Origin of the sequence: Xanthomonas chitinilytica (assembly GCF_026107455.2) — a bacterium.
Lineage (GTDB): Bacteria > Pseudomonadota > Gammaproteobacteria > Xanthomonadales > Xanthomonadaceae > Stenotrophomonas > Stenotrophomonas chitinilytica.
Genome location: NZ_JAPCHY010000020.1, coordinates 1 through 43,983, shown reverse-complemented (window position 1 = coordinate 43,983; position 43,983 = coordinate 1). Strand labels below are relative to the sequence as shown.

Below are 43,983 nucleotides of genomic sequence, written 5' to 3'. Positions count from 1 at the left end.
CACTCCCGCGCTGGCTGCACCAGTACAACTGGCACAGACCTCATGCCAGCCTCGGCTACCAGCCACCCATCAGCCGCCTCCAGCTCCCGCTGAACAACGTCCTGGGTTTACACACCTAGTCCTTCTTGACCCGGCGCGCACGCGGGTGCGTCGCGTCGTAGACCTTGGCCAGGTGCTGGAAATCCAGATGGGTGTAGATCTGGGTGGTGGCGATGTCGGCATGGCCCAGCAGTTCCTGCACCCCGCGCAGGTCGCCGGACGATTCCAGGATGTGGCTGGCGAAGCTGTGCCGCAGCATGTGCGGGTGCACGTGCTTGAACAGGCCCTGCCGCTGCGCCAGCTGCTTGATGCGGATCTGCACGGCGCGCTGGCCGATCGGACGCCCGCCGCGGCCGGGGAACACTGGCGATGGCCCCCCCGCGCCGCTGTCGGCCTGCCACTCCTGCAGCGCCTTGCGCGCATGCGAGCCGACCGGCACCTGGCGCTGCTTGCCGCCCTTGCCGAGCACGGTGACGACGCCGGCTGCGAAATCCAGGTCGCACCAGCGCAGCGCGCACAGCTCGCTCAGGCGCAAGCCGGAGGAATAGAACAGTTCCAGCAGCGCGCGGTCGCGCAGCCCCAACGGTGCGTCGGTGGGCAGTTCCACCAGCTGCACCGCCTCGTCCGCATCCAGCACCTGCGGCAGCTTGCGCGGCGCCCGCGGCGCGCGCAGGCCGGCGGCAGGGTTGCTGGCGATGCGGCCGTTCTTCAACAACCACTGGTAGAAGCTGCGGCAGGCCGACAGCCGCCGCTGCAGGCTCTTGGCCGACAGCCCGCGGCGATGTTCGGCCGCGATGAACTGCCGCAGCCGGTCCGCGTCCAGCGTCGCGACGGCGACGTCCTCGCCGACCCAGGCGGCCAGCGCCGCCAGGTCGCGGCGGTAGGCATCGAGCGTATGCGCCGACATCCGCCGCTCGACCTGCAGGTAGGAAAGGAAGTCCTCGATCATCGCGCGTCGAATGCCTCGGTATCCGCGTTTCGCTTGTGCCTGCGTTCTTCGTAGGAGCGACGCCGGGTGGCCTCGGGCCATCGCTCGCGAACAGGCTATTGCGCAGGCTCCCGACGACTCCCCGCGTGCAGGGGTTCAACGGGAAAACCACGTCACGACATACGTCGCTCCTACAGGGAATGCCGGTTAGCCGTAGCGCTTGAGCGCCACCACCAGCGACTCGCCCATCATGCGCAGGAACAGCGTGCCCATGCCGGGGTAGAATCGATTGGGGTCGTGGCTGCCGACCGCGATCAGGCCCACGCCCGGCAGCGGCAGCAACGCGGTGGACTGCACTTCGCCTTCGCGGTCGCGATACAGCACGGCGTTCTTTTCCGGCTGCAGGCGGCCGCAGATCGGCTCGCCGTCCTTCAGGCAATCCTGGAACGGCGCCAGCTGCGCGTCGCCCTCGGCGATGGCCTGCAGCCATGGCGCCTGTTCCAGGCCCGGTTGCGGCTGCAGCAGCACGATGCGGACCAGGTCGCCGGCGAAATCCTCTTCCAGCGAAGCCACCATCGCGCGCAGCGTGTCGCCGGCGCTGGTCTGCCGCATCAGCGCCAGGGTGAGCTGGTGGGTGCGCACCGCCAGGCGTTCGTTGACCTGGGCATTGCCGGCCAGCTCGCTCAGCCGCCGCGACAGCTCGCGGTTCTTGTCGCGCAGCACTTCCAGCTGGTAGCTGGCCAGCGATGCGGTCGGGCCATCGTCGCGCGGCACCACCAGGGTCAGTGCCAGATCCGGGAACTGCTTGAGGAAGGTCGGGTGCCGCCGCAGCCAGGCTGCAACCTCGTGGGCGCCGATCTGTTCCTGGGTATCGCTCATCCGTTCCACTCCCCATCGAATACGAATGCTGCCGGCCCGGACATGACGACCTGGGCATCGTCGGCCGGCCAGCGGATGCGCAGGTCGCCACCGGGCAGCGACATCATCGCGTCGCGGCCCAGCCGGCCACGCTGCATCAGTACCACGGCCGCGGCGCAGGCACCGCTGCCGCAGGCCAGGGTTTCGCCCACGCCGCGTTCGTAGACGCGCAGGCGCGCGTGGCCGCGGTCGACGACCTGGACGAAGCCGACATTCACCGACTCCGGGAACGAAGCGTGCTGCTGCAGCAGCGGGCCGACCCGCTCCAGCGGCGCGGCGTCGATCAGGCCGACTTCCAGCACCGCGTGCGGGTTGCCCATCGACACGGCGCCGAAGCGCACGCTCTCGCCCTGCAGCGGCAGCACGTATTCCTCGCGCGCGCGCGGGAAACCGGCCAGCGGGATCTGCAGCGGATCGAACTGCGGCAGGCCCATCGCCACCGCGTAATGGTCCGGCCCCAGGCGTTCGACGCGGTGGCTGTCGCCAGGGCTGTCGATATGGAACTCGTCGCCCTGCGCCGTGCCGTCGCGGACCAGCCATGCCGCCACGCAGCGCGCGCCGTTGCCGCATTGCTGCGAGCCGGAACCGTCCGCATTCCAGATCCGGTAGGAAGCCACCGACTGCGGCGCACGCGCCGGCTCGATGGTCAGTATCTGGTCGCAGCCCACGCCCATGTGCCGGTCGGCCAGCCGTGCGGCCAGCCGTGGATCCGGCGGCGGGGTGCCATCACGCAGGTCCAGCACCACGAAATCGTTGCCGGCACCATGCATCTTGCTGAAACGCAGGCGGCCGTGGCCGGGACTATTCATCCCCGTCGTCTTCGGCGGGGACCGCCGCGTCGTCAGCATCCTGCACATCGTCCGTGGCGGCATCGGTCGCCGGCTCCGCCGGCTGCTCCTCGATCGGCACCGGCTTCTGCGGCATCACCAGCGGCCCCTTGTTGCCGCAGGCGCTCAGGACCAGCAGCGCAGCGGCCGCCGGCAACAGGAAAAACACGGAACGGGACTTCATCTTCATGCGCCCGAGTATAGCCATTGCCGCATGAATTCCGCTGCCATGCGCGGTGCCGGATTCAGTCGGCGGACGGCGGCAGCGGACGCGCCCACAGCCACAGCGCGACCACGGCCATGCAGCCGATCGACAGCCATTTCACCCAGGCCAGCGGCACGCACCAGAGCATGATCAGCGCACACACGGTCATCATCGCCGTCGCCATCCATTTGGCGCGGCGGCTCACCGCGCCATGGGCGCGCCAGTCGCGGATCACCGGACCGAACTGCGGATGCCGCAGCAGCCAGTTGTGCAAGCGTTCGGACCCGTGCGAAGCCGCCCAGGCCGATATCAGCACGAACACCGTGGTCGGCAAGCCCGGCACGAAGATGCCGACGATGCCGATGCCCAGGCTCACGTAGGCCAGCAGCCACCACGCCCAGCGCAGGCGCGCGCGCGGCGGGCCGGAGGGGGCGTGATCGCGTTGCGGGGCATCGGGCGGCATCGGTCAAGGATACCCGGCACCGCCATCGGCGCGAAGAACCACCAGAGGCGGCCGGTCACCCGCGGTGACCGGCCGCCTTGCCATCAGAACCGGAACTGCCAGTCCACGTGGCCGCCGATGTCGCTGAGCCCATCACCGGAACGGACGTGCGCACCGAACCGCAGGCGGCTGCGCTCGGACGCGTTCACGACCACCCCGACTTCGGCCAGGCCGACGTTGCGCGCCAGCGGTACACCCTGCACCACGAAGTCGTTGCTGCCGGCCAGCAGGCGATGGCGGCTGTACAGCGTCTCGTCTCCGCCGGCGTGCTGCCAGCCCAACCCCAGCGAAAGCTCGGCGTCATCGGCGATCTCCCAGGTGGCTCGGGCGCCGAGCGTCGCCGACCACCACTCGTCCTTCTGTGCATCCACCGCCAGCGCCGCCGATCCGCCCATTTCCGAGAACGCATCGCTTTCCAGGCGGGTGTGCGCCAGGTTGAGGTACGGACTCAGGCGCCAGCCATCGAATTCCACGTCCAGGCCCGCTTCGGCGAAGAACGTCACCGCGGTCGCCGATGTATCGCCGGCCACATGCTGCAGCGGTGCATTGGCGGTGTAGACGGCACGGCGCGTATCCAGGTCGTAGTCGGCGTATACGCCGCCGCCGCGGACATATGCGTTGCCGAATGCGCCGTCGAAGTACACACCGGCGTAGCGGCCATCCATGTCGGTCTCGGCCGAGCGGGCGCGGGTGGAGAGCGTCGCGTCCTGGTAGCCGATGGCGGCGCCCAGTCGCCATGCTTCTCCCAGCTGCCAGTCCACGCCGGCGGCTGCACCGAACCCGCTGGAACGGGCCTCGGCGGCGTTGCCGTCGGAATCCAGCGTCGCGTGGCCACCACCAGTGGAAACCCAGGCGGTCACGCCGCCGGCGGCATCATCGCCCTCGCCGCTGCGCAGGGTGCGATCGATCGCGTCCGGCAGGAAACGGTCCTGCAGCAGCAGCGCCCGGGTGTTGGGGTGGCTGTCGCCCGACAGGGCATCGAATGCCAGCCGCGCCTCGTCGGCGCTGTGCATCAGCAGGTTGTTGTACAGCGCCAGCGCTTCTCCGCTCTGCACCAGGGTATCCAGCGCCGCGGCCGTGGCCACCTGGTTGCCGGTGAGTGCGGCCGCGCCGAACACCGGCGGCGGGTTGGCCGTGCCCGGATCCGGATCGGTACCCGGGTTGGGGTTGGGATTGGGATTGGTGCCCGGGTCCGGGTCCGGATCGGGGTTTGGACCCGGATTGGTCGATGCGACCGCGATGCCCAGCACCACCGTATTCGCCGTGTAGCTCAATGTCGGCGTCAGGAAGGCGGACTTCGTGGTGACGTCGGTGAAGGTGCCATTGACGCCACCGGCGGCGTCGATGATCACGTAGGTCTTGCCATCCTGGTAACTGGTCTGCGGATCCAGCGCGGTGACGCGCACGCCGGTCTCATCCTTCCAGACCGAAGAACCGATGTTGACCGGGCCGCTGACCTTCAGCAGGTCGGAGCGGCCATCGCCGGCGATGTCGACGTCGTAGAACGACTTGCCGTAACCCGTGCCCACGTCCCGCGGATAGCCCGACATGTTGGACGTTCCATTGATGCTCAGGTAACCGTCGATGGAATAGGTGCCGATCTGGCTTCCACCCGGCGAGATGATGCCGCCGTCGAGCACTTCCACCGATCCGCTGCGTCCGGTCCCGCTCAGGACACCGCCGGTCGCGACCGCCACCAGGGAGGAACGTTCGGTATAGCTGGACTGCTTGCCGGTGTCGGCGTACAGCACCCCCGCCTTGCCATTGATCTCCAGCTCGCCTCCGGTCACCCACACCTTCTGCCACTCCCAGCTGGTGTTCGGGCCGTCACGATCGGTATTGCCGTAGGTGAACGTGTCCGAGTCCAGGATCAGCTTGCCGCCGGAGACCCGGATGTCGCCGCCGAATCCGCCGAGGTCGCCACCGAGCACCGTGGTTCCGGCGATGTTGCGGATGCCGCCATTGGCCTCGTTGAGACGTTCGCCGTTGGAGGCAAGCGTGCGGTCGAAGCGGTATCCGTCTTCGGTATGGTTGAAGACCACTTCCGCTCCGTCATCCAGATGGATCGTACCGGTGCCGGTCAGCGTGCCCGCGGACTTCGCCTGGGCGAACTCCCCAGTCCCCCAGCCGGCCCCGATCACCAACAGCGACGACGGGCCGGCATCGATGTCCGCGGCACCGGTATCGACTTCGCCGCCCGCGGAGACAACCAGTTGCCCTCCCCTCGTGGCGGTCGAACTGCTCGAGAACTGGAGGCCGTTGAGCACGACGAGCCTGGAGCCGGCGCCGCTGACCTCCAGCGCCTCGATCCTGCCACTGGCTTCGGGAAGCCGGAAGTAGTTGCTGCTGTCCCAGATCCTGGCCGTGTCCGTGGTCACCACTGCCCCGCCGGTGATGTTCATCCCGGAACGGACACTCAACAGGCCACTGTTGGTCCAGCGCGTCGCCGGCCCGTCGATGGTCAGCGCATGGATGGCCTTCTCCCCGCTGTCGCGGACTTCGGCGCTGCCGCTGTCGATCGTGGCACCATTGATGAACGAGGTCTTTCCGGTGACGCTCAGCAGTCCCGTCACATCCAGCCGGGATGCGTCCACCACCAGCTTGCCGGTCTTCTCGCGCGCAATGTTGCCGCCGAAGGCATCCATCACCAGCGACCCCGCCGTCACCTTCGAGCCCTCGATGATCGAAAGTTCGCCTTCCTGGCTGCTGGACAGCGTCAGCTCCCCGGCAATGTCGCCGGTGCTGGCGCCGCGGAAAACGACCGTGCCGCCGTCGGACAGACCCTGGCCGATGGTCATGCTGCCGGCGGCGACGCTGCTGCCTCCGGAAACGTCCAGGGTTCCCCTGCCGCCACTGTCCACCCCTACCGCCAGGTAGCGGGCGACGGTCAGCGACGCACCGTTGCTCAGCGTCGCATCGCCCTGCGCGTTGTTGCCGATCGACATCCCGCGCGAATTCACGTTCAGCGCCGAACCGGCACCGTCGATCGTCAGCGTGCCTTTGCCGCGATGGCCGATATAGACATCCGGGAGATTGGCCGACGACGCGGACTCCACGTCCACCACGCCACCGTCGATGATCGTCAGTTCACCGGTACCGTTGGTACCGACATCCAACCAGCGCGAGGAGAGGTGACTGCCCACGCCGCTCACCAGCACCTTGCCGCTGCTGCCGGCGAGCTGGCCGACACGGATCGCATCGTCCACGCGCGCCTGGGCACCATCGGTGACGGAGAGCTCGCCATTGCCGCCGCGGCCCACGGCGAACAACCCGGTGATCAACAAGCGGGCGTCGGCCCCTTCCACCGACAGCCTGCCGGTCACGCCCGCGTTGTAACCCAGCGAGGTCCTGTTGTCGACGCTGGAGGCGGTCACGTTGCCGTTTCCACGGATCACCAGGCTGCCGTCGTTGTTCTGGCCGATGATCAGGTCGTCGTTGTAGACCACCGTGTCCTCCTCGACGTGGTTGCCCTCCAGCACCGTATCGACGGCGAACGCTTCCGGAGCCACGCCGATGCCCAGCAATATCGCGATGGCGCTGCCCAGTACCGTGGGACGGAATGTCGCGGGCCGCCCGGTGGCGCCGCTGGCATGACCGCATGCCAGTTCCGACGCCACCTGCATCACATTGAGCTTCCGGTTGAACACCAGACGGTAGATCCGATTCATGTATTCCTCGTTTGATTGCGCACAGGGGAACGCACCGACGCCGCTCCGGGGGAAGCGACGACGCGGCACGTGGGTTTGATGCGAAGGTGGCCCGTGACAGGCCGATGCAGGTGCGCTGGGCACTGTTGATTGCGGGGGACGACGGTCAAATGCTCACTCCTTGAGCGACAGGATCGATGCAGCGATCACCGTCCTTCCATGAAGGCGGCGCCAGCGCAAGATGCACTGTTCCAGTGCCAGCGCATTATCCTGAACACGGCATGCCGCCCGCACCCGGGAAAAGCCCCGCGGTGCGATAGGAATTTCCCTACAAGCAAGAAGGGCCGCCTTCCTTGCGGAGGCGGCCCCTGGTCGTTGCCTTGCGGACGATGCGTTGCCGTCAGTCGGCCACGCCCAGCTGCGACAGCACGAACGCGTAGGATTCGGCCAGTTCGTGATAGCGGCGGAAACGGCCCGACTTGCCGCCGTGCCCGGCTTCCATGTTGGTGCGGAACACGATGGGATGGCGGCCGGTGTTGTCGTCGCGCAGCCTGGCCACCCACTTGGCCGGCTCCCAGTACTGCACCTGCGAGTCCCACAGGCCGGTACCGACGAACAGCGCCGGATAGGCCTGCTGCTTCACGTTGTCGTAGGGCGAGTACGACAGCATGTAGTCGTAGAACTCCTTCTTCTCCGGATTGCCCCACTCGTCGTACTCGTTGGTGGTCAGCGGGATGCTGGCGTCGAGCATGGTGGTGACCACGTCGACGAACGGCACCTGCGCCACCATCACCCGGTAGTCCTGCGGCGCCTGGTTGGCCACCGCGCCCATCAGCAGGCCGCCGGCGCTGCCGCCGGCCGCACCGACCCGGTCGGCGGCGGCGTAGCCCTGCGCGACCAGCGCGCGGGTGACGTCGACGAAGTCGTTGAAGGTGTTCTGCTTGTTCAACAGTTTGCCGTCCTCGTACCACGCACGGCCCATCTCCTCGCCGCCGCGGATGTGGGCGATGGCGTAGACCACGCCGCGGTCGAGCAGGCTCACCACCGGCAGGTTGAAGCCCGGGTCCATCGACATGCCGTAGCTGCCGTAGGCGTACTGGTACAGCGCGGCGCGGCCGTCCTTGACGAAGTCCTTGCGGTACACCAGCGACACCGGCACCCTGGCGCCGTCGCGCGCGTCCACCCACACCCGCTCGGTCACGTACTGCGACGGGTCGTAGCCGATCACCGGCTGCTGCTTGAGCTGGCGGCGCTCGCCGGTCTTCACGTTGAGCTCGTAGGTGGTGGCCGGCGTGGTCAGCGAGGTGTAGCCGTAGCGCAGCCAGTCGGTGTCCGGCTCGGCGTTGACCGACAGCCCCATCGAATAGGCCGGCTCGTCGGCCTGCACGTGCTGCTCGCGGCCATCGGCGAACACCAGGCGGATGCGCTCCAGCGCGTCGGAACGCTCGGCCACCGCGGTGAAGCCGGCGAACAGTTCGAAGCCTTCGACCAGCACCTTGTCGTCGTGGACGATCCAGTCCTTCCACTGCCTGCGCGAGGTGGCGTCGGTCGGCGCGGTGACCAGCTTGAAGTTCTTGGCGCCGTCGGCGTTGGTGCGGATCACCCAGCGACCGTCGTAGTGGTCGGCGTCGTACTCGACGTCGCGCGCGCGCGGCGCCAGCACGGCGAACGCGCCCGGGTCGGCGGCGGAGGTGTAGCGCAGTTCCGAGGACACCGTGCTTTCCACGCCGATGGTGATGAAGCGGTCGTCGCGGGTACGGCCGATGCCCATGTAGAAGCTGTCGTCCTTCTCCTCGTACACCAGCACGTCGTCGGCGACCGGCGTGCCCAGCACGTGCTTCTTCACCCGCACGGTGAGCAGGGTCTCCGGGTCGTTCTCGACGTAGAACAGGGTGCGGTTGTCGTCGGCCCAGACCACGTTGGCCGAGACGCCCGGGATCGCGTCCGGATGGATCTCGCCGGTCTCCAGGTCCTTGAAGCGGATGGTGTACTGGCGGCGGCCGACGTCGTCCTCGGCCCAGGCCAGCAGCCGGTTGTCCTGGCTCACCTCGGCATCGCCGACGTTGAAGTAGCCCTTGCCCTCGGCCATGGCGTTGACGTCCAGCAGGATCTCCTCCGGCGCCTCCATGCTGCCCTTGCGCCGGGCCTGGATGGGATAGTCCTTGCCGGTCTCGAAGCGGGTGTAGTACCAGTAGCCGCGCTCGCGGTACGGGACACTGGCGTCGTCCTGCTTGATGCGGCCGACGATCTCGTCGTACAGCCGGTCCTGCAGCGGCTTGAGCGGCGCCATCACCGCGTCGGCATAGGCGTTCTCGGCCTCCAGGTAGGCCAGCATGGCCTTGTCCTCGCGCTTGTCGTCGCGCAGCCAGTAATAGTCGTCGTTGCGGGTCGCGCCGAACGGCGCGGTGACCGCATGCGGACGCTTTTCCGCATCCGGCGGCACGGGCAGAGGGGTGGCGGTGGCGGAAATCGTCATCAGGCTGGCAACCAGTAAACAGAGGGTGGGTTTCACGAGCGGGCTCCTGGCGGTGAATGCAATGGCGTCCTGCATGCGCCAGTTTGCCATGGCCCACCCTGCCGCGGCGCCGGCCTATCATGGCAACGATGAGCATTCCGCACGACATCCCGACCGGCTACAGCCGGCGCAGCCGCGAGATCGCCCCGTTCCACGTCATGTCGCTGCTGGCGCGCGCCAACGCGCTGGAGCAGGCTGGCCACGACGTGATCCACCTGGAGATCGGCGAGCCCGACTTCACCACCGCCGCGCCCATCGTCCGTGCCGGACAGGCGGCGCTGGCCGCCGGCCATACCCGCTACACCGCCGCGCGCGGCCTGCCCGCGCTGCGCGAGGCCATCGCCGGCTTCTATCGCGACCGCTACCGGCTGGACATCGACCCCGAGCGCATCCTGGTCACCCCCGGCGGCTCCGGCGCGTTGCTGCTGGCCAGCAGCCTGCTGGTGGACCCGGGCCGGCACTGGTTGCTGGCCGATCCCGGCTATCCGTGCAACCGCCATTTCCTGCGGTTGGTGGAAGGCGCCGCGCAGCTGGTGCCGGTCGGCCCCGACAGCGGCTACCAGCTCACCCCGGACACGGTGGCGGCGCACTGGAACGCGGACAGCGTCGGCGCGCTGGTGGCCTCGCCGGCCAACCCCACCGGCACCACGCTGGCGGCCGACGCGCTGGCGGCCTTGTCGGCCGCGCTTAAGACGCGCGGCGGCCACCTGGTGGTGGACGAGATCTACCACGGCCTCACCTACGGCTTCGACGCGCCGAGCGTGCTGGAAGTGGACGACGACGCCTTCGTGCTCAACAGCTTCTCCAAGTACTTCGGCATGACCGGCTGGCGCCTGGGCTGGCTGGTGGCGCCGCCGCAGGCGGTGCCGGAACTGGAGAAGCTGGCGCAGAACCTGTATATCAGCGCTTCGAGCATCGCCCAGCACGCCGCGCTGGCCTGCTTCGCGCCGGAAACGCTGGCGATCCTGGAGGCGCGCCGCGAGCAGTTCCACCGGCGCCGCGACTACCTGCTGCCGGCCCTGCGCGAGCTGGGCCTGCGCATCGAGGTGGAACCGCAGGGCGCGTTCTACCTGTACTGCGACGTGAGCGATTTCACCGACGATGCGCAGGCCTTCTGCGCGTACTTCCTGGAGACCGAGCACGTGGCGTTCACCCCGGGGCTGGACTTCGGCCACCATCGCGCCGGCCAGCATGTGCGCATCGCGTATACGCAGGACGTGGCAAGGCTGCAGGAGGCGGTGGCGCGGATCGGGCGCGGGCTGGAGCGCTGGCAAAGCCTGCGGGAATAGCCCTGCAGGAGCGACGTGAGTCGCGATCGGGGCCTGCCCCGGTAAAGCCCCGGTCGCGACTTACGTCGCTCCTACACGTGCACATGAAGAAGAAAAAACGCCACCCGGAGGTGGCGTTTTCACTGCACCGGAACGGCACGATCGTCACTTCCCGCCCAGTTGCTCCCACAGGAAGCTGTAGGCCAGTGCCGACATGTGCGCGGCCTGCGCGTTGTTGGCCGCGCCGCCGTGGCCGCCCTCGATGTTCTCGTAGTAGGTCACGTCCTTGCCGGCGTCGATCATCTTCGCCGCCATCTTGCGGGCATGGCCCGGATGCACGCGATCGTCGCGGGTAGAGGTGGTGAACAGCACCGGCGGGTAGTTCTTGTCCGCATCGAACAGATGGTACGGCGAGAAGGTCCGGATGAACTCCCAGTCGGCCGTGTCCGGGTTGCCGTATTCGGCCATCCACGAGGCGCCGGCCAGCAGGTGGCTGTAGCGCTTCATGTCCAGCAGCGGCACCTGCACGACCACCGCGCCGAACAGTTCCGGGTACTGGGTCAGCATGTTGCCGGTCAACAGGCCGCCGTTGCTGCCGCCCTGCACGCCCAGGTGCCGGGGCGAGGTGATCTTGCGCTCGACCAGGTCCTGCGCCACGGCGGCGAAGTCCTCGTAGGCCTTGTGGCGGTTCTGCTTCAGCGCCGCCTGGTGCCAGCGCGGGCCGTACTCGCCGCCGCCGCGGATGTTGGCGACCACGTACACGCCGCCCTTCTCCAGCCAGGCGCGGCCCATGCCGCCGGAATAGCCCGGGGTCAGCGAGATCTCGAAGCCGCCATAGCCGTACAGCAGGGTCGGGTTGCTGCCGTCCAGCTTCATGTCCTTGCCGTGCACCACGAAGTACGGCACGCGGGTACCGTCCTTGCTGGTGGCGAAGTGCTGCTCGATCACCTTGCCCTCGGCGTCGAAGAACGCCGGCATGGTCTTGAGCGTCTCCGGCGGCTGGCCGATCTGCGCCAGGGCCAGCGTGGTCGGGGTCAGGTAGTCGGTGGTGGTCAGCCACACCGCGTCGCTGTCGTCGGCATCGACCGCGCCGACGCCGAGGGTGCCGAACGCCGGCGCGCCGACGAACTCGCTCTTCCACCAGCCGTTGGCGCCCGGGGTCAGCACCGACAGGCGGTTCTTGACGTCGTCGAGCACGTTCAGCACCACGTGCGACTTGGTCCATACCGCGCCGGCCAGCGAGGTGGTCTCGGTCGGCGCGAACAGCACCTCGAACTCGCGCTTGCCGGTCATGAAGTCGTCCAGCTTCGTCGCCAGCAGCGAACCGGCGGCGTAGGTCCTGCCGCCCACCGTCCACGGCTCGCGCAGTTCCAGGCTCAGCCACTGCTTGTGCAGGCCCTTCTCGGCCGAGTTCGGCGCATCGATCCGGGTCAGCTGGCCGTCGTCGCCGCGCAGGTACAGCTCGTTGTTGTAGAAGGCCAGCGTGCGGCTGACCAGGTTGCGCTCGTAGCCCGGGGTGTCGTCGTGGAAGGCGGCGATGTACATGTCCTCCGGCTGGCCTTCGTAGACCAGCGTGGCGCTTTCCATCGGCGTGCCGCGCTTCCACAGCTTGGCGATGCGCGGATAGCCGGAGGTGGTCATCGAGCCGTCGCCGAAATCGGTGTAGACGAAGACGTGGTCCTGGTCGATCCAGTTCAGCCCGCCCTTGGACTCGGGGCGGAAGAAGCCGTCCTCGATCCAGGTCTTGTTGGCCAGGTCGAACTCGCGGGTGACGTCGGCGTCGGCGCCGCCGCGCGACAGCGCGATCAGGCAGCGCACGTAGTCCGGGCGCAGGCAGTCGGCGCCGTGCCACACCCAGTTCTCGCCCTCGGCCTCGTTCAGCGCATCCAGGTCGAGCACGGTTTCCCACTTCGGCTCGGCCTTGCGGTACTCGTCCAGCGTGGTGCGACGCCACAGGCCGCGCTCGTGCTGCTTGTCCTTCCAGAAGTTGTAGTAGTAGTCGCCGATCTTCTGCACGCCCGGGATCTTGGCGTCCGAGTCCAGCACCTCGCGGATGCTGGTTTCCAGCTGCTTGAACGCCGGGGTCTGCGCCAGCCGCGCATCGGACTTGGCGTTCTGGGCCTTGACCCACTCCAGCGGCTTGTCGCCGCCGACGTCCTCCAGCCAGGCGTAGGCGTCGTTGCCGGTTTCAGCCGCCATGGCGGTTCCGGCCAGGGCGCCGGTGGAAATCAGGCCTGCGATCAGGCAGGCGGATGCGAGTCGTGACATGGCAGCTCCAGGCAGTCATAGACCGCGAACGCTAGCACACGCCCCGGCGTCGCCTCCCCTGTCGAAGGTCAGGCCGCCGACGGCAGCCGGCGGCGCGGGGAAAGCCGGCGCCGGCGCGCCTGCGGTCCCTGCCGGCGCTTGCGGCCGCGGCGGACCGCCAGCAACGCCCGCGGCAGGCGGAACCGGTACAGGCTCCACCACGCCACCATCGGCATGCCCAGCAGCCACAGCGGCAACCAGCCCAGCCACGCGCTGTGGCCGCGCGCGGCCGGCCATACCAGCACCAGCGCCAGGCCGGCCAGCGCCACCTGCCTGACGCAACGCAGCACGCGCGGGTCCGGCGACGCGGTTTCCAGGGGACGACGAGCGGAAGCGTACGGGGTCTTCATGACATCTCCGGCAGGTGGGTGTGGCGGCGATGATCGACAGTCGCCATCTCACCGGCTGCGACCTACCATTGACGTCTCCGTCGCCGGCACCGCGCCATGCTGCGGACACTCCATCCCAACCGATGCCCGTAATGCGCCTGATCCTTTCGCTTGCCGCCGTCCTGATGCTGAGCCTCGCCCTGCCGCCGGCACCGGTCCGTGCGCAGACGCCCGTCGAAGACGCCCCGGTGGACCTGCAGCGTTTCATGGGCCGCTGGTACGTGATCGGCCGGGTGCCCAACTTCATCGAGCGCGGCCACGTGGCCAGCGTCAACGAGTACACCCTGCGCGACGAGGACAAGGTGGCCATCCGCTACCTGTACCGGGAAGGCTTCGGCGAACCGCGGGAGGTGATCGAGGCCCGTGCCACGGTCGACGCGGAAAGCGGCAACCGCCGCTGGCGCACCTGGTTCTACCGGATCGTGCCGACCCGTACCCGGATCCTGGAAGTGGCGCCGGATTATTCGTGGGCGCTGGTGGGCTATCCGGGCCGCGAGATGGCCTGGATCTTCGCGCGCGAGCCGGACATGGACGCGGTGCTGTACCGGCAGCTGGCCACCCGCCTGCGCGAGGAGTACGGGGTCAACATCGACAAGCTCAAGCGCGTGCCGCAGCACCCGGAGCAGGTCAACCGGCTGGGATTCGAGGTCCCGAACAAGCGCTGATTCCCCAGCCTCGGCTCGCTGTAGGAGCGACGTCAGTCGCGACCGGGCCTTCCCGGGAAAGCCTCGTCGCGACTGACGTCGCTCCTACAAGAAAGCAGGAACAGTAGCCGTCAGTCGTAGTTGCTCAGCGCCAGCGCCAGCAGCGACTTGGCCTGCTCGCGCAGCGACGGCGGCTCGACGATCTCCGCGTCCGAGCCGTAGTGCAGCACGTCCATCAGCAGCTCGCGCGAGACGCTGTAGGGCACCTTCAGCTCGTAGCGGCCGTCGGCCAGGAACCGCCCCTGCTGCTTGGAATGCCAGTGCTCGTCGGCCACCCAGCGCGCGGCCTTGGCGCTGAACACGATGGTCGCCCAGCCCTTGGGCGCGCCGGAGAAGATGCCGTAGCTGGCGGCCAGCTGATCGTCCAGTTCGGCGTCGGCCACGTCGCGCGCCGGCGCATCGAGCAGGCGCGCGTGGTTGATGCGGTCCACGGCGAAGCTGCGCACCGCCTCGCGGCCATGGTCCCAGGCGTCCAGGTACCAGTTGTCGCGGTAGTGGGTGATGCGCTGCGGCGACACCGTGCGCCGGGTCGGCTCGTCGGTGGAGCGGGCACGGTATTCGAACGAGAGCTGCTTGCGCTCCAGCACCGCCGAGGCCACCGCGCGGAAACTGGCCTCGTCCAGCTTGCGGCCGCGGTGCGGGATGACCCGTACCCGTTCCACCGGCCACGACGACACCCCGGCCTGCGCGGCGAGCAGCCCCTCGATGCGCTGCTGCAGCGGCGCCAGCACCGAGGACAGCACCCCGCCGCCGGTGCGCGAGAGCAGGTGCTGGGAGGCCAGCAGCGCGTGCAGTTCCTCGGAACTGAGCCACAACCCAGGCAGTTCGAAGCGCTCGCTCTCGCCGGTCTGGTAGCGGAAGCCGGCTTCGCCGTCGCCCTCCACCGGCGCCATCAGCGCATCGCGCAGGAACGCCAGGTCGCGGTAGACGGTGGCGCGGGAACAGCCCAGCTCGTCCTGCAACCGCGCCACCGTGACCGGGTAGCGCGCGGACTTGAGAAGGCGGTGCAAGGCATTGATGCGTTCGTAGCGGTCCATTGCCCGATTATGTCCGAGTCGCGGCCGCAATGGCTGTCCCGGCCAGCGCCTGGACCAGCCCCGGCGGCGTTCCGCCTCCGCCCGGCATCCTGCCCGGGGTCTCCTTCGGCCGCGTTGCCGGCAGGCCGGGCCGGGCGGACGCCACCGGCGGCCCGGCCGTTCCGCGATCCAGCGGCGGCGCGGAGCGAAGGCCCAGGCGACACGCACCGGTGGGCGGAGCACGCCCAGGTATCGGGCCCACACCGTCCCGCCATGGCGACGCCCGCCCGTTCAGGATCCGGCACCGGCGACGGCCGGATCGACGTGCCCCACGCCTCCAGGCACCCGCACCGACAGGGAAAAAACCCGCGCCACCACCGCCTTCGGCGTCCGAACCGCAAATGAAGCCGGGGCCGCCGCCGGGCCGGGCCGGCCGATGGCTTCCGGTATCATCGGCCGCGCTCCCATCCCCCTGCGTCGCCCATGGAGGCCTGTCGATGTCCCTGCGTGTTTCATTGTTCCTGCCGCTGCTGCTGTGTGCCCCGATGGCCTGGGCCGACGATGCGTCCGACCCGGCGGCGATGTCCTCGCCCTGGAGCGGCAGCGGTGGCGAACTCGGTTTCGCCTCGGCCCACGGCAACAGCAACACCGAAAGCTTCAACGGCCGGCTCAAGCTGCGCTACAGCGACGACGACTGGATCCACAGCATGGACCTGTTCGGCCTGCGCTCCAGCGCCGAATACACCCAGACCCAGGACGACGGCAGCAGCAGCCGCCGGCGCCAGACCACCGCCAACCGCTATACCGCCAGCGCCGGCAGCGCGCTGCAGCTGGGCGAATACCGGCAGCTGACCGCCACGGTGCGCCACGAAAGCGACGATTTCGCCACCTACGACCGCCAGTCCAGCTTCGGTCTGGGTTACGGCACCCGGCTGATCGACAGCGAACGGCTGCACCTCGATGCGCAGCTCGGCCCCGGTGTCCGCCGCACCCACGACTCGGTCACCGACGAGACCCGCACCGGCCTGATCGGCCGCGGCCTGTTCGACCTCAAGTTCGGCATGACCGACAACACCGAGCTGGTCAACACGCTGCTGGTCGAATCCGGCTCCTACAACACCTTCGCGCAGAACGATTTCGGCGTGGCGGTGAACATGAACGCGCACTTCGCGCTGAAGGCCGGCTGGCAGGCCCGCTACAACAGCGACGTGGCCGAAGAAAAGCGCAGGACCGATACCCTGACCACGATGAACGTGGTCTACACCTTCAAGTAATCGCCGCTCGCCGGAACGGCCGCCGTCGCGGCCGCTTCCCGGTCATGCCTGCGCCAGCAGCTCGCCGGCGCCGGCTTCCAGCAGCCGCGCGGCCACCTGCCGCCCCAGCGCTTCCGGATCGGCGCCCGGCCCGCGCGCTTCGGCCCGTACCAGCCGGCCATCGGCCACGCCGCCCACCAGCCCCTGCAACCACAGCTCCCGGCCCTGCCACTGCGCGAAGCCGGCCACCGGCACGTGGCAGCTGCCGTGCAGGGCGCGGTTCATCGCCCGCTCGGCCTCGACGCAGCCGCGCGTGGGCGCGTCGTCCAGCGCCGCGAACAGCGCCATCGTGCGGCCGTCGTCGCCGCGGCATTCCACCGCCACCGCCGCCTGCGCCGGCGCCGGCAACCACTCCGGCGGCGTCAGCCGGGCGCTGATGCGGGCATCCAGCTGCAATCGCTGCAGGCCGGCGCAGGCCAGCACGATGGCGTCGTAGCCGCCGTTGTCGAGCTTGGCCAGGCGCGTGTTGACGTTGCCGCGCAGATCCAGCAGCTCCAGGTCGGGACGGCGCGCGCGCAACTGCGCCTGGCGCCGCAGCGACGAGGTACCCACCCGCGCGCCGAGCGGCAGCGCATCGAGCGAGGCGTAGAGGTTGGACACCAGCGCGTCGGCCGGATCGGCGCGCGCCAGGATCGCCGGCAAGGCGAACGGTTCGTCCAGCTCCATCGGCACGTCCTTGAGCGAATGCACCGCGCAGTCGGCCTCGCCGCGCAGCATCGCCAGCTCCAGTTCCTTCAGGAACAGGCCCTTGCCGCCGATGGCCGCCAGCGAGCGGTCCAGCACCTCGTCGCCGCGGGTGCTCATCGGCACCAGCGCCACCTCCAGCCCCGGGTGGGCCTGGCGCAGGCGCGCGGCGACGTGTTCGCTCTGCCACAGGGCGAGCGGGCTCTTGCGGGTGGCGATGCGCAGAAGATTCATGCCCGCATTATCGCGGACGGCGCCATGCGATCACAGCTGGCGCAGCTCCTGCTTCAGGTTGGCCACGCAGCGCCGGCTCACTTCCAGCGGCTGCTTGCCGTCGCGCAACACCGCCTGCACCTGGCCGCCGCCGTTGCGGCGCAGTTCCACCAGTTGCTGGCGCGCGACCAGGCAATTGCGGTGGATGCGGATGAAGCGGCTGGGGAATTCCTCTTCCAGCGACTTCAGCGACTCCTCGATCAGGTCCTCGCCGCGGGCGTGGTGCACCACCACGTACTTCTCCTCGGCCTGCAGGTAGTGGATGTCCTCCACCGGGATCAGCCGCAGGCTGCCGCGCAGGCGCGCGCACAGCAGGGTGCGCGCACGCGCCGGCATCGCCGCCTGCGCGTTGCCGCGGCCGGCGACGAAGGTGCGGGCACGCTCCAGCGCCGCCGCCAGCCGCTCCGGCCGCACCGGCTTCATCAGGTAGTCGATCGCCGCCGCCTCGAACGCCGACAGCGCGTGCGCGTCGTAGGCGGTGCAGAACACCACCGCCGGCCGCGGCTCGAAACCGGCCAGGTGGCGCGCCGCCTCCAGCCCGTCGACGCCGGGCATGGCGATGTCCAGCAGCACCACGTCCGGCTGCAGTTCGGCACAGGCGTGCAGCGCCTCGGCGCCGTTGGCGGCTTCGGCCACCACCTCGATCCCGGCGTGCTCGGCCAGCAGCGAACGCAGCCGCTCGCGCGCCAGCGGTTCGTCGTCGGCGATCACCACCTTCAAGTCGATACCCCTTTCAACGGCAACGAAATTGCGCAGTCATAGTAGCCGTCGGCCCAGCCGCCCGTCATCTTCGCCGCCGGCCCGAAACGGTAGGCGAGCCGGTGGGCGATGCTGCGTTGCGCGTGTCCGGTGCCCGCGTTCAACGGCAGTTCGCCGGTGCCCGGCTCGGGCGCCGGATTGCGCACGGATATCCGCAGCTGCCCGTCTTCGCACCGCAGCGCCAGCTCGATCGTGCCGCCGTGCGGCAGCCGCGAGATCCCGTGCAGCACCGCATTCTCGACCAGCGGCTGCAATACCAGCTGCGGCAGCGGCATGGACCACGGCAGCGGCTCTTCGCGCAGCCAGCGCACCTGCAGCCGCCCGCCCAGCCGCAGCGACTCGATGGCCAGGTAGCGCTCGGCCAGTTCGCATTCGGCACGCAGGCTGGAATCGCCCTCGCCGGCCACCAGCGCGGCACGGAACAGGTCGGACAGGTCGAGGACGGCGCGCTCGGCCACGTCCGGGTCGCGCCGGACCAGGCTTGCGATCAGGTTCATGCTGTTGAACAGGAAATGCGGCCGTATGCGCGCCTGCAGCGCATCGGCCTGTGCCTGGGCATTGGCCGTCACCTGCGCGCTCCAGCGGTCGCTGACGTAGAAATGGCGCAGCGCCAGCGCCGTGATCAGCGCCGCCATCGCCGCGCTGCCCAGGGTGAAGCGCCAGAAGCCGGTGAGCTGCGCGCCTCCCGGCATCGCCCCGGTCACCGAGTACAGGCCATGCACGATGCCGGAGCAGACCACCGCGATGGACGCGGCGAGCATCACCGCCGACACCGCGCCCAGCGCCTGCGGCAGGCGCGACAGCAGCGTCCGCGACAGGCACAGCGAGACCGCCACCGCCAGCGCCAGCCACAGCGCGAAACCGCTCGCCGCGAGGAATTCCTCCAGCGCCCAGCCGCGGCTTCCGTCCGGCGCCAGGGCGATGACCACCACCGCCAGTTCGGCCAGCCCCAGCATTGCCGCCACCCGCGGCAGCCGGCACAGGTCCGGCAGCCATGGTTCGAGCAGGCGTGGGTCGCTCATCGCTTCACCCTGCGGCGAAACGGCGTTCCAGCCAGTCGCCCAGGTCGCGGATCTCCTCGGCACAGACCTGGTGGGCCATGGGATAACGGTGCCATTCCAGGGCGAAGCCCAGGCCCTGCAACAACTGCGCGCTGTGCTCGCCGATCTGCACCGGGATCACCGGATCGCCGCTGCCGTGGGCCATGAACACCGGCTGCGCGGTGGCCGCCGATGCCAGCGTCGCGGCCGCATTGGCGGCATCGGGCAGGTAGGTGGACAGCGCGATCAGCCCAGCCAGCGGCTGTTCGCGGCCGATGCCGGTGGCCAGGGTGATGGCACCGCCCTGGGAGAAGCCGGCCAGCAGGATCCGCTGCGCCGGCACGCCGCGCGCCTGTTCGCGCTCGATCAACGCTTCCACCTGCGCCACCGAGTCGGCAACGCCGCCGGCATCGGCGCGGGAACGGAAGTCCATGCTGACGATGTCGTACCACGCCCGCATCGGCACGCCGTTGTTGACCGTCACCGGGCGTACCGGCGCGTGCGGGAACACGAAGCGCAGCGCCGGCCAGTGCGGCCGCACCAGCTCCGGCACGATCGGCGCGAAATCGTGGCCGTCGGCGCCCAGGCCATGCAGCCACAGCACCGACCATTCGGGGGCGGCCCCGGTTTCCTGTTCCAGTGTTTCCAGCATCGATACGGCTCCCAGACACGAGGCCGCATTATGCCTGCGCCGTCACTTCGACCGGTCGTCCGCCGCTTCCCGGGCGGCGACGCGCCGCAGCTCGGCGGCGCGCACCAGCACATGCGGCGGGGAGCGCTCCTCGGGAATGCTGAGCAGATTCCAGCGCCGCAGCCGCTGCCCCGCCGAACGCGACGAGGTCAGCGCCACCACCGGCACCGCCAGCACCATGCCGATCACCACCGGCGACATCCATGCCGCCAACGGCGGCGATACCGCATAGGCCATGCCGCCGGCGAGCAGCCCGAACAGGCTCAAACCGCCATAGCCGCGCAGCAGCGCCGGCCACGACACGCTGCCGTCGTCGCGCTGCTGGGCGTCCCAGCCCGAATCCTTGCCCGCCAGCACCTCGGCCACCCCGCGCGACTGCAGGTACATCACGATCGGCGCCATCAGCGCCGCGAGCAAGGTTTCCAGCAGCACCCCGACCAACGCCCGCAGCGCGCCGCCGCAACCACGGCGCTCGGCCGGCGACAGCAGCATCGCCAGGTAGCCCATCAGCTTCGGCGCCAGCAGCACGGCCATGGTCACCGCGAACACCCACAGCACGCCGCTCTCGTCCTGGCGGTGCCAGTAGTGCGCCGGCGAGAACGGCAGGTGCAGCGCCTGCGCCAGGTCGAGGCCGTCCTGCTGCAGCGGGATGGCGATGCCGATCAGCATCAGCATCGCCCACATCGGCGCGGTGAAGTAGTGGCCGATGCCGATCATCATGTGCATCCGGCTGACCCAATGCAGGCCGCGCGCGGTGACCACCTTGGAGTGCTGCAGGTTGCCCTGGCACCAGCGGCGGTCGCGCACCAGCAGGTCGGTCAGCGTCGGCGGGCCTTCCTCGTAGCTGCCCTGCAGGTACGGCACCATGTGCGTGGCCCAGCCGCCACGGCGCATCAGCGCCGCCTCGACGAAATCGTGGCTGAGCACGTGCCCGCCGAACGGCTTGCGCCCCGGCAACGCCGGCAGCCCCGCCTGCTCGGCGAAGGCGCGGGTGCGGATCACCGCGTTGTGGCCCCAGTAATTGCTCTCGGCGCCGTGCCACCAGGCCACGCCGTGGGCGATGACCGGCCCGTACACGCGGCCGCCGAACTGCTGCATGCGGGCGAACAGGGTATGGCCGTTGACCACCGCCGGCAGCGACTGGATCAGGCCCACGTCCGGGTTGGCTTCCATCGCCGCGGACAGGCGGATGATGGTATCGCCGGTCATCAGGCTGTCGGCGTCGAGGATCAGCATCTGCGGATAGCCGCCGCCGAAACGGCGTACCCAGTCGGCGATGTTGCCGGCCTTGCGACCGCTGTTGTCGGCGCGGCGCCGGTAGAAGATGCGCCCCTGCCCGCCGGTGCGCTGGCACAGCTGCGCGTAGACGCGCTCTTCCTCCTGGCCGATCGCCTCGCGGGTGGTATCGCTGAGGATGAAGAAATCGAACTGCGCCAGCTGGCCGGTGGCCGCCACCGATTCGTAGATCGCCTGCAGGCCGGCCATCAACCGGCGCGGATCCTCGTTGTAGGTCGGCATCAGCAGCGCGGTGCGGGTGGCCAGCCGCGGCAGCGGCGCATCCGGATCGATGCCCAGCTTGCGGCGTTCGCGGACGATGGCCCAGAAGCCGGCGAGCGAGCCGACGAAGGACAACGCGATCCACGCGAACAGCAGCACGAACAGCACCAGCAGGCAGGCTTCCAGCACGCTGACGCCGTCCACCGCCACCACCCGCCACATCATGCCGGTGGCCACCAGCGTCATCAGGATCGTGCTGCCGAACACGAACAACCGGCGCCAGCCGATGTGCGCCGGCGACGTGGCCTGACGCGGACGCTGCAGCCGCCCCTGGCGCAGCGATTGCTCGGGCATGGCCAGCGGCGATTCGGCGGGCAAGGTGGCGATGCCGGCATCCAGCGACGCCGGCGTAGTCGTTGCGGGGGAATTCATGCGCCTCCCATCTCCGCGTCGAATGGCACGGAAACGGCGGCTATCGGCAGAACGGAAACAGCATCAGGTGTCGCGGAAGGAAGAACCATGGACATGCAATCGGAACGAAAGGAAAACGCCCACGGAGGGGGAGCACTGGGACGACGGCAACGCACTGGCTCTCCTCACCGCGGAACAATCGGTTCAGCTTAGTCAGGAAAACGTAAGGGAAACGCGAAGAAGCGGGTTTCCCGGGAAAGGCGATGGCGCGCGAGACGGCGGTCGCATCCTGCTGCCGGGTCCGCGAACCTGCGCCAGCGGCGGCAGTGGCGATGCCGTGCCCGTCGCTCACGACCCGCATCGCCGCGGTCGGCCATTGTGCCACGCCGGCTTTCGCGGCCGGCACGCGCGACCGCTCGGCATGAGGTGAACCGCTCAGATTTGTGACTCCCCGCACGCCGCCCCTTCACGATGACCGCCGTATGGTCGATGGCACTACTTCCTGCATGGAGACCCAATCGATGGGCACCCGGGTGGACCCGACGATCATCGACATCGAGGCGGAACTGGCGTTCTGGCGCGGCGAGCACAGCAACGGCAGGCTCGGCACGCACGGCTTCGGCACCTATGCCATCGCAGTGAAAAACGCTTGCGATGTATGGCTGCACCACCCCAAGGCCAGCGAACAGCAACGCCTGGAACTGTTGCGCGAACGCTACGAGCTCAATGCCATGCGCCGCCTGCAATGGGACGAGGCCGCCGAATTCGCCCGCCGCTGCTGGCAGCACCTGGGCGCCGCGCCGGGCGACGCAGGCAGCCACTGAAGTCGTCGTCCCCGGCAGCAGGCAATGCTCCTGCTGCCCCTGCGTCGATAGCCGACAACCCGGCCATACGGCAATCGTCCCGTTGATGGCGATGTCCGCCATCAAACGCACGGCTGCCTGGCGGTTTCCCGGGTCGAAGGCCGCCAGCGGATCCGCTGGCGGCCGGACAGCGGCGACTCACCGCCGCTATTCCTCCTCGTCCTCGCGGCCGCCCTGCTGGCCCGGTTGCCGCGGTTCCCGCTGCGGATCCTGCTGCTGTTGCCCGGGCTGACGGGGGTTGCCGTGCCGCTGCTGGCCCGGGTCGTTCGAGCCAGGAGTGCGTTGCTGCTGGTCGCGCTGGTCAGGTTTGTTGTTGCCCATGTCGTTTCTCCGGTTGCCGGAATCCGTATTCCGGTATCGGGGAAGGTATCGACAGCCCGGTTACCCGGGTGTACCAGTCCGTTCAAGACGACGTGACGGGCCGCCGAGCGGCTGAATCGTTCATCGCCCATCCACGTCGCGGCGAGGTGTGCGCGGTACGGAGAGCCTCGTCCGCTGCATCGTGTTTCCGGGGCCGGGCGGTTGTCCCGGGTCGATGGGGACAGACGTCGCACGCCCGATGCCAGCACGCCCGGCTGGCCGTCGGAAAAGACGTTGGATGCCATGGTCGCGCGTGGGCGCGCCAGGACACCGCCACGCCGCCTGGAAAGGTCGCGACTGACGTTGCTCCTGCAACATCCTGCTGTTCACACCGGCTATCCCGACGAAACCCCGGAAAGCGCCAGGAAACTCCCGGTCACCCCGCGGCAACCGGCGCCAGCGCGAAGCGCAGCACCCGCTGGATCGCGATCATCAGCACCGAGGCGTGGTCTTCATCCGGGAACAGGTGGAAGGCCACGGCGTCTTCGCCCAGGGTTTCGCGCAACTGCATCGCCATGGCCTGCGTGTTGGCGACCATGCGCCGCTGCGCGCGCCGCTGCAGCAGTTGCTCGTAACCGGGAGCGCCACGCTGCCAGGGCGGCACCTCGGCTTCCCATTCGCCCACGGCGAGGAACACCCGTGCAGCGTCGCGCGCAAGCGTGGCCAGGCGCGCGCGCAGGCCGGCCTCGTCCCACCAGATCGACGGGCTGACGGCGGCATGGACACGGAAGGCGCCGGGCCGCGCGGCCAGCGCATGCAGCACGAAGTAACCGGCCAGCGAATGGCCGAACAGCACCTGGCGCGTGGCATCCAGCGCGAATTCGCTGCGCAGCGCCGGCGCCAGTTCGTCGACGATGAAGGACAGGAACGCATCCGCGCCGCCGCTGCCCTCCCCCGCCCCGGCCGGCGCGGCGGTGGTGTAGTCCAGCCGTCGCCGCCCGGTCGCGAACAGCTCGCCGCCAGCATGGGCGATGCCGACCACCGCGGCCGCGGCGATGCCGGTGGCGTCCGGACGCCGGCTGCTGCGCCGGATCGCCTCGACGAAGGTGCCGAACAATGCGTTCGCGTCGAGCACGTAGAGCACCGGGAACCCCCCCGGCGGCGGCGGGCCCGGCGGAATCCACAGCTCGATGCCGTATTCGCCGCCGTTGGCGGCCGCGCGCATCCGCCGCGCCTGGGTGCCGTCCAGCGCCACCGGCGGCCAGGCCGGCGCCGGGTCCGGCGGCAGCGTGTTCATCGCACGGCGTCCGCGACCGGCAGCACGTCGTCGACCATGATCTGCAGGCCGCTGCGGGAGCAGCGCTCGACCCGGGCGCTGACCCCGTAGACCCGCGCCAGCGTATCGGGGGTGATCGCCTCGGCCGGGGTGCCGGCCGCCGCCACCGCGCCATCGGCCAGCATCACGATGCTGTCGGACCAGCGTGCGGCGACCTGCAGGTCGTGCAGCACCACCAGCACGATCATGCGGCGTTCGCGCGCCAGCTCGTGCACCAGCCGCATCACCCGCAGCTGGTGCTGCAGGTCCAGCGCGCTGATCGGCTCGTCCAGCAGCAGCACCCGCGGCTCGCGCACCAGCGCCTGCGCCAGCGACACCAGCTGGCGCTGGCCGCCGGAAAGCTGGTCCAGCCCCTCCAGTGCCAGCCGCACGATGCCGATGCGCTCGAGCACGGCCACCGCGCGCTGCTCGATGGCGGCGTGGCCCAGGCTTTCCTCGCCCGTCGGCGAGGCGCGCAGCGCGCTGACCACGCTTTCCAGCACGCTCAGCGCCACGCCCTGCGGCAGGGTCTGCGGCATGTAGGTGATGCGGCGCGCGTGCTCGGCCAGCGACAGGCCCATCAGTTCGCGCCCGCCCAGCCGCACCGAGCCGGTGGCCGGCTGCAGCCCGGCCAGCGCGCGCATCAGCGTGCTCTTGCCGGCGGCGTTGGGGCCGACCAGCGAATGCAGCTCGCCGGCCCGGATCGCAGGCAGACTCAGCCCCTGGATCACCTTGCGGCCGCGATAGCCGGTGGACAGGTCGCTGACCTGCAGGATGTCGTCGACTGCGTCCACTAGCTCCGCTCCGGGCGCCTGAAGATGAGGAACAGGAACACCGGCACGCCGACGATGGCGGTGACGATGCCCACCGGCATCAGCACGCCCGGCACCAGCACCTTGCTGGCCACCGAGGCCAGCGACATGATCAGCGCGCCGCTGAGCAGGCTGGCCGGCAGCAGGAAGCGATGGTCCTCGCCGAGCAGCAGCCGCGCCACGTGCGGGCCGACCAGGCCGATGAAGCCGATGGTGCCGACGAACGCCACCGAGGTGGCGGCCAGCACGCTCACCCGCAGCAGCGCCAGGAAGCGCAAGCGGCCGACGTCGACGCCGAAGCTGCGGGCACGGTCCTCGCCCAGCCGCAGCGAGGTCAGTCGCCCGGCCGCGCGCAGCGAGAACGGCACCACCAGCAGCAGCGCCACGCCCAGCACGCCGGTATTGCCCCAGGTGGCGCGCGACAGCGAGCCCATGCTCCAGAACACCAGCTGCTGCAGCGCCTCCTGCGAGGACACGAACTGCACGAACGCGACCAGCGCGTTGAACGCGAACACCAGCGCGATGCCCAGCAGCACCACGGTCTCGACCCCGGCGCTGCGCCGGCGCGCCATCAGCTGCAGCAGCAGCACCGAGCCGAACGCGCACAGGAACGCGTTGATCGGCACCATCCAGTCGGCCGGCAGGAACGGCACGCCGATCCCCACCACGATGGCCAGCGCCGCGCCGAACGAGGCCGCCGAGGACACCCCCAGCGTGAACGGGCTGGCCAGCGGATTGTTGAGGATGGTCTGCATCTCCGCACCGGCCAGCGACAGCGCCGCGCCGACCAGCACCGCCATCACCGCATAGGGCAGGCGCACCTGCCACACGATCGCCGCCTGCGGCGGGGTGAGGCTGTCCGGCGACAGCAGTCCGCCCAGCACCTGGGCCGGGGTCAGCGCCGACGGCCCGGTCACCAGGTCCAGCGCGAACGCCGCCACGCACAGCAGCGCCAGTCCGGCGACGATGGCGACGCGGCGCGCGACGATGCGGCGATAGGCCGCCAGCACCGTGGCCGTGTCGCCGGGCGCGCCCTTGATTCCGATTTCGTTCAATCCAAGCGACTCCCTGGGAAATGCACGCCTGCCCGTCCGCGGCGCGGGCGGCTACTTCAGATCGGTCCAGCCCACGCCATGATAGGGCACCGCCAGGAAGCGCCGGTTGATCTCCTGCAGCGTCCGCGCCGGGTCCAGGTCCTGGAACAGTTCCGGATGCACCCACCTGGCGAACACCTCGATGGCGACGATGTCGATGGGCGAGTTGATCAGCTGGTGGGCCAGCCCGTGCGCGTTGCCGGTCTTCACCGCGCTCAGCTGGGCGATGCCCTGGCGGCGGGTGATGGCCGCCAGCGAGGCGCGCGCGCGCGCGGCGTCGTAGCCCACGCCCAGTACCAGCCCGCCGCTCTTTTCCAGGTGCGCGCCGCCGGTGGCGATGTACACCTTCGGGTCGCGCGAGATGACGTATTCCAGGTTCAGCTTGCCGAAGGGGCCCTTCAGCACGTCGGCGCCGATGTTGTGGCCGCCGACGAACTCGATGTAGTCGCCGACGTTGCCCTTGCCCGGCGAGTTGCAGCAGTCGCGGGTCATGCCCGCGTGCGCTTCCAGGAACACGCTGGGACGCGCGTCCGGCGCCAGCGCCGCCACGCGCCGCGAGATCGTTTCCAGCCGCTGCCGGCGGAAGGCGATGAAGTCCTCGGCCTTGGCCTGGCCGCCGGTCAGGCGGCCGAGGATGCGCAGGCTGCGCTCCTGGTTCTTGAACGGGTTGGTGAAGAAGTCGATGAACACCACCGGGATGCCCGCCGCCTGCAGCTGCGCCACCTGCGCGTCGCTGGGGCCGTTGCCGAGCGACACCACGGCCACGTCCGGCGCCGCCGCGAGCACCGACTCCAGGTTGAAGCTGCCCGCCGAACTGGCCACCTGCGGCAGCGTGCGCAACGCCGGGAACTTCTTCAGGTACTCGGCGTAGGTCTCCTCGCCGATGCGGTTGATGTCGCGCGGCCAGGCCGCCAGCACCTTCACCGGGTCGGGTTGGATCAGCGCCAGCGCCACCAGGTAGCGGCCGTCGTCGATGGAGATTTTTTTTATCTGGTCGGGAACGGTCACTTTCCTGCCGCGCAGGTCGACGATCTCGGCGGCCATCGCCGGCAGCGCCAGCGCGGCCCACAGGATCGACAGCAGCAGGCCGCAGCGGAGGGCGAGGCGGCGCGGGTGTGGGTTCATGGAAGACTCCGGGTGCGGAAAGGGGGAGACGGTCGGGTTCATGCGCGCAGCGTGGCCCCGCCGTCGACGTACAGGTCGGCCAGCGCGATGTGCCCGGCCTGCTCGGACAGCAGGAACATCACCGCGTTGGCCACGTCCTCGGGCGCGGCCAGCTTGCCCAGCGGGATGCCGGTCTTGTAGGTCTCCGGGGTGCCGTCGATGACCCGGCGCGCGCCGTCGGCGTCGGCCCACATGCCGGTCTGCATCGGGGTCAGGGTCGAGCCGGGGGCGACGATGTTGCAGCGGATGCCCAGCGGCGCCAGTTCCAGCCCCAGGCAGCGCATGAACATCGCCGCGGCCGCCTTGGACGCCGCATAGGCGGCCATGCCGTGCCGCGGCACCCCGGCGGCGTTCGAGCCCACGGTGACGATGGCGCCGCGCCGGCGTGGAGTCATCGCCCGCGCCAGCGCGCGCGAGACGTGGAACACGCCATCGGCGTTGACCGCGAACACCCGCCGCCACTCGGCGTCGTCCAGGGTATCGACGGTCCCGGTCTGCAGTACCCCGGCGACGTTGACGCCGAAGCCGATCGGGCCGATCCCGCGTTCGATCCGCGCCACCAGCGCGTCCACCGCGGCCGGATCGCTGACGTCCAGCGCCTCGGCGTGCGCCGCCGGCGCGCCATCGACGGGTTCCAGTTGCGGTGCGGCCAGGTCGGTGGCGACCACCACGCTGCCGCTGGCGCGCAGCAGCCGCACCAGTGCCGCGCCGATGCCGCCGCCCGCGCCGGTGACCAGGGCCACCGTGCCGTCGAATCCGGTCAATCTCATGTCTCGTCTCCCGCGGATGCATCCCAGTGTCGCAGCCGTTCGTCCAGCAGCGGCGCGATCTTCGCCACGGCGTCGCGGCCGGTCAGCTCCGCGTGCAGGAACGGCAGCTCGATCGATTCGACCGCAGCCGCGTACGGCGCCCACAGCCGCGACTGCAGCTGCGGCCGCCCGGCATGGTCGCGGCCGGCGCGCAGGTGCAGCAGCGCGCCGTCGTAGCGCGCATGGTGGTGCCCGCGCACCAACCGGTTGGTGCTGGTCACCGCCCGCACCACGCCGTCGAGCACCGGCTCGGGCAGGTTGCCCAGGGCGCTGTCGCCGCGGCGCAGGAACGCGACCACCCTGGCGCGGCTGTCCAGCTCCGGATGCGCTTCCGGGTCGTAGCCGGCGATCGCCAGCAGCGCGCGCAGCGCCGCGACCGGGCCGGGCTCGGGTTCGGCGCGCCAGCACTCGGCCGGATAGGCGTCGAGCAGCGCCAGCAGCCCGACCTCCCGGCCCAGCGCGCGCAGGCGTACCGCCATCGCCTGGGCGATGATGCCGCCGACCGACCAGCCGAGCAGGTGCACCGGCCCGTGCGGATGCACTTCGACCAGGCGCCGCGCATAGTCGGCGGCCAGCGCGTCGATGCTCGCCGGCAGCGGCTGCGCCGGGTCCAGCACCGGCGACTGCAGGCCGAACACCGTGCGCCGCGGCTGCAGCGCGCGCGCCAGCTCGCGGTAGTTCCAGGCGATGCCGCCGGCCGGATGCACCACGAACAGCGGCGCATGCGATGCCTCGCCCTCCGCCAGCCGGATCAGCGGCCCCAGCCCGTGGTCGGCGCTGGCCGGCTGCGCGTCGATCAACGCCGCCAGCGCGGCCACGGTCGGCGTGGCGAACAGCGCGCCCAGGCCGGGGTCGCAGCGCCAGCGCTGCTGGATCGCCAGCAGCAGGTGCACCGCCGTCAGCGAATCGCCGCCGAGTGCGAAGAAATCGGCGTCGGCACCGACCGGCGCCTCCATGCCCAGCACCTGCGCGAACAGCGCCGCCAGCCCGCGTTCGGTCGGCGTGCGCGGCGCGGCCTCGCCGGCCTGCACGGCCGGCGCCGGCAGCGCACCGCGGTCGAGCTTGCCGTTGGCGGTCAGCGGCCACTCGGCGAGCGCGACGAACGCCGCCGGCACCATGTAGTCCGGCAGCCGCGCGGCGAGGTACGCGCGCAGCGCATCCGCCGCCAGCGGCGCGTCCGCCTGCACGTAGCCGACCAGGCGGCGTTCGCCGGGACGGTCCTCGCGCAGCACCACTTCGGCGCGCGCCACGCCCGGGACCGAGCGCAGCGCCGCCTCGATCTCGCCCAGCTCGATGCGCAGGCCGCGCAGCTTGACCTGGTGGTCGCTGCGGCCGAGGAACTCGACCGCACCGTCCTCGCGCCAGCGCGCCACGTCGCCGCTGCGGTAGATCCGCGCCCCGGGCACGAACGGGTCGTCGCCGAAGCGCTCGGCGGTCAGGTCGTCGCGCCCGAGGTAGCCGCGCGCCAGCTGCACGCCGCCCAGGTAGAGGTCGCCGACCACGCCCGGCGGCAGCGGCCGCATGCGCGCGTCGAGCACGTACAGCCGGGTGTTCCAGACCGGGAAACCGATCGGCACCGGGCGCGAGTCGTCGTCGCGCCCGGCCGGCCACCAGCTCACGTCCACCGCGGCCTCGGTCGGCCCGTAGAGGTTGTGCAGCTCGGCATCGAGGACTTCGTGGAAACGGTCGCGCAGCTCGGCGCCGAGTTCCTCGCCGCTGACGAACACCCGCCGCGGCGCCAGCCCCTGCGCTTCCGGCGCGGCCAGGAACGCGGCCAGCATCGACGGCACGAAATGCAGCGCGGTGATGCCGCGTGCGCGGACCAGCCGCGCGATCGCGCGCGGGTCGCGGTGCGCGTCCGGCGGCGCGATCACCAGCCGGGCGCCGGCCAGCAGCGGCAGGAAGAACTCCCAGACCGACACGTCGAAGGTCGCCGGGGTCTTCTGCAGGATGCGGTCGTCCGCGCCGATGGCGAACTGCTCGCGCATCCACTCGATGCGGTTGACGATGGCGCGGTGTTCGACCACCACGCCCTTGGGCTCGCCGGTCGAGCCGGAGGTGTAGATCACATAGGCGGCGTCGCCGGGTTCGACCGCGGCGGCGAGCGCAAGATCGGTATCGGCGTGCCACTGCGCCGGCGCCAGCAGCGGCCAGGCGCCGAAGCGCGCGGCCTCGGCATCGCCGGCCAGCACGCAGGCCGGGCGCGCCGAGGCGAGGATGCGCGCGAGCCGCTCGTCGGGATGGGCCGGGTCCAGCGGCAGGTAGGCGCCACCGGCGCGCTGCACCGCGACCAGCGCGACCACCAGTTCCAGCGAGCGCGGCAGCGCCACCGCCACCACCGAATCGCGGCCCACGCCGCGTTCGCGCAGTTGCAGCGCCAGCGCCCGCGTGCGCCGCTCCAGCTGCGCGTAGCTCAAGGTCTGCCCCTCGTACTCCAGCGCGACCGCGTCCGGGGTGGCCGCCATCTTCGCCTCGTACAGCGCGACCAGGGTGGTGTCCGCCACGGGATGTCCGGTGGCGTTGACCTCGAACAGGTAGCGCTGCGCCTCGGCCGGCGTCGCCAGCGCGATGTCGGCCATCGTGCCGCCGGCCGCATGCACGTCGAACGCGGCGCGCAGGAACGCCGGCAGCCGCGCCGCATGCGCCCGTACCTGCGCCGGGGTGTACAGCGCCGGGTTGGCCTCGATCTCCAGGTCGAGCGCATGCACGGCATCGCCGCGGAAACCGAGGGTGGCGTCGTCCACCGGGCCGGTGCACAGGATCTCCAATCGGGTCTGGATATTCGGCAGCTGCAACGGCCGGTAGAACGGCTGCACGTTGACCAGCGGGCCGTGCAGGCGCCGCTGGCCGCCGACCAGGCCGAGGTCGCGGCGCAGCTGTTCGCTGCGGTAGCGGCCGTGGCGGCGGCCGCGCACCAGCGCGCCGGCCGTGCTGCGGACGAAATCCGCGAGCGGGACATCGGCTTCGGGCACGCGCAGCGGCAGCACGTTCATCGCCATCGCCGGCACCCGCGCCGACGCGCTACCCAGCCGCCCCATGTGCGGCACGCCGACCACCGCCTCGGCCAGCCCGCCGTGGCGCCGGCAGTACTCGGCGGTGAGGGCGGCCAGCAGGTCCGGCCACGGCTGCCCGACCTGCGCGGCGACCTCCAGCAGGCGCTCGCGCAGCGGCGCTTCCAGCGGTTGCACCCGGCGCAGGCAATCGTGCGCGGCGGCGGCGAAGCCCGGTCCCAGTCCCGCGGCGGCCGGCATCGCCTCCATCGCCTGCCGCCAGTACGCCGCATCGCGTTCGCGGCGCTCGCTGTCACGGTAGATGTCGTCCTCGTCCAGCACCGGCGCCAGCGGCGCCAACGGGGTGCCGCCGTCCTCCGCCGCGTACAGCGCGCAGACGCGTTCGCCCAGCAGCGCCATGCCGTAGCCGTCGGCCGCCAGGTGGTGCACGCGCAGGTACCAGACGTAGCGTTCGTTCCCCAGCAGGTAGAGCCGCTGCACGGCGAGGCGATCGCGCGCGGGGTCCACCGGCGTCATCCGCTCGGCGTGCATCGCCGCCTGTGCCGCGGCGACCGGGTCGGCCTGTGCGGACAGGTCCACCCGCTCGATCCCCGGCCGGCAGGCCGGGTCCGGCCATTGCCGCGGCCCGTCCTCGTCCTCGCGCATCCGCAGCGACAGCGCCTCGGCCTCGGCCGCGGCGCGGTCGGCCGCGCGCGCGAACCGGGCCACGTCCAGCGCGCCCTCGATCCACAGCGCATGGGCGGTGTTGAACGCCGGGTTGTCCGGCGCCAGCCGCTGCGCGTACCAGAGCCCGAGCTGCGCCTCGCTCAACCGGCGCACGGGCGCCGCAGCGGCGGACACGGCGGCGCTGGCGGCCGATGCGTTCATCGCCCGGCCGCAGCCCGCGCCTGCAGCCGCTGCACCACCTGCCACCAGTCCTGCAGGGTGGCGTACTCGGCCAGGTCGGCGAACTCCAGCGCGATGCCGGTCTCGCTCCAGGCCATCACCAGCCCGAGCAGGCGCATCGAATCCAGCCCGAGGTCCATCAGGTTGTCGCCGTCGGCGACCGCTTCGGGCGCCTCGTCGATCATCCGCGCCACGTCCGCGCGCATGCGTTCCAGGGTCAGCGTCCCCGTGTTGTCGGTCATTGCAGGGCCTCCAGCAGTTGATCGGTGGTCATCGGCACGCCGCAGGTGCGCGCGATCCAGCGCAGCGCATCGTCGTGGTCGGCGCGCGAGAAATCGGCGACCGCGTCGGCGGCGATGAACGGCTCGATGTCGCGCTGGAACGCCTCGGCCACGGTCGCGGTGCAGCCGATGTGCGCGTAGACGCCGGTGACCAGCAGCTGGTCGCGGCCGCGCGCGCGCATCAGCGTTTCCAGGTTGCTGCGCTGGAAGGCGCTGTAGCGGTGCTTGACCAGCACATGGTCGCCCGCGGCCGGTGCCAGCGCCGCGACGATCTCTTCGTGTTCGTCGATCGCGCGCATGCCCGGTCCCCACAGGTCGGCCTGCAGGCCGCGGTCGCGGCGGTCCTGGTCGCCGCGCTGGGCGGTGTAGAACACCGGGATGCCCTGCCCGCGGCAATGCGCGAGCAGCCGCGCCAGGTTGTCGATGGCCGGCGCCAGCGGTGCCGCATCGGCCGCGAACGCGGCGAGGAAGTAGCGCTGCATGTCGTGCACCAGCAGTGCCACGCGCTGCGCCTGCGGTTGCCATGGCGCGCGCGGCGCCGGCAGTTCGGCCCGCGTGGGCAACGGGTACGGTGCGATCCGGGGCAGGCCCATCAGCAATCCTTCTGTTCGGACAGGAATTTCTCGCGCAGCTGCGCGCGCAGTTCGCGGCGGCTGATCTTGCCCACCGCGGTGGTGCCGAAGGCATCGACCAGCACCACCTGGTCCGGCACCTTGAACGCCGCCAGCCCGCGCCCGCGCACCCAGGCCTTCAGTTCCGCGGCGCGCGGCCGCTCGCCGCGGGCGATGACGAAGGCGCAGCTGCGCTCGCCCAGGTAGGGATCGGGAATCGACACCACCGCCGCGTCGAACACCGATGGGTGCGCCAGCAGGTGGTCCTCGATCTCCTCGGCCGAGATCTTCTCGCCGGCGCGGTTGATGTGGTCGGTGGCCCGCCCCTGCACCACCAGGTAGCCGCCCCGCAGCCGCTGCACCATGTCGCCGGTGCGGTAGTAGCCGTCGGCGGTGAACGCGCGCGCGTTGGCGGCATCGTCGTTGTGGTAGCCGCGGATCGTGTACGGCCCGCGTACCAGCAGGTGGCCGGCCTCGCCCTCGGGCACCGGCTCGCCATGGTCGTCGACCACCAGCACCTCGTCGTCCGGGCTGATCGGGCGGCCCTGGGTGTTGACCACGATGTCCTCCGGATCGTCCAGGCGGGTGTAGTTGACCAGCCCCTCGGCCATGCCGAACACCTGCTGGAGTTGGCAGCCCAGCCCGGCGATCACCCGCCGCGCCGCTTCCGGCACCAGCTTGGCGCCGCCGACCTGCACCACCTGCAGGCTCGACAGGTCGTGCGCGGCCTTGCCGGCGGCATCGGCCCACAGTAGCGCCAGCGGCGGCACCAGGCCGACGCAGGTCGCGCGTTCGCGCGCGATCAGCGGGAACGCCGCATCCGGCCCCGGACCGGGGCTGAGCACCACCTTCGCGCCGGCGTACAGCGCGCCGAAGAAACCGGGCGAGCTCATCGGGAAATTGTGCGCGGCCGGCAGCGCCACCAGGTAGACGCTGTCGCGGTCGATGCCGCAGATCGCGTTGCTGGCGCGGAAACTGTAGATGTAGTCGTCGTGCGTGCGCGGGATCAGCTTCGACAGCCCGGTGCTGCCGCCGGAGATCTGCAGGAACGCCACCGACTGCGGGTCCGGGTCGCCCGGCAGCGTGGCCGGGTCGCCGTCCAGGTCGGCCAGCGCCGCGAACTCGGCGGCCTCGCCGGCGACGACCACGTGCCGCACCGCCGGCACCTCGGCGCGCAGCTCGCGCGCCAGACTGCGGTAGTCGAAGCCATCGTGGCGCTCGGGCATCACATAGGCGCTGGCCTCGGCCTTGCGCGCGAAGTGCGCGATCTCGGTGATCCGGTGCGCCGGCAGCGCGTACACCGGCACCAGCCCGGCACGGAACAGGCCGCAGGCCACGGCGATGAACTCGGGAACGTTGCCCAGCTGCACCACCACCCGGTCGCCGGGCCGCAGCCCCATCGCCAGCAGACCGGCGCCGATGCGCCCGGCCTCGCGCCACAGCTGCGCATAGCTCCAGCGGACGTCGCCGCCGACCACCGCCACGTCGTCGCCGAAACGCTCGGCGCGCTCGCGCAGGAAGCCGGGGAAGGTCTCGCCGCGCCAGTAGCCCGCCGCGCGGTAGCGCGCGACGAAGTCGCCCGGCCACACCTGGCGCAGCGGCAGGCGCGCGTGCGCGGGAACGTCGTTCATCTGATCCTCGCTCGTCATCGGTTCATGCGTTCGGCGTCGATGCCCAGCGCGTTGAGCAGCGCCATGAACTTGCCCGCGGTCTCGTCCACCTCGAGCGCCGGCTGCGAACCGGCGACGATGCCGGCGCCGGCGAACAACCGCAGCATTCTGCCCTGCACATGGGCGCAGCGGATCGACACGTACCAGTCGCCATCGCCGGCGGCATCGGTCCAGCCGACCGCGCCGGCGTAGAACCCCCGCGGCACCGGCTCCAGCGCCTGGATCGCTTCCAGCGCCGGCTGGCGCGGGGTGCCGCAGACCGCGGGCGTGGGGTGCAGCATGCCGGCCAGCGCCGCGGCCGACAGCGCGGGATCCTTCAACGTGCCGGCGATGCGCGTGCCCAGGTGCCACATCGTTGCGGTCGCATGCAGCGACGGCCGCGACGGCGCATCCAGCTCGCTGCACAGCGGTGCCAGCGCCTCGACGATCGCCTCGACCACGTAGCGGTGCTCGTCCAGGTCCTTGGCCGAGGCCAGCAGCGCCTCGGCCGTGCGCGCGTCCTCGGCGGGATCGCCGCTGCGTCGCGCCGAACCGGCCAGCGGATGCGAAACGACATTGCGCCCGCGCCGCGACACCAGCAGCTCCGGCGAAGCGCCGACCAGCCAGGCCGGCGCCTGCCCGGCGGCGACCGGCAACGGCACCACGTAGGTGGCCACGCTGGGGTCGCGGCCCAGGCGCGCGGCCAGCGCGCGCGGATCGACCGCCTGCGCGGCCTGCACCCGCAGGCTGCGCGCCAGCACCAGCTTGCGCAGCGGATCGCCTTCGGCGCGCAGCGGCTGCAGCGCTTGCGCAACCGCATCGGCATAGGCCTCGGCGCTGGGCTCGGCGACGATCCCGCCGGCCAACGCCGGGAATGTCCCGGCTCCGCTCGGCACCGGCGCGACCAGCCGTTCGGGCTGGTACAGCGCATCGCCGGCGTGCGGGTCGAACGGCAGCGCCCCGACCAGCAGCGCCGGCCCGTGGCGCGATTGCGCGAAGAACGCCTGCACCCGCTGCGCCAGCGTCGCGGCGGGACCGCCCGGCAGCCGCATCCGGCAGCCGGCGGCATCCACCCGCCGCTGCGGCGCATGCAGCAGGAACGAGCCTGCATCGTCGACCTCGCGGTACGCCACTCCCGTGTCTGCCACCAGACCCGCGGCCGCGGACGTGTCGTTCATTGCACCTCCTCCGTGCGATGCAGCGCCGCCGCCAGCGCCAATGCCAACAGCACCGCAGCGACCAGCAGGTAGGGCGCGCCCGGCGACCAGCGGTACAGCAGCGTGCCCAGCAGCGGCCCGACCACCATGCCCGATCCCTGCACCGAGGCCACCGTGCCTGCCGCCGCTCCCTGTTCGTGCGCCTGCACCGAATCGGCCGCCAGCGCCTGGAACGACGGGAACACCAGCCCCATGCCGAACGCGGCCACGCCATAGGCCGCCAGCAGTTGCCAGTGCGTGGCCACCAGCGCCACCGCGGCGAAACCGATGCCCGACACCAGCGCGCCGATCGCGATCCAGCGCACCGGCGGCACCGCTTCCAGCCGCATCACCAGCACCTGCGAAAAGATCAGGCCGACGCCGACGGTGGTCAGCGCCAGGCCCGCCATGCGCGCGCCATCGGCCGGCGACAGTTGCAGGCGGTCGATGGCGAAGAAGCCGACCACGACCTGCGCGATCGAGACCGAAACCATCGCCGCGAACACCGCGTACAGCGGCAGCCGCAGGCGCCGGTCGTTCCAGGCCATGGTCGGCCTCGCGCCCGACGGCGCGGCCAGCGGCGGCGTGGCCGGCAGCCGCCACCCGATCATCAGCAACGACAGCAGCGGCAGCAGCGCCGCGGCGTAGAGCGCCAGCGCCAGGTCGTGGAACGCGATCCACCCTGCCACCGCCGGACCGATCACCATGCCCAGGGCGTTGGCGGTACCCAGCCGCGCCATGATGCTGGCGCGCTGTCCCGGCGGCACCGCATCGGCCACCAGCGCGGCCGCGGTCGGCGGCACCGCGGCATAGAACAGGCCGACCAGCGCACGCGCGCCGACCAGCACCAGCACCGATACCAGCACCGCCGGCGGCTGGCGCAGGGCGACATCGACGAACACCGCCAGCGCCGCGTAGATCAGCGTATAGGCGGCCAGCGCGATCAGCAGCACCCGCTTGCGCCCGATACGGTCGCTGAGCGCCCCCCATCGCCGCGCCGCCAGCATCCAGAACAGGCCCGCCGCCGTCACCGACAGCCCCGCATGCCACTCGGCCAGGCCGAGCAGGCGCACGACCGGGCCGATCACGGCGACGAAGGCCATCATCGCCATCGTGCCCGCCAGCGCGGCGAACACCAATGCGGAAAGACCTGGAACGGGGGGACGCGACGCCATGACTCAGTTACTTCGTTTACCCTGAGGATCGTGGGGCGGGCGGTCGCTTCGCTTGTTCCGCAGTACGGTTGCGGAACGCATTCGCTGGAATTCGCGATGAGCGCCCGCCCATGCAATCCGAGATGATAACAGCTCTCATTCTCAGGGTTATCTGCAACGTCCCCCGAACGCACGGGGCACAGCCGCCGAAGACCGACCATCGAGAGCGGAAACCGCGGCAGCGGAAGCGGAATGCCCCAACCTAAAGACGGGATGAACGCCACCATGTCGCATTGCGGACCGCCCCGGAAGGGTCATGCCCGGGGCCGCAGCGCAGGGCGACGCCGACCTTGTTGCCGTGCATGGCCCGACCGCCGGGATCGATCGCGAGGCCGGGGACGCAACCGCTCCGCCAGTCATCGAGGGCATCCGGCCGCAGCCGACCGGCCCGGCCGGACAGCCGCCTGCGCCTGCTGCCGCCCCAACCGACCGAAGCGCCTGCGATGCGTATGGACGTCGCCTGATTGCAGGCAATGCCCCTGGCCGGCAGCGCCGCTGGATCGCAACGCGCCATCGAGCGCCATGTTCAACGCGCGCAGCCGGTCATCGCCGACTGGTCCGGCATCGGCCTCGATACCGCCAGTGCGTGGACAGGGTACCCGAAACCAGGACGGAAGCAGCCCGCGGCGGCCATCCGCGAGTGGCGGTCACTCCACCGTCACCCGCACCATGTGGCTGATTCCGCGGTGGAACATTTTCGCGTAAGGACACACCCGCTCGGTGTTGCGCACCAGTTCGGCGGCCAATGTCGCATCCATGCCGGGCAGGCACACGAGGATCTCGGCCGACAACAGGTATAGGCCATCCACCGGATCGCGCGCGAAGGTCACCGCCACGTCGATGCTCGGGTTGTCGAGTACCAGCCCCGCGCGCGCCGCCACCAGCACCAACGCGCCATGGAAGCAGCCGGCGTAGCCGGCCGCGAGCAGTTGTTCCGGGTTGGTGCCGCCACCGGGTCCGCCCAGCTCGGGCGGCAGACGCAGGTCGACAGCAAGGGCACCATCGTCCGAGCGCACCACGCCGGAGGCGCGTCCGTGCCGCGCCTCGCCCCCGCTCACGCGCACCCGGCCGGTGTAAAGCGGGTGTGCGGCGTCTCCATGGTATTTGTCGAGCACACTGGGGGGCGGCGGCTTCAGTTCGGTCATTGCGTCTTCCCGCAGGTGATGATGGGCACAGATGGGCACCGCCCGCGCGGGTCAGGCCGGCTGGCCCTGTACCAGGCCGGATTGCCGCAGCCATTGCTCGAAGTCCACCTTGCCCGTCCAGGCCGGTCCGGCCGGTACCAGCGTGTCGTGCTGCAGCTGGGCGCCGAAATAGCCGGCCAGCGCATCGCCCACCACCTCGCGCGCATCGCCGGTGGCCCCCAGGAAGCGCCGAGCCAGCACGTCCATCGACGCACGCTCCGGTCCCGCAATGTCGACCACGCCATTGATCGGCGGCGTCAGCGCCACGCCTGCCACCGCATCGGCCACGTCCTCGGCAGCGATCGGCTGCACCAGCGCGGTCGGCAGGCGCAGGGTCGGGCCATCGCCAGCGGACTGGATGATGCCCGGCAGGAACTCGAAGAACTGGGTCGAATGGATGATGGTGTAGGCGATGCCCGATCCGCGGATCAACCGCTCCTGCGCGATCTTGCCGCGGAAGTAGCCGCTGGCCGCGAGCTTGTCGGTACCCACCACCGACAGCGCCACATGGTGGCGGACACCGGCCCGGGTCGCAGCCTCAAGGATGTTGCGGCCGGCCGTCTCGAAGAACGACAGCACCGCCGCATCCTCGAACGAGGGCGAGTTGGCCAGGTCCACCACGACCTCGGTACCGGCCATGGCGGCGTCCAGCCCTTCGCCGGTCAGCACGTCGATGCCGGTGGAGGGCGCGGCGGCCACGGTCTGATGGCCCGCCACACGCACGCGCTCCACCACCTTGCTGCCGATCCGGCCGGTACCGCCGATGACGAGAATCTTCATGACATATCTCCAGAGAGTGCGGAAAGAAGGCCGCGCGACGTGTCGGTGGCGCGGGAACATCGTAGGAAGCCGGCAGACGTGGCAGTAGCTCCGCGCGGGGACGCGCACTGTTGTCCTGCACGCACCAATGGCGATCACGCCCACGCCGCTTGCGCCGGTGCCTCCTTGGCCGCCTGGTGGCGTGTCTCCCAGTGTGAGATCACGTCCAGATCCAGCGCGCGCACGCGCTGGGTGCTGAAGTCGATGAACGCGCGGATGCGCTTGGGCAGCTGGCGGCGGCTGAGGTAACACAGGTAATGACCGCGATCGTGCGGCGCGTAGCGGTCCAGGCAGGTCACCACGGTGCCTGCGCGCAGCGCTTCGCGCACCTGGTAGCTGGGCAGCTGGGCGATGCCCAGCCCATCGACCACCGCCTGCAGGGCCAGGTCGGCATCGTTGAACACCAGCGCCGCGGCAGGCTGCAGATTCACCTCGTTGCCCTCGACCCGGAAATCCCAGCGTTGCAGACGGCCAGCAGGCAGGCGCCGGCCGATGCAGGCATGCCTCGCCAGCTCCTCGACCGAGGCCGGTAGGCCGTGTACCTGCGCATAGCCGGGCGAGGCGCAGACCACCAGCTGCATCGGCACCAGCTGCTTGGCGATCACCTGGCTGTCTTCCAGCAGGCCATCGCGGAAGGCAATATCGATGCGACCGGCGACCAGGTCCGGGGCCTGCTCGTCCAGCAGCAGTTCCAGCGAAACCTCGGGATACTCCTTGCGGAAAGCCGCCAGCAGGGGCGCGATCACCCGGCGCCCGAATCCGTAGGTCGCGCTGATGCGCAGGTGCCCCTTCGGCGGTCCATCGCGCAGGTCGCGCATCTCGTCCAGCGCCTGCAGGATGCAATCGACGCCGGGGCGGCAGCCCTCCAGGAACAGCTCTCCTTCGCGGGTCATCGAGGTCGAGCGCGTGGTGCGCAGGAACAGTCGCACACCCAGCTGGCCTTCCAGCTTCTGCACGCTGCGGCTCACTGCCGAGCGGCCGATGCCCAGACGATCGCCGGCACGCGCGAAGCTGCCTTCCGCCGCTACTGCGATGAAGGCCAGTACGCCTGCATAGCTGGTGGAGAACGACGCGTTGAGGGAATCGCGGCCGTCGCCGGTCGTGGGCAGTTGCGGAGACGATTTCATGGTGTTTCAGGCTCCAGTGGATCGCGATGCGCGCGCAGGCAGGCGCGCGCCTGCTGCAGGCGGTGCCGGCATGCCGGCAGGTCCATGCCGAGCAGCGGCACGATGTCGTCGAAACCAGCACCCAGCACGTCGTGCAGCAACAGCACGGCACGCGCATCGGGAGGCAGCTCGTTGAGTGCGGCAAGGAATTCAAGCCAGACCCGCTCGCTGGCAGGCAGTAGGGCACGGCGATAGGCGGAAATGAGGTCCATGCCCGGCAGACGGATCAGCACCTGCCGCTGTGACACCACATTGGTGTTTTTTACGCACCACCATGCGTCCCTGCCCTTGGCTACCGGCCACAGCGGGGTGGACGTAGCCTCATGCCGTCCATTCCAGCCTACAGAAGGAAAACATCGTCATGACCGCACGCCTGGACTACGCCAAGCAATCGCCGGAACTGTTTAAGAAACTCGCCAGCTTCTCGCAGGCCACCCATGCCACCTCGATCGAGGCGTCGCTCCACGATCTGGCCAACATCCGCGCCTCGCAACTCAACGGCTGCGGGTTCTGCCTGGACATGCACGTGAAGGAAGCCACGATCCGTGGCGAGCGTCCGCTACGCCTGCACCACATTGCCGCATGGCGCGAATCGAACCTGTTCAGCTCGCGCGAGCGCGCCTGCCTGGCCTGGACCGAAGTGCTGACCCAGCTGCCCACGCAGGGCGTGCCGGATGAACTGTACGAGCGCGTGCGCAGCCAGCTTTCCGAGCAGGAGATCGTCGACCTGACTTACGCTGTGATGGCGATCAATGCCTGGAACCGCGCCAACGTCGCCTTCCGTACCGAGCCGGGCGTGCTGGACAAGGCCTTCGGCCTGGACAAGGCCGGTCTGGCCTGAACCCGACGGCGCCGGTGCCCCGGGCACCGGCGCCCCTTACCCGGCCCGCACGCCGCGACATGGCGGGCCATCGGCAGGAGATCCGCCATGCGTTCCCTTCCCTCACTGGCATTGCTCGCGCTGCTGCCGCTGGGCAGCGCCAGCGCCGCGCCCCCAGCACACTCCCACCCTGCGCCGGAACCGATCGTGCACGAAGTGATGACCCAGCCACTGCCCGACCACCCCGGCAAGGAAACGCTGATCCTCACCGTCGAATACCCGCCGGGCGGCGCCGACCCGGTGCATCGCCACGATGCCCACGGCTTCGTCTACGTGCTCGAAGGCCACATCGTGATGGGTGTGGCCGGTGGCCGCGAAGTCACCCTGGGCCCGGGCGAAGCCTTCCACGAAGGCCCCAAGGACCTGCACACCGTCGGCCGCAACGCCAGTCGGGTTGAACCGGCCAAGTTCGTCGTGTTCCTGCTCAAGGACATCGGCAAGCCCGCCGTACTGCCGCCGCACTGAGGACACCGGCCGGGGTGGATGGCGGCCAGCTGCAGCCCGGGTACACATCATCGCATCGCGCCGCGCTGCGGCACGGCCGTTCCCCAGGGAGCTCTGCGCCGGCAACCGCGCTCCCCGTCCGCGGCGCTGATGTCACAATCCGGAGACCTGTTCCGTCTCCGCTTCCATGGAAGATCCCACCAAACTGTTCACCCGCCTGCGTCCACGCCTGTTCGGTGTGGCGTACCGCATGCTCGGCACGGCAGCCGCGGCGGAAGACGTGGTGCAGGATGTCTGGCTGCGCTGGCACGGCGCGGAGCAGCAGCACATCGAGAACCCCGAGGCCTGGCTGGTTGCCACCACCACCCGTCACGCGATCGACGGCCTGCGCCTGGCGCGGCATACGCGCGAACACTACGTCGGCATGTGGCTGCCCGAGCCGCTGCTCACCGACGACACCGACACCCCGGAGCGCGTGCTGGAAACCGCCGACGATCTGTCCATCGCCTTCCTCAACGTGCTGGAACGACTGGCGCCGGACGCGCGCGCCGCCTTCCTGCTGCACGATGTGTTCGACCAGGATTACGAGGTGATCGCACGCACGCTCGGCAAGACCGAAGCGGCGTGCCGGCAGATCGTGCATCGTGCGCGTCTGCAGCTGCGTCAGGAGCGGCCTCGATACGCCGTGCCACTGGAGGTACACCAGCGGTTGATGCGCCGCTTCGCCGAAGCGATATCCACTGGCGATTTCAAGACGATTAAGGCTTTGATGGCCGAATCGGCGGTCCTGATCGGCGACGGTGGCGGCATCGTCACCAGTTTCCCCAGGCCAATGGTGGGCGGCGCGCGCATCGCGCAGCTGCTGTACGCCCCGCACCTGCGCCGCAGGGAGCAGCTGCGCATCGTCCCTGCGATGCTCAACGGGCGATTGGGATTGCTGCGCTACTTCGACGGCGCGCTGGAATCGGCGATGGCCTTCGATACCGATGGCGACCGCATCGTGGAGATCCTGGTGCAGCGCAATCCGCACAAGCTGCGGCGTTTACGGGAACAGGTAGTAACGCCGGTGCAGTAAGCCGCGCGCGGCCATCACGGCAGCAGCGGTGCTGGCATTCCCCGCGCAGCGGCCGCAGGTTCCTCCGCCAATGCAGTTCGCAGTTCATGCTCCAGCAACAGGCATGCACGATGGATCGACCCGCCATCGAACGGATGGCATCCCTCGCGCCCCGCTCTGCCCAGCGCCAGGTACAGCCAGGTCAGCATCGCGGACAACGGCACGATGGACCAGCACGCCAAGGCACCGATGACGTGATCGTCGAACAGCACTAGCGGGCCCATCGCATCAAGCAGGCCGAACGGCAGCAGCAACCCGAACACACCCAGCAACACCCCATCGACGTGGGTACAACGACGCGTATCCGGATCATCCTTCATACCCTCGGCCGCAGCCTGCAACCGCTGCAGCTCGTGCAGCAGGCGATGCAACTCCAGGAACGGCGCGGGGTTCAGCTTGTCGGCAGCGAGCAGCGCCTTCAGCGCCTCGCTCTGCAGGCGCAGCACCTGGCTGGACGGGTCGTCAGCCGCCAGGATGCGCTCGCACTCGTGCGCGCCGACATACCCGACCAGCTCGCGTTGCAGGTGCATCGCCTTCTCCGATGCCTGGCGACTCACCCCGCCCTCAAGGCCGCGGCCGCGTTCGTCGCCTTCCGGTTCCTCGGTGGACCGCAGCTGTCGGCACAGCATCGCCAGCCAGGCCAGATGGCGGTACGCCAGCTGCCGTGCAGCCTCGCCGTCCTGCAGGACGCTGCGGCTCAACAAGGTCCAGCTGCGGCTGGCGGCGGTGATCGATGCCCACAGCCGCTGCGCATTGGCCACACGCGCATGCCCGCGCATCGCCTTGAAGCCGGTAGTGATGGCCAGGGTAAGCCCCAGCATCGTCAGCAGGCTCCAGGGCAGGCTGATCCACGCCCCATCGGTCCAGCGGTAAAGCGCGACGATGGCCGTCGCATGGCCGGTGACCAGCAATAGGGGGCGCTTCGTCCATCGGACCCGTTCGCCAGAATTATGAGGCATGCGCGCTTGCATGACGGGATTCCTCGTTCGCTTGCGATGCAATCGGAAGGCCCCGGCATTGCACCGGGGCTTTCGATGGCTACTTCTGCTGCAGGAAGGCCAGCAGGTCCTGGTTGACCTTGTCCTTGTGGGTCTCGGTCAGGCCATGCGGTGCACCCGGATAGACGATCAGCCTGGCACCTTCGATCAGGGCGGCCGAAGCCTTGCCGGCGGCGTCGATCGGCACGATCTGGTCGTCGTCGCCGTGGATCACCAGGGTCGGCACGTCGAACTTCTTCAG

40 protein-coding genes and 1 pseudogene are annotated in these 43,983 nt (G+C 70.2%); 8 read left to right on the top strand and 33 right to left on the bottom strand.

Going from position 1 to position 43,983, the window contains the following annotated elements:
* Nucleotides 1-119, top strand: a pseudogene (locus OK345_RS17165) (integrase core domain-containing protein); the annotation flags it as partial.
* On the opposite strand, the gene xerC reads toward OK345_RS17165, so the two are convergent.
* The 7 genes from xerC to OK345_RS17130 form a co-directional block, all read right to left on the bottom strand.
* Nucleotides 116-988, bottom strand: a complete 873-nt coding sequence (xerC, locus tag OK345_RS17160) for a tyrosine recombinase XerC (protein WP_265129225.1) — start codon at nucleotides 986-988, stop codon at nucleotides 116-118. The pseudogene OK345_RS17165 and the gene xerC sit on opposite strands and share 4 nt — an antisense overlap.
* A 186-nt stretch (nucleotides 989-1,174) precedes the next feature.
* Nucleotides 1,175-1,846 (bottom strand): DUF484 family protein, encoded by a 672-nt coding sequence (locus OK345_RS17155; RefSeq protein WP_265129224.1) that lies wholly within the window; start codon nucleotides 1,844-1,846, stop codon nucleotides 1,175-1,177.
* Entirely contained in the window at nucleotides 1,843-2,694 is an 852-nt protein-coding gene (gene dapF, locus OK345_RS17150; protein WP_265129223.1) for a diaminopimelate epimerase, read from the bottom strand. The genes OK345_RS17155 and dapF overlap by 4 nt, the downstream gene beginning before the upstream one ends.
* Nucleotides 2,687-2,902, bottom strand: a complete 216-nt coding sequence (lptM, locus tag OK345_RS17145; RefSeq protein WP_265129222.1) for an LPS translocon maturation chaperone LptM — start codon at nucleotides 2,900-2,902, stop codon at nucleotides 2,687-2,689. Before lptM ends, dapF begins: the two co-directional genes overlap by 8 nt.
* Nucleotides 2,903-2,957: 55 nt before the next feature.
* On the bottom strand, nucleotides 2,958-3,380 hold the full coding sequence (locus OK345_RS17140; RefSeq protein WP_265129221.1) for a YbaN family protein: 423 nt from the start codon (nucleotides 3,378-3,380) through the stop codon (nucleotides 2,958-2,960).
* Nucleotides 3,381-3,463: 83 nt separating this feature from the next.
* Nucleotides 3,464-7,087 (bottom strand): autotransporter outer membrane beta-barrel domain-containing protein, encoded by a 3,624-nt coding sequence (locus tag OK345_RS17135; RefSeq protein WP_265129220.1) that lies wholly within the window; start codon nucleotides 7,085-7,087, stop codon nucleotides 3,464-3,466.
* Between the two features lie 379 nt (nucleotides 7,088-7,466).
* Nucleotides 7,467-9,578, bottom strand: a complete 2,112-nt coding sequence (locus OK345_RS17130; RefSeq protein ID WP_265129219.1) for a S9 family peptidase — start codon at nucleotides 9,576-9,578, stop codon at nucleotides 7,467-7,469.
* 83 nt (nucleotides 9,579-9,661) lie between these two features.
* Here OK345_RS17130 and OK345_RS17125 point away from each other — a divergent pair, with 83 nt between their 5' ends.
* On the top strand, nucleotides 9,662-10,870 hold the full coding sequence (locus OK345_RS17125) for a pyridoxal phosphate-dependent aminotransferase (protein WP_265129218.1): 1,209 nt from the start codon (nucleotides 9,662-9,664) through the stop codon (nucleotides 10,868-10,870).
* Nucleotides 10,871-11,014: 144 nt separating this feature from the next.
* Here the strand turns inward: OK345_RS17125 and OK345_RS17120 are convergent, their stop codons facing one another.
* Both OK345_RS17120 and OK345_RS17115 read right to left on the bottom strand, forming a co-directional pair.
* A complete protein-coding gene (locus tag OK345_RS17120) occupies nucleotides 11,015-13,117 on the bottom strand; it encodes a prolyl oligopeptidase family serine peptidase (RefSeq protein ID WP_265129217.1) in 2,103 nt (700 codons plus the stop codon).
* A gap of 68 nt (nucleotides 13,118-13,185) precedes the next feature.
* Nucleotides 13,186-13,506, bottom strand: a complete 321-nt coding sequence (locus tag OK345_RS17115) for a hypothetical protein (RefSeq protein WP_265129216.1) — start codon at nucleotides 13,504-13,506, stop codon at nucleotides 13,186-13,188.
* Between the two features lie 131 nt (nucleotides 13,507-13,637).
* Between OK345_RS17115 and OK345_RS17110 the strand changes: the two genes are divergently transcribed.
* The gene (locus tag OK345_RS17110) at nucleotides 13,638-14,210 is read left to right on the top strand and encodes a lipocalin family protein (RefSeq protein WP_265129215.1); all 573 of its coding nucleotides are present in this window, start codon (nucleotides 13,638-13,640) and stop codon (nucleotides 14,208-14,210) included.
* A 110-nt stretch (nucleotides 14,211-14,320) separates the two neighbouring features.
* Here the strand turns inward: OK345_RS17110 and OK345_RS17105 are convergent, their stop codons facing one another.
* Entirely contained in the window at nucleotides 14,321-15,286 is a 966-nt protein-coding gene (locus OK345_RS17105; protein WP_265129214.1) for a helix-turn-helix transcriptional regulator, read from the bottom strand.
* A gap of 476 nt (nucleotides 15,287-15,762) precedes the next feature.
* Here OK345_RS17105 and OK345_RS17100 point away from each other — a divergent pair, with 476 nt between their 5' ends.
* On the top strand, nucleotides 15,763-16,539 hold the full coding sequence (locus OK345_RS17100) for a DUF481 domain-containing protein (RefSeq protein WP_265155187.1): 777 nt from the start codon (nucleotides 15,763-15,765) through the stop codon (nucleotides 16,537-16,539).
* A gap of 42 nt (nucleotides 16,540-16,581) precedes the next feature.
* Here the strand turns inward: OK345_RS17100 and hemC are convergent, their stop codons facing one another.
* Genes hemC through mdoH form a run of 5 tightly spaced genes read right to left on the bottom strand, consistent with a single transcriptional unit; the run spans nucleotide 16,582 to nucleotide 21,954 of the window.
* On the bottom strand, nucleotides 16,582-17,496 hold the full coding sequence (gene hemC / locus OK345_RS17095; protein ID WP_265129213.1) for a hydroxymethylbilane synthase: 915 nt from the start codon (nucleotides 17,494-17,496) through the stop codon (nucleotides 16,582-16,584).
* Nucleotides 17,497-17,526: 30 nt separating this feature from the next.
* Nucleotides 17,527-18,255 (bottom strand): LytR/AlgR family response regulator transcription factor, encoded by a 729-nt coding sequence (locus OK345_RS17090; RefSeq protein WP_265129212.1) that lies wholly within the window; start codon nucleotides 18,253-18,255, stop codon nucleotides 17,527-17,529.
* Complete coding sequence (locus OK345_RS17085; protein ID WP_265129211.1) at nucleotides 18,252-19,316, bottom strand: sensor histidine kinase; 1,065 nt, start codon at nucleotides 19,314-19,316, stop codon at nucleotides 18,252-18,254. The genes OK345_RS17090 and OK345_RS17085 overlap by 4 nt, the downstream gene beginning before the upstream one ends.
* 4 nt (nucleotides 19,317-19,320) lie before the next feature.
* The gene (locus OK345_RS17080) at nucleotides 19,321-19,986 is read right to left on the bottom strand and encodes an alpha/beta hydrolase (protein WP_265129210.1); all 666 of its coding nucleotides are present in this window, start codon (nucleotides 19,984-19,986) and stop codon (nucleotides 19,321-19,323) included.
* A 42-nt stretch (nucleotides 19,987-20,028) separates the two neighbouring features.
* Nucleotides 20,029-21,954: a glucans biosynthesis glucosyltransferase MdoH gene (mdoH, locus tag OK345_RS17075; protein ID WP_265129209.1), complete on the bottom strand. Its 1,926-nt coding sequence runs from the start codon at nucleotides 21,952-21,954 to the stop codon at nucleotides 20,029-20,031.
* 485 nt (nucleotides 21,955-22,439) lie between these two features.
* On the opposite strand from mdoH, the gene OK345_RS17070 reads away from it, so the two are divergent.
* The gene (locus OK345_RS17070; RefSeq protein WP_265129208.1) at nucleotides 22,440-22,757 is read left to right on the top strand and encodes a hypothetical protein; all 318 of its coding nucleotides are present in this window, start codon (nucleotides 22,440-22,442) and stop codon (nucleotides 22,755-22,757) included.
* A gap of 186 nt (nucleotides 22,758-22,943) precedes the next feature.
* Here OK345_RS17070 and OK345_RS17065 read toward each other — a convergent pair whose 3' ends face one another.
* The 16 genes from OK345_RS17065 to OK345_RS16990 form a co-directional block, all read right to left on the bottom strand.
* Nucleotides 22,944-23,117 carry a hypothetical protein gene (locus tag OK345_RS17065; protein ID WP_265129207.1) on the bottom strand — a complete coding sequence of 58 codons (174 nt, stop codon included), beginning with the start codon at nucleotides 23,115-23,117 and terminating at the stop codon, nucleotides 22,944-22,946.
* Between the two features lie 415 nt (nucleotides 23,118-23,532).
* The gene (locus OK345_RS17060) at nucleotides 23,533-24,393 is read right to left on the bottom strand and encodes an alpha/beta hydrolase (RefSeq protein ID WP_265129206.1); all 861 of its coding nucleotides are present in this window, start codon (nucleotides 24,391-24,393) and stop codon (nucleotides 23,533-23,535) included.
* The gene (locus tag OK345_RS17055) at nucleotides 24,390-25,205 is read right to left on the bottom strand and encodes an ABC transporter ATP-binding protein (protein WP_265129205.1); all 816 of its coding nucleotides are present in this window, start codon (nucleotides 25,203-25,205) and stop codon (nucleotides 24,390-24,392) included. Before OK345_RS17055 ends, OK345_RS17060 begins: the two co-directional genes overlap by 4 nt.
* Complete coding sequence (locus OK345_RS17050; RefSeq protein ID WP_265129204.1) at nucleotides 25,205-26,278, bottom strand: FecCD family ABC transporter permease; 1,074 nt, start codon at nucleotides 26,276-26,278, stop codon at nucleotides 25,205-25,207. The genes OK345_RS17055 and OK345_RS17050 overlap by 1 nt, the downstream gene beginning before the upstream one ends.
* Nucleotides 26,279-26,329: 51 nt before the next feature.
* Complete coding sequence (locus OK345_RS17045) at nucleotides 26,330-27,442, bottom strand: ABC transporter substrate-binding protein (RefSeq protein ID WP_265129203.1); 1,113 nt, start codon at nucleotides 27,440-27,442, stop codon at nucleotides 26,330-26,332.
* A gap of 38 nt (nucleotides 27,443-27,480) precedes the next feature.
* Nucleotides 27,481-28,251, bottom strand: coding sequence for a 2,3-dihydro-2,3-dihydroxybenzoate dehydrogenase (locus tag OK345_RS17040; protein WP_265129202.1), 771 nt, complete (start codon nucleotides 28,249-28,251; stop codon nucleotides 27,481-27,483).
* Nucleotides 28,248-32,168: a non-ribosomal peptide synthetase gene (locus tag OK345_RS17035; RefSeq protein WP_265129201.1), complete on the bottom strand. Its 3,921-nt coding sequence runs from the start codon at nucleotides 32,166-32,168 to the stop codon at nucleotides 28,248-28,250. The genes OK345_RS17040 and OK345_RS17035 overlap by 4 nt, the downstream gene beginning before the upstream one ends.
* Entirely contained in the window at nucleotides 32,165-32,428 is a 264-nt protein-coding gene (locus tag OK345_RS17030) for a phosphopantetheine-binding protein (protein ID WP_265129200.1), read from the bottom strand. The genes OK345_RS17035 and OK345_RS17030 overlap by 4 nt, the downstream gene beginning before the upstream one ends.
* Nucleotides 32,425-33,060 carry an isochorismatase family protein gene (locus OK345_RS17025; protein ID WP_265129199.1) on the bottom strand — a complete coding sequence of 212 codons (636 nt, stop codon included), beginning with the start codon at nucleotides 33,058-33,060 and terminating at the stop codon, nucleotides 32,425-32,427. The genes OK345_RS17030 and OK345_RS17025 overlap by 4 nt, the downstream gene beginning before the upstream one ends.
* Nucleotides 33,060-34,709 (bottom strand): (2,3-dihydroxybenzoyl)adenylate synthase, encoded by a 1,650-nt coding sequence (locus OK345_RS17020; RefSeq protein ID WP_265129198.1) that lies wholly within the window; start codon nucleotides 34,707-34,709, stop codon nucleotides 33,060-33,062. Before OK345_RS17020 ends, OK345_RS17025 begins: the two co-directional genes overlap by 1 nt.
* Nucleotides 34,710-34,723: 14 nt before the next feature.
* Complete coding sequence (locus tag OK345_RS17015) at nucleotides 34,724-35,905, bottom strand: isochorismate synthase (protein WP_265129197.1); 1,182 nt, start codon at nucleotides 35,903-35,905, stop codon at nucleotides 34,724-34,726.
* Nucleotides 35,902-37,098: an MFS transporter gene (locus OK345_RS17010; protein WP_265129196.1), complete on the bottom strand. Its 1,197-nt coding sequence runs from the start codon at nucleotides 37,096-37,098 to the stop codon at nucleotides 35,902-35,904. The genes OK345_RS17015 and OK345_RS17010 overlap by 4 nt, the downstream gene beginning before the upstream one ends.
* 686 nt (nucleotides 37,099-37,784) lie before the next feature.
* Nucleotides 37,785-38,282 (bottom strand): Ohr family peroxiredoxin, encoded by a 498-nt coding sequence (locus OK345_RS17005; protein WP_265129195.1) that lies wholly within the window; start codon nucleotides 38,280-38,282, stop codon nucleotides 37,785-37,787.
* A 51-nt stretch (nucleotides 38,283-38,333) separates the two neighbouring features.
* The gene (locus OK345_RS17000; RefSeq protein WP_265129194.1) at nucleotides 38,334-39,101 is read right to left on the bottom strand and encodes an SDR family oxidoreductase; all 768 of its coding nucleotides are present in this window, start codon (nucleotides 39,099-39,101) and stop codon (nucleotides 38,334-38,336) included.
* A gap of 134 nt (nucleotides 39,102-39,235) precedes the next feature.
* Entirely contained in the window at nucleotides 39,236-40,267 is a 1,032-nt protein-coding gene (locus OK345_RS16995) for a LysR family transcriptional regulator (RefSeq protein ID WP_265129193.1), read from the bottom strand.
* Complete coding sequence (locus OK345_RS16990) at nucleotides 40,264-40,539, bottom strand: sigma factor-like helix-turn-helix DNA-binding protein (protein WP_265129192.1); 276 nt, start codon at nucleotides 40,537-40,539, stop codon at nucleotides 40,264-40,266. The genes OK345_RS16995 and OK345_RS16990 overlap by 4 nt, the downstream gene beginning before the upstream one ends.
* A gap of 128 nt (nucleotides 40,540-40,667) precedes the next feature.
* On the opposite strand from OK345_RS16990, the gene OK345_RS16985 reads away from it, so the two are divergent.
* The 3 genes from OK345_RS16985 (at nucleotide 40,668) to OK345_RS16975 (ending at nucleotide 42,705) form a co-directional block, all read left to right on the top strand.
* On the top strand, nucleotides 40,668-41,147 hold the full coding sequence (locus OK345_RS16985) for a carboxymuconolactone decarboxylase family protein (protein ID WP_265129191.1): 480 nt from the start codon (nucleotides 40,668-40,670) through the stop codon (nucleotides 41,145-41,147).
* Between the two features lie 87 nt (nucleotides 41,148-41,234).
* Nucleotides 41,235-41,651 (top strand): cupin domain-containing protein, encoded by a 417-nt coding sequence (locus tag OK345_RS16980; RefSeq protein ID WP_265129190.1) that lies wholly within the window; start codon nucleotides 41,235-41,237, stop codon nucleotides 41,649-41,651.
* Between the two features lie 166 nt (nucleotides 41,652-41,817).
* Entirely contained in the window at nucleotides 41,818-42,705 is an 888-nt protein-coding gene (locus tag OK345_RS16975; protein ID WP_265129189.1) for an RNA polymerase sigma-70 factor, read from the top strand.
* 14 nt (nucleotides 42,706-42,719) lie between these two features.
* On the opposite strand, the gene OK345_RS16970 is transcribed toward OK345_RS16975, so the two are convergent.
* Both OK345_RS16970 and OK345_RS16965 read right to left on the bottom strand, forming a co-directional pair.
* Entirely contained in the window at nucleotides 42,720-43,745 is a 1,026-nt protein-coding gene (locus tag OK345_RS16970; protein ID WP_265129188.1) for a bestrophin family protein, read from the bottom strand.
* A 37-nt stretch (nucleotides 43,746-43,782) separates the two neighbouring features.
* Nucleotides 43,783-43,983: alpha/beta fold hydrolase (locus tag OK345_RS16965; RefSeq protein ID WP_265129187.1), on the bottom strand; the 201-nt coding region annotated here is incomplete at its 5' end.

Excerpts from the sequence above, each read along its gene's own strand:
- xerC (WP_265129225.1), bottom strand. The coding sequence starts at position 988 with ATGATCGAGGACTTCCTTTCCTACCTGCAGGTCGAGCGGCGGATGTCG.
- OK345_RS17155 (WP_265129224.1), bottom strand. The coding sequence starts at position 1,846 with ATGAGCGATACCCAGGAACAGATCGGCGCCCACGAGGTTGCAGCCTGG.
- dapF (WP_265129223.1), bottom strand. The coding sequence starts at position 2,694 with ATGAATAGTCCCGGCCACGGCCGCCTGCGTTTCAGCAAGATGCATGGT.
- lptM (WP_265129222.1), bottom strand. The coding sequence starts at position 2,902 with ATGAAGATGAAGTCCCGTTCCGTGTTTTTCCTGTTGCCGGCGGCCGCT.
- OK345_RS17140 (WP_265129221.1), bottom strand. The coding sequence starts at position 3,380 with ATGCCGCCCGATGCCCCGCAACGCGATCACGCCCCCTCCGGCCCGCCG.
- OK345_RS17135 (WP_265129220.1), bottom strand. The coding sequence starts at position 7,087 with ATGAATCGGATCTACCGTCTGGTGTTCAACCGGAAGCTCAATGTGATG.
- OK345_RS17125 (WP_265129218.1), top strand. The coding sequence starts at position 9,662 with ATGGCAACGATGAGCATTCCGCACGACATCCCGACCGGCTACAGCCGG.
- OK345_RS17120 (WP_265129217.1), bottom strand. The coding sequence starts at position 13,117 with ATGTCACGACTCGCATCCGCCTGCCTGATCGCAGGCCTGATTTCCACC.
- OK345_RS17115 (WP_265129216.1), bottom strand. The coding sequence starts at position 13,506 with ATGAAGACCCCGTACGCTTCCGCTCGTCGTCCCCTGGAAACCGCGTCG.
- OK345_RS17110 (WP_265129215.1), top strand. The coding sequence starts at position 13,638 with ATGCGCCTGATCCTTTCGCTTGCCGCCGTCCTGATGCTGAGCCTCGCC.
- OK345_RS17105 (WP_265129214.1), bottom strand. The coding sequence starts at position 15,286 with ATGGACCGCTACGAACGCATCAATGCCTTGCACCGCCTTCTCAAGTCC.
- OK345_RS17100 (WP_265155187.1), top strand. The coding sequence starts at position 15,763 with ATGTCCCTGCGTGTTTCATTGTTCCTGCCGCTGCTGCTGTGTGCCCCG.
- hemC (WP_265129213.1), bottom strand. The coding sequence starts at position 17,496 with ATGAATCTTCTGCGCATCGCCACCCGCAAGAGCCCGCTCGCCCTGTGG.
- OK345_RS17085 (WP_265129211.1), bottom strand. The coding sequence starts at position 19,316 with ATGAGCGACCCACGCCTGCTCGAACCATGGCTGCCGGACCTGTGCCGG.
- OK345_RS17080 (WP_265129210.1), bottom strand. The coding sequence starts at position 19,986 with ATGCTGGAAACACTGGAACAGGAAACCGGGGCCGCCCCCGAATGGTCG.
- mdoH (WP_265129209.1), bottom strand. The coding sequence starts at position 21,954 with ATGAATTCCCCCGCAACGACTACGCCGGCGTCGCTGGATGCCGGCATC.
- OK345_RS17070 (WP_265129208.1), top strand. The coding sequence starts at position 22,440 with ATGGAGACCCAATCGATGGGCACCCGGGTGGACCCGACGATCATCGAC.
- OK345_RS17065 (WP_265129207.1), bottom strand. The coding sequence starts at position 23,117 with ATGGGCAACAACAAACCTGACCAGCGCGACCAGCAGCAACGCACTCCT.
- OK345_RS17060 (WP_265129206.1), bottom strand. The coding sequence starts at position 24,393 with ATGAACACGCTGCCGCCGGACCCGGCGCCGGCCTGGCCGCCGGTGGCG.
- OK345_RS17045 (WP_265129203.1), bottom strand. The coding sequence starts at position 27,442 with ATGAACCCACACCCGCGCCGCCTCGCCCTCCGCTGCGGCCTGCTGCTG.
- OK345_RS17040 (WP_265129202.1), bottom strand. The coding sequence starts at position 28,251 with ATGAGATTGACCGGATTCGACGGCACGGTGGCCCTGGTCACCGGCGCG.
- OK345_RS17035 (WP_265129201.1), bottom strand. The coding sequence starts at position 32,168 with ATGAACGCATCGGCCGCCAGCGCCGCCGTGTCCGCCGCTGCGGCGCCC.
- OK345_RS17030 (WP_265129200.1), bottom strand. The coding sequence starts at position 32,428 with ATGACCGACAACACGGGGACGCTGACCCTGGAACGCATGCGCGCGGAC.
- OK345_RS17025 (WP_265129199.1), bottom strand. The coding sequence starts at position 33,060 with ATGGGCCTGCCCCGGATCGCACCGTACCCGTTGCCCACGCGGGCCGAA.
- OK345_RS17020 (WP_265129198.1), bottom strand. The coding sequence starts at position 34,709 with ATGAACGACGTTCCCGCGCACGCGCGCCTGCCGCTGCGCCAGGTGTGG.
- OK345_RS17015 (WP_265129197.1), bottom strand. The coding sequence starts at position 35,905 with ATGAACGACACGTCCGCGGCCGCGGGTCTGGTGGCAGACACGGGAGTG.
- OK345_RS17010 (WP_265129196.1), bottom strand. The coding sequence starts at position 37,098 with ATGGCGTCGCGTCCCCCCGTTCCAGGTCTTTCCGCATTGGTGTTCGCC.
- OK345_RS17005 (WP_265129195.1), bottom strand. The coding sequence starts at position 38,282 with ATGACCGAACTGAAGCCGCCGCCCCCCAGTGTGCTCGACAAATACCAT.
- OK345_RS17000 (WP_265129194.1), bottom strand. The coding sequence starts at position 39,101 with ATGAAGATTCTCGTCATCGGCGGTACCGGCCGGATCGGCAGCAAGGTG.
- OK345_RS16995 (WP_265129193.1), bottom strand. The coding sequence starts at position 40,267 with ATGAAATCGTCTCCGCAACTGCCCACGACCGGCGACGGCCGCGATTCC.
- OK345_RS16985 (WP_265129191.1), top strand. The coding sequence starts at position 40,668 with ATGACCGCACGCCTGGACTACGCCAAGCAATCGCCGGAACTGTTTAAG.
- OK345_RS16980 (WP_265129190.1), top strand. The coding sequence starts at position 41,235 with ATGCGTTCCCTTCCCTCACTGGCATTGCTCGCGCTGCTGCCGCTGGGC.
- OK345_RS16975 (WP_265129189.1), top strand. The coding sequence starts at position 41,818 with ATGGAAGATCCCACCAAACTGTTCACCCGCCTGCGTCCACGCCTGTTC.